A 57187-nucleotide genomic window follows, 5' to 3' on the forward strand; every position below is an offset into this window, starting at 1 on the left:
TATCTGTAATTTTACGTTATTAGTTTTGGTAAAGTATCATGAGAGAGCTATATAAGGTTTTTAGTCTTGTTATTAATGGATTTAGAATTGAAGTTTGCATATTCTTAGCTGCTACTATAGGAAGCGTATCTTTAAAGTTTAATTTTTTTCTCATATTAAACTATTAAAGGAAAATTTAAAGTTTTAATTCTTTTATTAATCTATTTTTTTAGTAAAGCGATCAATTACAAGATTTAAAATAATATTATGCTCTAGAAATGCCTTAGCTCCGGCAAGCACCAAGATAAATCTTCTAATTGAAAAATAATCTGTTTTACTACTTCATCACCTATAAAACCGGTATTTGTAATGGTAACAAAAGTTTCTTCTGAACTAATCGAAGTAACCTGCCATTCTACCAATGTTAGGGTTTTTATACGCATCCCATCAATAAGTATTTTTTTATTTTTTTCAATTTCCTGCATGTTAATTTGAACTGAGAAGCCGTACATTTTCCATGTCCAAGTGCTTTGTTTCTTAACTTCTAGCTTATCGCTACTTTTAGTAAACCAAAATTTTGAGGTAATATTAGGATTTATAAAAGCTTCAAATACTTGATCAATTGGTTTGGTTTACGTTACGAATAAGCATTGCTGCTTTCACAGTTGTTTTTAACTGATTTATATGAACATCATTATTAATAGTCATTTTTAAAAACTTTTTGTAAATTATTAGAATTCTTTCCAAAAGCTATATTACATCGTAATAAGTATTTTAGTAGTAAAATTTACCTTATTTTCAACTTATTTTTACCAATCATACAAAAACATAATTTGGCTATAGGTTGTATAAGGTACGGCAACAAATCCGGTTGGTAACATTACGACAAATAATAAGACAAGTTTTGCAAGTAGCGTTAATAGTAACGGTATTATTACCTTATCACCCGGCTCGGTAAATATATTTGCTAACAATATAACGGCTAATAGTGTAGTTGCAAGCGGAGCAACTTTAGTATTTACCAATAAACTTGCCTTTAATGGTAATTTAACCGGTAACGTACTACGATTAATTTAAATGCAGTACCGGTATCATATACCGGTCAAAGCAGTTTTTTAGGTAAGCTAATTGTGGCTACAAGCTATGATCAAGCAAAAAATTCCGGTGGTAATATAGTGATTACACCCGGTAGTAAAATGGATTTATCTTCACTAGATGAATTAGAAATTCAGTTTAACGGCACTGACGTACATATAAGAGAAATAAATGAAAATACTAAACATTCACTAATATCTTCAGAGGATGGAAATGGCCTAATTCCGTTGTCTGCCGATAAAATTAAATTTTTCATTGACGGTAATGATAAGAGTTTCATTAAATGGTCGATAAATACTTTATCATTAACTTTATCGGTTACTAATATAGCCAATGAAATATTGCAAAAAGAAATAGATGAAGGCAGTTTTACACCGGAGTAGGCACAAGATATTGCAACACCGATCCATGCATCTGAAGATATTGAGACGGATACGTTTCAAGACGAGTTTGTTTTTTTTACTATTGAGCAGCAAAAAGAAACACTAGATCGTGTTACACCAGATATGGTAAGACCGGGAGCGGTAATAACTGCAGTAAATATGCAAGTTGTATCTTATAGTATAGTCGGTAATTTATCTTCTTTAGATTCTCGAATAAATAAAGTTGCTATTTCTGCCAACGATGAGACAGAAGCAGATTTCGGTACATGGACTAGTCCTTTTGTTGGCAATAAGTACTCAAAAGGCACAAAATAATCTAAGTGGTTATAAATCTAACTTAACCGGCGGTACTGTCGGTTTTGATAGTTGAGTAGGCGATGATTTCTTACTTGGCGTTGCTTATACTAGAGCTGATACTAAGGTAAAGCAGAAAAATAATAATGTCGGCGATAAAAGTAAAGTACAGAGCAATATTTACTCTTTATACGACTTATATAATGTACCAAATAAAAATTGGTTTTTTGAAGGTATAGCTTCTTACGGTGATAGTAAAGTTAAGAATTATTCACAGCGTAATATTGCTTTGGGTAGGAATTTGATCAGTTATGAAACAGCAATCGGTAAATATAAATCACGTTCATATACCGGACAGATTTTAGCCGGTTACAGTTATTTAGCTCCGAAAGCGATTAATTTAACAACGACCGTGGGGATTAGATATTCCGATATTAGAGATTCAGGATATACTAAGACCGGTACAACTTTCCAAAATTTAATCGTTAAAGGGAAGAAGTATAATATGACTGAAGGGCTTACAGGTGTTAGGATGTCAAAAAGATATTAACATAGAAAATATAGTTTTAATCCCTGCAATTTACGGCATGCTAGACTATAACTTTAAAGATAAAACTCCTGCTATCGATGCTAGGTTACAAGGGATGGACAGCCCATTTACGACTAATAGCTTTAAGCCTGCTAAAACTAGCTTTAACTTTGGTGTCGGTGTGACTGCCAAACACCAAATGATGGAATACGGCATTAATTATGATGCGAATGTGGCGAGTAAATATTTTGCTCAACAAGGTAGCTTAAAAGTGCGGGTAAATTTCTAGGTTCTTGCGTAAGAGTGCTAATTGATTTGTTTTAAATCAGTGTAATTCTGCGGTCTAGGTGAACAAAATTTTTGTGGATACCGATAGCCCGACTGAATTGCCAAACCGGAGCAACTAGGTTACCACGGCAAGTGTTGCCTTTGGTTACAACATCAAAGGCACAACATCCGCCTCCCCCTAGTTTTATCAATCCCCCGAAAAGTTACTCTAACTTCCTTAGTAGTCTTATTTACTTACAATAATTTTTATTATTTCTAATAGTTTATTTTCAGTGTATTTTTATACTAAAATTTAATTCACAAGAAAAATATACAAAACTACCGACAATATTTAATTTTAAGTCTTATATTAATCTTTATTCAAATTAATCCAGCTTTGGCATTAGAGGATAAGAGAGACTCTTCAGTATATTATTATAATAAAGGTACTAATTTAGCTATTTTAGGAAAATATGAATTAGCTATTAAGTCTAATCCTAAATTTTCAAAAATATATAATAATAAAGGTCTAACTTTAGAAAAGCTAGGTCAATATAGGCTAGTAGTACTTGACGCTTATAATAAGACACTTGAACTTGATTCAAGAAATTCTGAGATACAAAATAACCAAAAACGCTTATTAAAGCTTATTAAATAAAAAATAATTAAATATTTTGACCTTTATTTTCTTAGGTTGATCTGTTTTCTAGATTTTTTCAGTCTAAAATAAGCGAGCCAATGGTACCATTCATCTACTCTTATTTGCTCTACTTCTGCAACTGTCTTATATAAAAGTCCAGTAAGAGTAAACTGGGTCCTGCTATTCTGATTATGATTTCATGTATAATAACATATACCCATTAACCATAGCTGTTAATAATCATTAGGAGAATATTTATGACCCAATTACTTGACCTTATAACCCCTGGTGATGTCTTATATGAAGAATTTATAAAGCCTTTGAATATAAGTCAAAACCAGCTAGCTCGTGATATTGATGTACCACCTAGCCGTATTCATGCTATAGTGCATAGCAAACGAACTCTTACAGCTGATATGGCACCGAGATTAGGTAAATATTTCACACTTCAGCCCAGTTATGGATTAATTTACAAGCAAGATATGATTTAAAATTAGCCCAGCGTAATGAATGGCCTCATATTAAAATCGTATTCGTACTATGGAAGTAGCAAGAAAAGCTAGTTAATTATTTCCTAGCAACGGCAAAAGATTCAGGATGTCTTATGGCAATATTGATATCCTGCATAAATCTTATTCTTATACCGTCGCTTGTACCAAGTGAATAAGGGTTAACTAACACATCTAATACGCCCGATTGCCAGACATAAAATATTAAATAATACTTTTTATCACGGAGTAATACATTATAAAAAAGGTAACAAATACTACCCTCATATTTATGAGCCTATTGTTACTAAAGAATTATAGAACAAATATCAATGTATATTGAGCCTGATTTATTGAGCAAAATAATTAAAAGTGTTAAAGAATCGGCAAAATATGAAAAAGATTATTATAATACAAGAATAACAGAATTAAATAAAGAGCTTATCAGTGAAAAAATAGCCTTGATCAGCTTAGAAGTAAACTTTTAGAAGGTATATTTACAAATGAAGAATACGAAGGAAGACAAATATAAATTAACAACACGTCGTGATAAAGTAATGTTAGAGATAGCAGAGCATAATAAAGGTAATGATTGTTTTAGGGTAATATTTAGTTGCCAATGCACATCAATATTTTGTTTTGTCGAATACTGAGGGAAAAAGACACCTAATAAAAACTGTGTTTTCGACAATTAAATTAACATGCATAAAGCTTGACTTTATGCTGCATCCGCCGTTTGATTCATTAGTAAATTTGTCAAAAATCGAGGGATGGCTCCCCGGGCCGGACTCGAACCAGCGACCGAACGGTTAACAGCCGTTTGCTCTACCACTGAGCTACCGAGGAACATTAGAAGCATCTGGAAGATTCAGATACTTCCTTATAACAAATCTTTATTATAACGTCTAGCGTTTTCTTTATATAAAATAAAAAAGTTTTATTCATTACCTATTTTTAAAGCTGCAATAAAAGCAGATTGCGGAATTTCGATATTACCGTACTGTCTCATTCTCTTTTTACCTGCTTTTTGTTTCTCAAGTAATTTACGTTTACGACTTATATCACCGCCGTAACATTTAGATAAAACATCTTTACGTAGGGCTTTAATAGTCTCACGAGCGATAATACGGCTACCTATACTTGCTTGAATTGCTATATCAATCTGCTGTCTCGGTATTAAATCCTTTAACCTTACGCATAATGCCCTCCCCCTTTGCTCAGCACGTGAGCGGTGTACAATTGTGGATAGTGCATCAACCGCCTCTGCGTTAACCAAAATCCCAAGCTTAACAAGTTCGGAAGGTTCATAAACATCCATTTGCCATTCAAAGCTTGCATAACCTTTAGAACAGCTTTTTAAACGATCGTAGAAATCGTAAACTATCTCATTTAGCGGTAATTTATAAATTATTTTAGCCCTATTTGCTATATAGCTATGATTGAGCTGCCCCCCTCTCTTTTCCGCACAAAGCGATAGTACCGCACCTAAAAACTCATCAGGTACCATTATAGTTGCCTTAATCCAAGGCTCTTCCATTGATTCGATTTTTTGTAAATCAGGCAAATCTGCCGGGTTATGTATCTCTAAGCTCTCACCGTCCAGCATATGAATTTTATATACCACGCTTGGAGCGGTAGTGATTAAATCTAAATCGAATTCCCTACTTAAACGTTCTTGGATTATCTCTAAATGTAACAGCCCTAAAAAGCCGCATCTAAAACCTACTCCGAGTGCCGAAGAGCTTTCCATTTCATACTCAAAACTAGCATCATTAAGGCGTAATTTAGCTAGTGAATCCTTTAGATGCTCAAATTCCGAGCTATCCGTTGGATAAAGACCACAAAACACTACGGGTAAGTTTGGTTTAAAACCCGGTAGAGCTTGCTCACAAGGCTTTTTTTCATCAGTGATAGTATCCCCAACTTTACAATCCGCTACTTGCTTTATAGCTGCAGTAAAGAAGCCGATTTCGCCTGCATGCAGAACATCCGAAATATGTTTTTTCGGAGTAAAATAGCCAACATTCTCAACGGTATAAACCGAGTTAGTAGCCATCATTTTAATACGCATATTCTTACGTAAGTAACCATCAATAACACGTACTAAAATAACCACGCCAAGATATGGGTCATACCAACTATCAACAAGCAAAGCTTTCAAAATATCAGAACTACTTTCTTTTGGCGGAGGTAATTTATTTACTATAGCCTCTAAAACTAAATCAATCCCTATACCGCTTTTAGCAGAGATTAACACAGCCTCACTTGCATCGATTCCGATTATATCCTCTATTTGCTGCTTAACCTGTTCAGGTTCTGACGCCGGTAGGTCAAGCTTGTTAAGCACCAGTACAATCTCATGATCATTCTCGATTGCTTGGTAAACATTGGCAAGCGTTTGTGCTTCTACTCCTTGCGTACTATCAACTACCAATAACGAGCCTTCACAAGCAGCAAGTGACCTACTAACTTCATAAGCAAAATCGACATGCCCGGGAGTGTCCATTAGATTCAAATAGTAGGTGTTACCGTCTTTAGCTTTATATACAAGCCGCACGGTTTGTGCCTTAATAGTTATACCTCTCTCTTTTTCAATATCCATCGAATCTAGCACTTGCTGGCTCATTTCCCTAGCCTGCAAGCCACCGCAATGTTCAATTAACCTATCGGCTAACGTAGATTTACCGTGATCAATATGGGCGATTATTGAGAAGTTCCTTATATATTTTTGATTATTCATAATTATTGTGATATAATTTGCATTTGTTTATTGTCTGCCTCCCGTGGCTTGATCGCGGCGGAATCTTGTAATTACAGACTGTGTCCTGAGATCCCGCCATCAAATCGCGGGATGATACTAAACCACTATAATATATAACAAAATCGAAATTTATAACAGGAAAAAATAATGCGAGCTGAAATAGAAAATTATGTAAAAAAAATTGAGCAGTCTTTAGAACTACTTTGGAGGTCACTTTGACGTTGAAGCATCAACTGCAAGACTGAACGCGTTAGAAGAGTTAACAGCCGATCCTAGTTTATGGAATGATCAGGCTAATGCTCAAAAATTACTGCGAGAAAAAAGTAATCTAGAAGAAAAACTAAACGCTTTTAATAAACTCAAATCCAATTTAAAAGATGCTTTAGAACTTGAAGAAATGGCTAAAGCCGAAAACGATTTAGAAACACTTTCACAAATTGAACAGGACTTAAAAAATTTAAGCATCATTGCTGCCAAATTTGAAACGGAATGTTTGTTTTCAGGTGAAGCAGACGGTAATAATTGCTTTTTAGAGATTAATGCTGGAGCCGGGGGAACTGAAAGCCATGACTGGGCGTCTATTATGATGCGTATGTATTTGCGTTTTGCCGAAAGACTCGGCTTTAAAACCGAAATAATCAATATGATTAACGGCGAAGAGGCAGGCATTAAATCATGCACGATTAGGATAATAGGAAAGCGTGCTTACGGCTGGTTTAAGACCGAAGCTGGCGTTCACAGATTAGTGCGTATTTCTCCATTTAATGCAGCCGGTAAAAGAATGACTAGCTTTGCAAGTAGCTGGGTATATCCCGAAATTGATGATAATATAGCAATTACTATTGAGGATAAAGATTTAAGAATCGATACTTTTAGAGCATCGGGAGCCGGCGGGCAGCACGTTAATACTACCGATTCAGCTGTACGTATCACTCATATACCGAGCGGTACGGTAACACAATGCCAAAGCGATAGATCGCAGCATAAAAATAAAGCTCAAGCTATGAAAATGCTTCAAGCCAAACTCTATGAGCTTGAAATGCAAAAACGTACCGATAGCGTTAATGAGCAGAATGCCGCTAAAACCGATAATAGCTGGGGGCATCAAATTAGATCATATGTTTTGCAACCTTATCAAATGGTAAAAGATTTACGTACCGATTATGAAACTTCCGATACTAAAGGAGTGCTTGACGGTGACCTTGAAGAATTTATTTCCGCAAACCTTGCTATGAATGCGGGTGGTAAGAAGTAGTGAAAATCAATGAGCAATACTTTAAGTAACGAATCATATACTGATTTAATTAAAAATTTAAAACAAGAAATTAGCAAAGCTCGTATTATAGTATAGAGCCCATTTAGCAGTGAATAAAGAATTGATAGTTCCTTATTGGAATATAGAAAAATTAATTTTAGAACGTCAGAATAAAGAAAAATGTGGATCAAAAGTTATTCAAAATATTTCTGATGATTTGCGTAAAGAATTTCCTGAAATGAAAGGATTATCATATCAAAACCTTTCTTAATATGCGTCAGTTTTTTGCAGAATATAATAATGATCAAATTCTCCAACAGGCGGTTGGAGAAATCCCATGGAGTCATAATATTATTATTTTTTCAAAACTAAAAAATATAAATCAAAGAATTTGGTATGCACAACAAACCATCGAAAATGGTTGATCAAGAAATGTATTATCTTTGCAAATTAAAAGTAATTTACATGAAAGGTCAGCGGAAGGTATAAATAACTTTTCCAATACTTTACCTGAGCTACAAGTCTGATTTAGCAAGGCCGATTATAAAAGACCCATATAACTTAGAATTTTTAGATATTCAAGGTAAAATAATAGAACGAGATTTAGAAAATAAATTGATAGATAATATTAAAAACTTTTTATTAGAGTTAGGACAAGGTTTTGCATTTGTTGGCAATCAGTATCATATAGAACTTGAGGGAGAAGATTATTATTTGGATTTAGTTTTTTTTATCACATAAAACTCAAATGCTATGTTGTTATTGAATTAAAAACCGGCAAGTTTAAGCCGGAATATACCGGTAAACTAAATTTTTATCTTAATTTAATGGATCGCACAATTAAAGATAATTCGTAAATCCTATAATTGGGTTAATTTTGTGCGAAGAAAAACAAGGTATTACTGTAGAATACACTATAGAAGGCATCCAAAAACCAATAGGAGTACCACAATTTAAGCTTACAGCAACATTACCTAAAAAGCTTGAAAAATTCCTGCCTACCCCTCAAGATCTAGCAAAGCTAAAAAACGAATAAATTACTAAAAGTTATTTTTCTTGATATCATGGTCAAGCTTTTGGTATGACATTTTCATATTTCAACCTTATTATTTTTATCGCAACATGAAAAACTATAAAAACTTAAAATTTATTCAAGATAAACATTTTGAGCAGGTAATAACCGATTTAAATAATCTAGAGTTTGATCCTGCTAATGAAAAAATTCGCAAGAATTTTATCTCAGAAATACAAAATATTTATGTAACCGAAAATCCTCAGATAGATAAGAATATAAAATATGTATGGGTTTTATCCGCAAGACATTCTTATACCAAAATACCTATCAATTCCGATACTCAAAATATAAAGGCTGCAGATAAAGAGGACGGATATAATAGGATGAGGCTTGGTATAGAGATTGCAAGAGAAGTAGCAGCTAAAAAACTTGATAAGCAAATATCTAGCCTAACATATGAAGAAAATACGGACCGATGATTTTATTTAACGGCGTAGCGTATATGATAATAAATTACTATAAGAAGCGCTTGATAAAAATATTATTACCGATTATCCAAAAGAAAATTTTTATATTTTTACGCTGCCGGAAAACCAAACCAATACCGGCGGACAATTTAAAACTCTATATAAAGAGCATGAGAACGGTAATATTGACTTAAGTAACGCCGAAATTGCTATTGTTACTCATGCTTATCATTTTCCTCGTGTTAATCGATATTTTGATAACAAACCGAATTTTGACTTCTTCTTTATTCATAACACTAAACCTATAATTTTCTTAGTCGATCGAAAATTTGAAACCATGGGAGTAGATAATGAACTAAAGCAGGAGCTAATAAAATTACCTAACTATATAGAGAAAGGTTTTGTTTCAGAAAAATTATAATATTTAGCAATGCTTGATTAATCAATTACTATCTCTCTTGCTTCTTGTTCTTTAACCTCAATACGAGGTAGAATAATAGTAAGTATCCCATTCTTAAGGCTTGAAGAGATATTTGCCTGATCTACATCTTCATATAATGATATTACATAATTAAAATTTTTATTCATATAATTATCTAAATCATCAGCTTTATTTTTTTCTTCTATATTCCCTGTAATAAATAATTTGTTACCGTTTACTTTAACCTTAATTTGACTTTTATTAAAGCCAGGTACTTCCATAACAATAATATACTGCTTATCTTTAGTAATAAAATTGCTTTTTATGCTATTAGATTCATAAAGCGGCAATCTATTTTTAAATAAATTATCAATATTTGTAATTTGATTATCTATTAAATCTGCTACCTGACGCAGTGGCATTGCATTACCCGAATCATAATTCTTATTAGCTATTGCAATATTACTAGATAAAATTATAGCTGCTATAGACGGAATATATAATCTTATGCTCTTTAACATAAAACCACCATTAATTTTGTTAGTTATATATTTAAACATATAAAATTATCTATTTAAAATTCAAGTCTTATATTTCCATAATTTGCTGAAAGTACGCTGCCCAAAATAAAAACTAATAATCTCCGCAAAAATAGTTTGATCTTCTATGCTCCTATCTAGATATTCAACTAGCAGAGCAAAACTTTTTAACGATTTATATTGAACATATTTAACTCCTCTATACATTGCAAAAAAGCTATAGGAAAGCACGGGTCTTACCGAACCATTTAAAGCATCAACCCAACTAACACCTGATTTATAAGTGGAGTAAAGAGAATATTGCTCTGCCATTTCTTGTGATATGGTAAGCTCTGTAAAAGTTTTAGACTAATTAAGTTTGTTATTAGCAATTTGACGGTCTAAAATATTTATCTCGTGTTTTTTGTCGTTAATATCTTTATATATTTTCAAAATTTCAGGAATTATTGAACTAATAAATCCTGTTATAAGTAATCATAAATGCCTATCTATATAAATTTTAGGAAGTATAGCAAAGATAAGTCATTATAATAAGAAAGAGGCAAAAAGGGGCAGCATGGACATGGACTGATTATTTATGTCATTTCTGCGAAAGCAGGAATCCAGTAAAAAATGATAAAAACACAGCAAACTATATAAAAATTTAGTATATAATTAGATTAAAAAAACTGGATTCCTGCTTTCGCAGAAATGACATCGAACATGTTTAATGATCCATACAACAACGCCAATAATAGGAAAACTGATCCACTCAACAATTACTTTAAATTAGACCAAATGCGGTTTTTTGCAATATAGAAAAAGATAGTAAATACCACTAAAAACATCATAACTTTAAGACCCATAGATTTACGATGTTCCATTTCCGGCTCAGCTACCCATTGTAGAAATACCGCAACATCTTGCGACATCTGCTCTACACTTGCGTTAGTACCGTCCATATAGGTTACCTGCCCGTCTGTAAGCGGCGGCGGCATTGCTATTTGCTCGCCAGGGAAATAGGGATTATAATGAGTTCCCTGCATCAGCTTAAAATCTGCCGGCGGTTCGGTATAGCCGGTAAGTAGCGAATATATATAATTAGCTCCGTCATGACGTGCTTTTATTATCAACGATAAATCAGGAGGATGGGCACCGTTATTAGCTGCTCTTGCTGCTTGCTCATTAGGATAAGGAGGTACAAAACGATCAGAGGGAAGAGCGGGACGGTCAAACATCTCACCTTCATCATTAGGTCCGTCTTTTATCGTATAGCCTTTGGCAATCTCTTTTATCTCGTCATCCGAAAAGCCAATATCTTTAAGATTACGGTAATATAAATTGTTTAAACCGTGGCAGACACTACAAACTTCTTTATAAACCTGAAAACCTCTTTGTGCTGCTTCACGATTAACTGTACCAAATACGCCGTCAAACGACCATTTCATCTTTTTTGGATGTAATACTTCTTTGTTGGCTAAACTTAAGCACGAAGTTAGTAGTATGATGATAGAGATAAGTACTTTAGTTTTCATAAATTTTTTTGAGTCGTCATTGCAAGCAAGGGAAAATTGAAAATTTTGACGAAGCAATCTCAGGAGTTTATTATTATTTTATAAGATTGTCGTGTTGAGATTTTGTCTTTCCTTGCAATGATGTTTTTATTACAGTTCTATTAATCTAATTTTTTTGTCTCTTAAACCGGCTTTAATTTATTTTTCTCTATTTATTGCTGAATTCATAGTTTGATGGAGCTCATAAAATACTAAAATTTTGCAATTATACTTTTTACTAAACCACCTAATTGTATCATTTTTGTGTTGATATATTCTTTTTATTAAATTAGAAATAACACCAGTATAAGAGTATACCATTTTTCTTGTTAGTTACTATATATACTATTGGTTACTTCATAAATTTGTATAATACAAAAAACGTCATTGCGAGCAGCCATATGCTACACAGCAATCTCATGAAATAATAATAAACTCCTGAGATTGCTTCGTCAATTGCTATGCAATTTCCTCGCAATGACATCTCTTCGCAATGACTTAACTCTTACAACTCCTCCGGCAATGGCAGCGGTTTTTCATATTTACCTATCAGCGGCAAAGCTACTAAGAAATGGAAAAAGTAATAACAAGCAGCAAAACGGCTAATGGTAATATACGGCTCTTCTGCCGGCCGCCCACCTAAATAACCAAGCAATAAACAATCTGCCATAAATATCCAAAAAGCAATGCGGTATATCGGTCTATAATTGCTACTTCTAACTTTTGAAGTATCAAGCCAAGGTAGTAAGAATAACACAAATATACTTCCGAACATTAATAGCACCCCACCGAGCTTAGACGGCACGGCTCTAAGTATTGCATAAAACGGCAGAAAATACCATTCAGGGACAATGTGGGCAGGCGTAACTAACGGATTTGCCGGAATGTAATTATCGGGATGTCCTAAATAATTAGGTTCGTAAAAAATAAAATAGGCAAATATTATGAAATAAACTCCGAAACCGACAAAATCCTTTACGGTATAATAAGGGTGGAACGGAATAGTATCTTTAGGGCTTTTTACATCTATCCCTTTTGGGTTATTTGAACCATGCTGATGTAAGGCCACTAAATGCAGCATCACTAAAGCAACAATAATAAACGGCAATAAATAATGCAGTGAGAAGAACCTATTTAATGTCGGGTTATCAACAGAAAAACCACCCCATAACCACGTAACTATGAATTCCCCTATTAACGGAATAGCGGAAAATAAATTAGTAATAACCGTTGCTCCCCAGTAGCTCATCTGCCCCCAAGGAAGCACGTAACCCATGAAAGCAGTAGCCATCATGGTTAGAAAAATGATGATACCGATATGCCAAAGCAGTTCTCTAGGTGCTTTATAAGAGCCGTAATACAAACCTCTTGCTATGTGTAAGTATACGGCGGCAAAAAACATCGATGCACCTACCGCATGAGTATAACGCAGTAACCAACCGTAATTCACATTACGCATGATTCGCTCAACACTATCGAAAGCATGATCAATATGCGGAGTATAGTGCATAGCAAGTATGACGCCGGTGATTATCTGAATTACTAACGCAATACCGGTAATAGAGCCTAAATTCCATAAATAGCTAAGATTTTTCGGAGTTTGATAATGACTAAAATGCTTTAGGAACGTAAAAATAGGAAGACGATAATCTATCCATTCTATAATAGAATTAGGCTTTTTAGGGGTAATATCTTCATTCATAAATAAATTACCCGATTCTAATTTTTTTGTCGCTAACAAAAGTGTAAGGCGGCACAGCTAAATTTAAAGGAGCAGGACCTCTTCTAACTCTACCTGAAGAATCATATTGTGAACCATGGCACGGACAGAACCATCCATCATATTCACCTTGATTAGCAAGCGGCACACAACCCAAATGCGTGCAGATCCCGATCGTCACCAGCCAATTATCATGCCCTGCTTTCACACGTGCTTCATCTGCTTCAGGATCAATCAGCTCTGACATTTTAACGGCTCTTGCTTCAGCTATTTTGTCAGACGTACGGTTAGTGATAAAAATTGGTTTACCTTGCCATTTAACCGTAACTGTTTGACCTACCGCAATATTTGATAAATCAACCTCAATTGATGATAAAGCTAGCACGTCCGCAGAAGGGTTTAAAGAATCAACGAGAGGCCAAAGAGTACATGCTGCCCCAACTGCTGCAACACTACTAGCCGTTAGAACCATAAAATCACGACGTGTTGTTTGTTTGTTTTTATTATTTTCAGTATCCGACATATAATATTAAAATGACATAAATTAACGATTATTATTACTACCGCTTGGGGTATTATTAAGATTATTTGGATTTTCTAGTTCTTCATAAGGATTTATTATAGGACGTTCAGCGTCTGCAGCACTATCTGCTTGTTTTGGCGTAAGCTTATTTATTTCATCTTCTAACACTTTTGCTCCTGTCCCTTCTTCATGCTTATATTCGCCAGGATCACTTAAGCAATTCCAAAAACTAACTAAATGATTCCAATTAGGACCGAGTTTTGTAGTACAATTTTGAGCAACTGCTTTAGTTGTATCTAATATCTCAACTGTAGTTTCAGTAAAATAATCTATAAACCCAATTTTTTTTAAGCCCAATACTGTATAATATACAGTAATTAAGGAAGCAACTGCTATAATTAAATACCATTTAGTGATAATAGACCACAGAAAAAATCCCATAGGATTTGCTGCCATTAACCTTCGTAAAGCCTGCCACATATATTTTGCTCAAAAAAATTTATTAATAATATTCATCTTATTTTATATCACTACATTAGTAAAAATAAAGCAAAATCACGTAATATTATAAATATTTTTAATTAAACAGGAACTCAAGAAGAGTGAAATCGGTAAAAATACTAAATTAATTCCTATCATAATAAAAATTAATTGTAAGTTATTATCTTGTAATATTAAACCTGTCATTATAATATTCGGAATTAATAACGGCATGATAAACGTACCGACAAAGTTAGCATCCCTCTTAAAATAACATTGCATGCTACCGGATAACACTACTAAACTACTTGATAACACTAATATCATCCATACACTAATAAAGAAAAATATTATCTCAAGCAAAGTTTGATCAAAAAAAACATAAATAATGGGTAAAACAAAAACCAGCCCTATCGTACTGCTGATAAATATAGCACAAAATTTAGCCAATATAATTTCTTCATGACTAACAATTGATAATAATAACTCTAAGCTTCCGTCTTCCAAATCAGATTTAAATATAACTGAAGAAAAACCGATTAATGAAATTAATAAACAAATTACCGAAAAAATTAAACCGAATTTGTTAATATCCCTTTCACTGTTAATTAAAACAGTACTAATTATGCAAAATAAAAAAAATATAACTAGATATTTAATTATATTATTAATGCGATTCTGCACTATAAATTCACGCTTAATTAGTACAAATAGACTATTCATAATTATTAAATACGTTGTAAATTAAGTACATAATAGCTGCAACAGTTAAACCTATACCAATTTCAACAATAACTATCGCAATATGCTGAGCAAGTAGCTTATCATTGATAAAATTTGTTAGTGAATAATAATTTAAATAATTATCGTTAAAAAAGAGTGATATTGTTCCTACAATTACATATATTGCTACACCTAAAACCGCAATACAAACTAGCACGTTAGGAGGAAAATATCGGCTTAATTTTCGATTACCGTAAACTAAATCATAAGCAATAAGGCTAGATGCAAATATAACACCTGCTTGAAACCCACCACCCGGCGAAGACTCACCGTTAAGCTGAATATATATACTATATAAAATTATATAAGGTATTATAAAACTAGTAATATATTTTATTATTGGATTTGTTATCACGTGGCTTGACCACGGGATCTTGTATCGCCTGCTGTGTCCTAAGATACCGCGATCAAGCCGCGATATGACATCATCAAACTTTCTTGAAAATATCAACAGCACAGCAATTCCTGCAATTAAAATTACGCTAGTTTCACCTAAAGTATCATATCCACGATAACTTGCAAGAATAGCCGCAACAAAAGAAGGTACCCCTATATCTCTAGAGGTATTTTCGATATAATATTTACTTGAATGCATATGAATAGGAGCATTATCATCACCGTAATTCGGTAATTCTAGCCCCATATAAGCAAGAGTTACTACAAACAATAAACATATTAAACTTGCTGGAATAATATTAGTTCTCTCAATATTCTTTAAATCCAAAGGTAATTTACGCAACAAATTCAAATATACGCATGTTGATAAGCAAGCTCCAAGTGCTGCCTCAGTCATTGCGACATCAGGAGCATCCATAATAAGATAAGATACACCAATTAATAAGCTAAATACAGAAGCAGCAATCACTGCATTTAGTAAATCTTTAGCAAAAATTATTTTTATCGAGATTAATATCAATAAAAAAACAATTAAGTTAAGTAGGTAATTGCCGAGATCAAAATTTAAAGCTGTCTTTACTATCATATGGTTGTTAAAATTTAACGTCATTGCGAGGAGGAACGTAATTTCGACGTGACAATCTTATCAAGCATCCTGAGATTGCTTCGTCAATTACTTCGTAATTTTCCTCGCAATGACAGTACTACAAGCTCTAATTTTCATAAATAAAGATGCTTTACCAAGTGCATGAGTTGCTACCGGATTTAGTATAAAAATCAATAAAGCCGCTAAAATTAATTTAGCAGAGTTCACAATATCTGCTTCAATGCACGCAAAACCTATTAAGCAAATAGGCACGCCGAAACTCTCAATAACACTTGCTGCATGTAATTTAGTATAAAAATCAGGAAATCTAAAAAAACCGATTATTCCTGAAAATATAGCAAATAATCCAATAATTACTAATAAAATTCCTATATAGTATAGTGTCATTGTGTTTATCCTTTTTTCGTCATTGCGAGGAAATTATGAAATAATTGACGAGGCAATCTCATGCAAAAGTCCTGAGATTGCCGCACGAATTAAAGTTCACTCGCAATGACGTTTTTACTCACCTTGAGCCAAGCTATAACCTGCAACTCCGTCAAATTCAAACAGATTCTCTACTTTGATAAAATCGATATTTGCTGTGCTTAAAGCTTCAAGCAATCTTGCTATATCTAAATGCTTTATTTCTGTACCATCTTTATTCATAAAACGACAACACCAATGATCGGAAACAGTTTCAAACCTTGTATCACAAGGCCACAGCTTTAATCCTTTTGACGAGATTGTTTTTAACTCAAAATTACCAAGATCAAGTTTATTAATTTTATCTGCTATATCGTGAGCAGAAGATACATTCATATTCACAAATATATCCGTACCGACCAATTGCTTAACTTCTTTAGTATCAATTTTATAATCTATATTGCTTTCTTGCTTCTCAGCAATTAAGGGATAATCTGCTTTAGGTAGCTTTGTCGGTGACTGTCCTAATCTTTTCGTTACTTCTTCGGCAAATTCTTTTGTACCGACTTTTTTACTAGAACTCTGCTCGTTATATATATCGGCTGTATGAACGCCATCCTCTATAGTTTTTTTCCAAGCATTTTCGATTAATGTAGCGATATCACCCTGCCCTATATGTACTAACATCATTATTGCAGCATTTAAAAGCCCTGACGGATTTGCGATATCTTCACCAGCAATATCGGGAGCACTTCCATGTACCGCTTCAAACATCGCATAATGCTGCCCAATATTTGCAGAACCTGCAAGACCTACCGAGCCTGAAATTTCAGCAGCTACGTCAGATATGATATCACCATATAAATTAGAAGTTACGATAACGTCAAATATTTCCGGTTTGGTAGCAAGCCTTGCCGTCCCGATATCGATAATATAATGCGCGTTATTAATTTCCGGGTATTCTTTTGCAATCTCATTAAATACTTTATGCAAAACCCCATCGGAAAATTTCATAATATTATCTTTGCTTAAACACGTGACTTTTTTACGGTTATTTTTTACTGCATATTCAAAAGCATATCTAATAATCTTCTCACATCCTGTATGACTTATCAACTTCATTGACTCATACATATTATGCGTTTGGCGGTATTCTATACCTGCGTATAAATCTTCCTCATTCTCACGTATAATAGTTAGGTTCAAATTTGGATGTAATGTTCTAGTAAAAGGATGAAACGAAACAGAAGGACGAATATTAGCAAAAAGCTGTAATGTTTTACGAATCGTGACATTTAAACTTTTATATCCTCCACCTTGCGGAGTAGTAATCGGGGCTTTAAGTATAATACCGGTGCGTTGTATTGATTCCCAACTTTCCTCGCTTATACCTGAAGTATAATGCTTCTTGTAAAGCTTTGCACCTACTTCAATGGTTTCTAAACGAATACGAGCCTCGGCTTTACGTAATATATAAAGCACTGCCTCCATTATTTCAGGACCTATACCGTCCCCGTATGCAATTGTAATCGGTGTAAATTCTACCATATTAAATACTCTCTTGTTTATGTCATTCCCGCCTACGCGGGAATGACACACAAAAATCCATACAACACTATCAATAGTTTATTGTTACTTCTTTTAATCTCTCATTCAACATAAAAGTCACTTCGGAAGTTATATTCAAATTATTTTTGGCATATAAGACTTGAGAACTTGGAATTACCAAATTAAGGTTATATTTCTCAGCAAGTTCACTAATTATTGTAATAGTTGTTTCATGGACTCTACTCATAGCCTCAGCATGGGCTTGTTCAAGCTTTGTTTTCTTAATCTGAATTTCTTTTCTAACGTGGCTAACTTTTGCATTAAATTCGTTTACTTTATGCTCAAATTCGGTTTCACTTAAATGAGAACGCTCATTTAGCAGCTTCTCTTCCAGCGGTTTAAATTCTGCTTCTTTTGCAGCAATATCCTCTTGAATTTTATGATTAAGCTTTTCGATTTTTTTACGCAAATCTTTTATAGCGATCGAACCTTCCAATATAGATTGGACATCAGCAACAGCTACTCTAACTTTAAAATTATCTTCTTTAATTGGCACATTTTGTGCCTCCGTAATCGTTGAGAAATTTATTATGAATATGCATAAACATAATATTCGGTATATCATCCTTGATCCTTTTAGATTAAACGGTGTCGGCTAGGATTGTCATCCCGTGGCTTGACCACGGGATCTTGTGTCACAGACAGTATCCTGAGATCCCACGATCAAGTCGCGGGATGACCATTCAAGATGACTGGATTCCCGCCTACGCGGGAATGACACTGGAGCAACACCCTTATTAATCTAAGAATAAACAACATCAAACAATTTGTCTATAATTAAAAACTTAACCTTTACCTAACATTGGCACATTCCCACCTCCCCCCATGGTGTATATTCACCATCCGAATAATAATCACTAGAAATAGGTTCAAACGAAATAGCTTTTATTGCTTCAGGACTTAAATAAGTACTCTCTTCATCACTAAGCAAAGGTTTTCAGTAGCCGGTTCTTCTAGCTCAACATAAATTTCATGCTGTTCATTAAATTCATATAAAAAATTAAAAGCTTTATGAATATGATCTGTTCCTTTGTTCTTAACCAAAACTGCTGTAATACCATAGTCTTTTGCAGCATTGACATGTTTAATATCATCATCCATGAAAAATACGTTTTTTATTAGTTATTTCGGTATTATTAATTATTTCTCTTATATATTCTTTTTTAGTACAATTTTGTATTTCTTCAAAATTATTAGAAGGTAAAGCTGAGTTTATATAAATTTTTGCTGCATCTTCCTTTCCTAGTAACCTTTCTAATGCATATTTTACAGCATGAGGATAGTCATTAAATGATGCTATAGCTATTTTTGACCGGACAATATAATATTCTTAAAAAGGCGTGCTATTTGCTCTTCATTTTTCCAACCTAAATTTTCATTATCTAAGAATTTCTCCATCAGCTCTATAGAAAATTTTTACTCAAGCCTAACTTTTTCTTGCTCTCGTTCTTCATAGGAGCTAAAAAAGCGATTTTGTATATTACGCGCTATTAAACCTCCTAATCTCTCTCCTATATAATTATGCGAATGTCCAACTAAAATATTGTCACAATCAAATATAAATAAAGCTGTATTATCGTTCATTAATTTCTCTTATTTTAAAGCTTAAAAATCCTTAGTAATTTTTATTCTGCAGTTAAATCAATTTCTTTTTCAAGAACTTATATTCCAATTTTTGGTATTTTAGTGTATAATACGAAAAACTATTGTAAACTTGTGAGAATTTTTAAAGATGACATCTATTCGTAATATAGCAATTATTGCCCACGTTGATCATGGGAAAACTACGCTTGTTGATAACATGCTTAAACAAAGCGGAACATTTAGAGCTAACCAAGCAGTTGCTGAGCGTGCTATGGACTCTAACGATCTTGAGCGTGAGCGTGGAATCACGATACTTGCCAAATGCACTGCTCTTATGTGGAACGATATCTGTATCAATATAGTTGATACACCAGGACACGCCGATTTTGGCGGTGAAGTAGAACGCATCCTTAGCATGGTTGACGGTGTAGTGCTACTTGTCGATGCATCGGAAGGACCAATGCCGCAAACAAAATTCGTGCTTTCTAAAGCGTTAAATCTCGGCTTAAAACCTATTGTCGTTATTAATAAAATCGATAGAGATGACCAAAGAATTAAAGAAGTTATCGATGAAGTATTTGAGCTATTTGTGGCACTTGAAGCAAACAACGATCAGCTTGACTTCCCTATAGTTTATGCATCAGGTAGAGCAGGTAGAGCATCTTTAACCTTTGATGATAAAATTAATCCTTTAGACAATTTAGCAGATGATTTAGCACCACTTTTCGACCTTATAGTACAGCATGTACCAAAACCCTTAGCCGATGACAAAGCACCGTTTTCTATGCTTGTTACTACTAGAGAATATAATTCTTTCTTCGGTAGGGTTTTAACAGGTCGTGTACAAAGCGGCACCGTTAAAATTAACCAAAACGTAAAAGTATTAAATCGTAAGAATAAAGTACTTGAAACCGGACGTATAACTAAAATATTAGCCTTTAGAGGCTTAGAGCGAATCGCTATAAATGATGCTACAGCCGGCGATATTATTGCCGTAGCAGGCGTTGAAAACGCCAACGTTGCCGATACTATCTGCTCCCCTGAGGTAACCGAGGCCGTACCGTCTCTACCTATCGATCCACCGACTTTATCCATGACTTTTAGCGTTAATGACTCACCGCTTGCAGGAAGCGAAGGGACAAAAGTTACGTCGAGCTTAATTGGGGCTAGGTTAATGCGTGAGCTTGAAAGTAACGTTGCATTAAAAGTTACTGAAGCTGCCGAGAAAAATGCTTTCCAAGTTGCAGGGCGTGGTGAGTTACAACTTGGTATCTTAATTGAAACTATGCGTCGTGAAGGGTTTGAGCTATCTATTAGCAGACCCGAAGTATTATTCCAAACTGATGAGAAAGGTAATAAGCAAGAACCGATGGAAGAAATCCAAGTTGACGTTGATGATGATTATGTTGGAGTAGTTGTAAAATCTTTAGCACTGAGAAAAGCCGAAATGACTGATATGAGGCCATCAGGCGGCGGTAAAAGCCGTGTTACGTTTATTGGACCGTCTAGAGGGTTAATCGGCTATCACAGCCAATTTTTAACTGAAACACGAGGCACAGGAATTATGAATCGTATTTTCCACGGATACGCTGATTATAAAGGAAATATCGAGGGAAGACGTAACGGCGTGCTTATCTCTAACGGTGATGGAGCAGCGGTCGCATATGCTCTATGGAATCTAGAAGAAAGGGGGAAAATGTTTATAAACCCTAGTGATAAAGTATATAGAGGCATGATTATCGGCGAACATAATCGTGATAATGATTTAGAGGTAAACCCACTAAAAGCGAAACAACTGAGCAACGTTAGAGCAGCAGGTAAAGACGAAGCCATAAGGCTAACTCCACCAATGCTTTTAACGTTAGAGCAGGCAATCAGCTATATACAAGATGACGAGCGAGTTGAAGTAACACCAAAATCTATTCGTTTACGTAAAGCTCTACTTGACCCTAACGACCGTAAAAGAGCTGCAAAGTAGGTATGCTTAAAAAATGTTGACACCGTCATTGCGAGGAAAAACTGTAAGTTTTGACGAAGCAATCTCTGGAATCTTGATTTATGAGATTGCCACGCTCCTTTCAGTTGCTCCCAATGATGAAAAAACTAAACTAATACATTAAATACTATAATAACAAACCTTTTTAACGGCTTCTATTACATCGCTCTCACTGGGCAGAGCTAGTGTTTCTAAATTAACAGCATAAGGAAGGGGAAGATCTTTGCCACTTACAATCTCTATCGGAGCATCTAAATAATCAAATGCTTCTTTCATAACAATAGAAGCTATACTTGCACCAACACCGGCAAAAAACCACCCTTCTTCCAGCACAACTAAACGATTAGTTTTTTTCACTGATTCTATTATTGTCTCAGTATCAAGCGGTTTAATAGTGCGAAGATCAATAACCTCGCAATCAATATTATCATTCTGCAAAACATTTACAGCATCTAAGGCAAGTTTTACTTGAATCGAGAAAGTGACTATAGTGACACTATTACCCTCTCTTAAAATTTTTGCCTGCCCCAAGGGTATAGGCTCGATTGTTTCCGGTATGTCAAAACTATGACCATATAAAATTTCATTTTCTAAAAAAACAACGGGATTATCATCCCTAATAGCTGTAAGCATAAGTCCTTTATGATCTTCTGCACTATAAGGAGCTACTACTTTTAATCCCGGAATGTGGGAATAGCAAGCTGTATAATTTTGGCTATGTTGTGCAGCTACTCTACTTGCTGCTCCGTTTGGTCCTCTAAATACTATCGGACATTTGACCTGCCCACCTGACATGTAATGCGTTTTTGCAGCTGAATTAACTATGTGATCGAATGCTTGCATAGCAAAGTTAAAGGTCATAAACTCCACGATCGGGCGAAGTCCTGCAAAAGCTGCTCCGACTGCAAGCCCTGCAAAACCATATTCCGTTATCGGTGTATCAATTACCCTCTTAGGACCAAATCGCTTTAGTAATCCTTGAGTTACCTTGTAAGCTCCTTGATATTCCGCAACTTCCTCGCCTATGACGAAAACCTTGTCGTCTCTTATCATCTCTTCTTGCATTGCATCACGCAATGCTTCACGTACCGTTATTTGCATTTTTCTTTTTTATTTGATTAAATTAAACGTCATTGCAAAGAGGCTTACCTGCATGAACATCATTGCGAGCAGCCGTAGGCTGCGTGACAATCTCATGAAATAATAACAAATTCCTGAGGTTGCTTTGTCAAAACTTACAGTTTTTCCTCGCAATAACGCCTTAACAGTACACCTGTGTATACAACTCCCCTTCATCAGGTAGCGGTGAATTTTCTGAGAATTCTACTGCTTCTTTCACAATTTCTTTTACCAACTGTTCTATTTCTTTTAAATCCCCTTCGGTTACATATTTATTGTCGAGTATCGTTTTTCTTATTATTACCAACGGATCACGCTCTTTATATTGCTCAACTTCTTCTTTACTGCGATATTTTGCCGGGTCGGACATCGAATGCCCACGATAACGATAAGTTTTTACCTCTAATATCAGAGGAAAGCTATTTTCTCTAACATACTCGGCTGCTTGCTTAGAGCCGTCATACATTTCTTCAAAATCCATACCGTCTAGCTGAAATCCTTTAATCCCAAACGATTCCCCTTTCTTATATAAATCACGCATAAAGGTAGAACGTGCTACAGACGTCCCCATCGAATATTCGTTATTTTCAATAATATAAACTACCGGCAAACCCCATAAAGCAGCCATATTAAAAGCTTCATATACCTGACCTTGATTAACGGCACCGTCACCTAAAAAAGTAAAACAGATATTATGCGTATCGTTATATTTTTCAGCAAACGCAAGCCCTGTGCCTATCGGTACTTGAGCCCCTACTATACCGTGTCCACCATAAAATTTGTTTGGTACATCAAATAAATGCATCGAGCCACCCTTACCTTTCGAACAACCTGTAACACGCCCCATAAGCTCGGCAAGAACATACTTAGGCTCAGTTCCTGCTAAAATAATATGAGCATGGTCACGATAGCTAGTAATAGTGCTATCACCTTTTTGTTTAACCATATCTACTGCAGAAATTACTGCTTCTTGCCCTATATATAAATGACAAAAACCACCGATTTCTCCCATTCCGTATAACTGACCGCATTTTTCTTCAAAACGACGCAGTAGGAGCATATCTTTAAAGCTTTTTATACATTCTTCCTTTGTCGGCTTATATTTTCCTAACTTAATATCCACTAATTACTCCTTAAGACTATTGTCACCCCGTGGTCAAGCCACAGGGTGACACCTATAAATTAAAAGTCACAAAATATGGTACATGATCCGAAGGTGGAGACCAATCACGCGCTTCTGGTAGTAAATGCATAGAAAATAATGCATCTTTTAAATTATCGCTAACCCAAATATGATCAAGCCTTCTACCTCTGTTCGATTTTTTCCAATCTATATTTCTATAACTCCACCAAGTATAAAATTTTTCGTCAAGCGATACGAAATGTCTGCTACTATCAATAAAACCTAACGCATTTTGTAGCTCTACCAATAACGAGCGTTCAATATCGGTATGACTGATAACATTTCGCAACTGCTTACTAGACCATACATCATGTTCATGCGGAGCAATGTTCAAGTCCCCGACAATAATCATTTTATCGTTTTTAGTACGGTTAGTAGTTAACCATTCCTGCATTAACCTTACATATTCGAGCTTATGCTTAAATTTTGTATTTACCTCGATATCAGGTATATCACCACCGGCAGGAACATAAAAATTATGTATTTCTATATCATTAACTATAGCTGCTATATGCCTTTTATCACTATTATATAACTCCAATGAAAAAACATTATTCAAAGGAAATTTTGAAATAATAGCAACACCGTTATATGATTTCTGCCCTGAATATATTACATGTTCATAGCCTATATTTTTAATAACTTCAAGAGGAAATAATGAGTCAGCTACCTTTGTTTCTTGAAGTAAAATAATATCCGGCTGATGTTCATATGCTAATTTTCTTAATAAATCGATCCGTAAACGCAATGAATTAATATTCCAAGTAACTATCTTCATTAGACTTATTGTATAACCTCCTTCTAAAGGTAATTTGTATGTCAATCTGGTACATCCTCACGTACTAAGCGTACGCTGCGGTGCTGCGTTCCATGTTTCTTTCAAATTCCTCTTTATAAGATAGGTTATACAACAAGTCTATTTAATTTTTTATAGCTGCCCCTATTATTGCATCTCTAAAATAAATTATTCCAAGTTGATTTAAAGGATTTTTCATGTCAATTTTATCTTTTTCTTCTTCAGGAATTTTTATCATAGTATTACTGAGTATAGCAAAATAAAGATTATCAGGCAAAACATATCCTGCTTCACTTTGTATTCCAAGGGCTTTTCCCGTATAATGAATCATTAAACGCTTAGAATCAAGATCAGTAAGAAAAATACCGTAACCTATATAAGACTTACGCCCTTCTATATCTTTTGCTAAAAAATATTTAGTAGTCATAAGTTTATACGACTTCTTAGAAAGAATTTTCTCCTCATTTAATGCCCTATACCATCTAATAAGATCAGCCGGTGTTGATATTATACCACCGTCAGCACAAGGAACTGCTAAAAAATCAGCAGTTACGGGAGTAAATATAGGTTTATTACTATTATTAGGCGTTAAAAAATATCTTACCGGATAATTAGAACTAATAACGTTTTTTTGGATTCTAGCGGCTTCACTATATGAAGCAAAACTAGTAGATTTCATATTAAGCGGTTTAAAAAATTCATCATAAAAAAAGTTAGCTAAATCTTTTTTAGCCACCTTTTCTATAATCATACCGAGTATAACAAAATTAGTATTACTATATTTAAATTTTTTCCCTATAGATATTTCTAAAGGCTTAGAAGAAACAAATTGTAATATTTTCTTGTGAATCTCTTTCTTAGGCATATTTAAATCAAGTTTAACAAAACTAAAATATTCAGCAATACCGCTACTATGCGTTAATAAATTATGGATAGATATTTTATATGCCCAATCCGGCACTTTTCCACCCCACATTTCCGGATCAAGATATTTATAAATTTTATCGTTAATATTTAATAATGCCTGTTCTTGTAATTTTAAGATTCCCGCTGCTGTAAAAGACTTTGTAGCAGAAGCAATAGGCATCATTTCATTTGCTTTTAATTGCTCACCGTTTAAAGCAAAAATTCCTTTAGCACCGGTTAATAAAGGTTTATAATCATCGGCAAACATAAAAACGGCATTTAAAAATCTATTACTTATATATTCTTTTTCTGCTTCATTGATTCTTTGCTGTATATCTGCAAAACAATCAATACAATTAGTAATAGAAAAAAGCAGCAACAAAAAATATCTACGAATCATAACTTCAACACTCCATAAACTTATCAATAGACGTCTTACATAACTTGCTTCTAAAGGTAATTTGTACGTCGATCCGGTACTCGAATCCTCATGTCAAGTCTACGCTGTGGTTCTGCGTTCCGTGTCTCCTTCAAATTTCTCCCTATTAGCTGCGTTATGTAAGACGTCTAGTAAAATAAAATGGTAATTTTGCTTCTAACTTAATCTCTTTACCAAAAATTTTTTCAGATAAACATATATTATTAGCATGCAAGAACATATATTTACTATACGGCATTATTTCTTTATTACCATATTTATCATCTCCAAGTATCGGACAACCTAATAATTTAGCATGCAACCTTAATTGATGCATTCTACCTGTAACCGGCGTAAATTTAATTAAAAATAAGTTATTATCAAGTGATTTAAGTGCTTTATAATAAGTAATGGCAAGTTTACCATTTTCACTATCAATATCAGTAATTTTAGGTGTACTTCCTTTACTCTTTTCTATATTACTTCTAACTTCGCCTACATTTTTAATTGGCTTCCCATAGGTTACGGCAAAATATGTTTTTACAACCAATTTTTCTTTAAAAGCATCATGAAGTTTTATACTACTTAAATAATTTTTGGCTATTAAGAGCAAACCACTTGTTTCTTTATCTAATCTATGTACTAGCTTAAAATCAGCACCTTTATAATTCAAATATTTTAATGCAGAGTCAATAGATAAATTTATTTTACTGCCGCCTTGAGTAGCAAGACCTGCAGGTTTATTTATAGCTACTAAATTATCATCTGCATATATCAAATAATCGTTAGTAATTTTCTTCGCTAGCTTAATTTCAGCGTCGGTAAAAACTAATTTTTCAGGTTGCTTAACAGGTAAATTAAACTTATCGTTAATAAAAATTTTATCGCCGCCTTTTACTCTTAAACTCGCTTCTGCTTTCTGAGAATTAACGGTAATTTGTTTTTGACGTAATGCTTTCTCTATTGCTCCTTGAGTCAATAAGGGATATAGACGTTTTAAATATTTATCTAATCTAGAAGAAATAGGAGTATTGACATCGATGATCATATTTTTAATAAATTAGGAACTTTTTATTAAAAAATAGCACCAAATTATTACAGATAAAAGGATTATAGCAAAAAGCTGATGTATAGAGGCAATTATTATAGGTACAGAGTATAAAAGAGTAATTATTCCGGTAGATACCTGCATCAATAATGCAATCATTAGAAAATATGCTATCTTATTTAATTTTAGATGTTCTATTTTTAACAAGCAGATTATCAAAACTACAACAACCAAAAATACGCTATAGCCGCCTAAACGATGTATGAATTGTATAAAAACCGGATCATACCAATTTTTAAGATCAAAGAAATTATCTTTTATCTCCATCGGGATAAAGCTATCATCCATCAGCGGGAAACTATTATATATCAGCCCTGCATCAAGCCCTGCAACTAAAGCACCTAAAAAAATTTGCACATATACTACAGTAATAGCAATACCGGAAAATATTAATGGTAATTTTAAATCTGTTTGTGACGGGATTAACAAAATATCACAACGATTTTTTATTAGTTGATAAAAAAGTATGTGATAAATAATTACGGCGATAATTAAATGAAAAGCAAGTCGAAAATGACTAACATACGGACTATTCAACAAGCCGCTTTTAACCATATACCACCCCATAAAGCCTTGTACGCAAAATAACAACAAAGCAATTATATAAGGTAGCATGTCATGATTTTTTATAACATCTTTAAAATAAAAATATATTAAAGGTACAATATATATTAAAGCTGTAATTCTACCGAGTAATCGATGTATAAACTCTAACAGATAAATAAACTTAAACTGTGATAAAGTAATTCCGTAATTAACGGAGTTATATTCAGGAAAAGCTTTATATTTAGCAAATTCCGCTTGCCAGGTTTCAAAACTAAAAGGCAGCAAAATACCGGTTACCGGACGCCACTCAACTATAGATAAACCAGAACCGGTAAGCCTTGTTATCCCCCCTATAACAATCGTCGCTATGACCATTATACAACTTATACACAACCATTTTGTAATTAAACTTTTCTGCACTTTTATTTTAAGTCTATGTTTTTTATCTCGTCATTACGGCATTGCTATGTCATCCCCGCGTAGGCCTTGTTGCGTGGATAGGTTTATCATTTTATCATTTATCATCCCACAACTTGATCGCGTGATCCAGCTAAAAATACTAATAATATTAGTATTTTTTTTATAACCACCGTGGTCAAGCCACGGGGTGACATTAAAGATTACTGGATTCCTGCTTTCGCAGGAATGACATATTTATAGCCCTCAAATCAAGACTCTGCATTCTTTTCCGTATCTTCGATGGTATTAGAAGGACGTTTCTTATTTGATGTTTTATTACGATATCTACGTTTTGTCTTTTTTGGAGCAACTTGTGCTTCTTCTAAGCTGGCATTACTTTCTACAACTTTCACCCCTTCCACAACGCTTACGGTTTGCTCTACCAATTCTTTTGCCTCTAAACTCTTATCTTTTACTTCATTAGTAATATTATTACTATTATTAGCTGTTTTCCATTTATGTTTATTTTTGCGTAACTGTTCTTTTTTCAGCTCTTCTTCAGTATAATCGGCACTATGATTCTGAATTACCGGCTTAACAGAATTAACATTATTGTTATTTTTCTTCAACAGCTTCACTTTTTCAATCGAATAACTATCTGATGTAGCATTAGGATCGGAATAAAAATTAAGCTTTATATCATATTTTTCTTCAATAAATTTTATCTCAGCACGTTTATTATTAAGTAGATAAATAACTGAAATGATGTTGGTAAAAACATTTATTACATCAATTCTTTCTTCAAAAATTTCATTCTCTATAGTACGTAAAATTAACATAGCATTAGCGTCACTCGCTCTAATGACTCCTTTACCGTTACAATGAGAACAAATTGCCGAATTAGTTTCTAAGAAAGAAGAACGTAATCTCTGCCTTGAGAATTCAAGTAGTCCAAACTGACTAATATTACCGGTTTGTATACGAGCACGATCACGACTTAAAAACTCTTTAAAGGATCGTTCAATAATTTTACGATTCTTAGCTTCGCTCATGTCTATAAAATCAACAACTATCAAACCTGATAGATCTCTAAGCTTTACTTGCCTGGCTACTTCTTTGGCTGCTTCTAAATTAGTTTTTAGTGCCGTTTCTTCAATATTTTGTTCAGAAGTTGATTTACCGGAATTTACATCAATTGAAATAAGAGCTTCCGTAGGATTAATAACGATATATCCTCCTGAAGGTAACGTCACTACAGGCTGATATAATTTAACTAATTGCTCTTCTACTTGAAACTTAGTAAATATAGGAGTTTTACTTTTATGCTCTTTCAGCTTTACAAGCTCTGAAGGTAATAAATCCTGCATAAATTTTGAAGCGTCTTCATAACCCTCTTGTCCTTGAATTACCACCTCTTTAACATTGTGATCGCACATATCACGTATGGTTTTACGTATTATACTATCTTCCTCATGAATAAAACACGGAGCCGGAAATTTAATAGTACTTTTACGAATTTTATTCCATAACCTTGCTAAATAATTATAGTCTTTCTTCAAATCTAAGGTGCTACTTCCTATACCTGCGGTTCTAACAATGACGCTATAAGCATTTTTGTCACCGTTTACTATTTTATTTAAAATATCTTTCAGTCTTTTCCTTTCTTCCCCGTTTGATATTTTACGCGATATACCGTTTTGCGAGCCTTTATTAGGCATTAAAACACAATATTTACCAGCCAAGGATATATAAGTAGTGAAGGCGGCGCACTTATTGCCTCGTTCTTCCTTAGTAACCTGCGCTAATAATATTTGGTTTTTTCTTATTACTTCTTGAACTTTATATTGTTTATATTGCGGAATATTTGACTCAGGGGGGGTACCGCTTTGAATAATTTCAATATCATCAGCCGCTTCTAAATTAAGTTCTGACTGGAATTTACTCTCTACTAAATCTTCTATGGTTTTTAGGTCAATTTCTTCACTATCAACCAAAGAATCATATATAACAGCCGGCTTCTCTTTATCATCCTCAACCGTAATATTTGCAAGAGCTATTTCAGGAAAAGCATTAACCGGAAAATTTCTCTCCAAGGTAGGCAAATTGTAATAGTTAGGATGGATTTCACTAAACGGTAAAAAACCGCTTTTATCCATTCCGTACTCTATAAAAACAGCCTGTAGCGACGGTTCTATTCTTGTAACTTTTGCTAAATAAATGTTACCTTTATTTTGTTGTCTTACGGTTGTTTGAAATTCAATATCTTCTATATTGTTGCTTTGTCCTAATAAAACTACTCTTGTTTCGCTTGGAAAATTAGCATCAATTATAATCTTTTTATTCATTTATCTTGCTCACTAACTTGAAGAACAAATAATTAATATAATGCTTGTATCTTAAGAAAAATCATTGTTTATCTTGTATTAATTTATTTAAATAGATAATTTATCTATGAGTAAAGAGCAAAAATGAAATTCTAGATAAACTTCAAATAACACCTCTTTAAAATACTAAAAAATATATTATTATTTTTCTTACATTAAAATATTTTCATATTAATTCATTAATTTTTTTAAAATTCAACAATAATTATATACAAATTATAAATAAGGCTACCATACTTGATTAAAAGCTGTTAATCTAATAACTATCCATATATACTTAAATAATGGAATTACGAATCTCTTTAATTTTTAAGATAATAATCTTAATCATTATAATTATGAGTTATATACCATGTATTTATGTTTAGCAAACACTTAATTTATGACTTTAAAAAACGATTATAAAACTATTTTTTTCTCACTTTTGGGAATATTTATTTTTTCCTGTATCAATGCTATAAATTTTTATAATTTTAAAATCTTTTTACTGATAAATAAAAATCTAGGCGGAGAACAAATAAATCATATAAATCAAACTAAATTTATAGGTTCGATAATCGCAGGCTTTACCTTAACACAGTTAATTAATAAGTTAAGTAATCAAAAAATTATTTTAATTAGCTTATCTTTATTAATTATTTGTACAATAAACCTAATTTTATTAAATAATTATACTCTAATTAAAATTAATTTTATTGTAATTAATTTTGGAACATTTTCATATTTCACTTCTATAACATTAAACATTATTGAGAGCAGCAAAGAAAAGAAATATTTTTTTTTAGCTTGTATAATGTTGTTATGGGCGGGTGGAAACTTAATGGTAGATTTATTAAATCCATTTATAAAACCGACAAATAATACTATAGTAATTTGTGCATTGTTATATTGTATCAATATACTAACCGAATTTCTGCATTATAATCCTACACCTCATAAATTAAATTTAAATTCCAAATTTTCATCCTTAATAAAAAATGTCGAATTACAATTATTGACAGGCTTCGTAGTTGCTTATGTCACCTTGGATATATTATGGTATTATGAAGCTTTTGCATTAAAAAAAGAATTAGCATTAATTAATTTAAGCCTTATACTAAAATATATTTTTCTAGCAATATGTTTTTCTATAATTCCTATATGCTATATATTAAGCAAAGTAAATAAATATTTGGCTAATTTATCATTAACTATAATTCTGCTCGTCTGCTTTATTTTACTACCTCTTCATGGAACTAATAAAAACCTTAATATATTATATATAATACTAATCGGTAGTTGTTTAGGATCCATTTATATTTGCAATATTTTAATACTAATTGATAAATTTAGGGATTACGAACTTAGAACAGCTTTATTTTCGTATTTTTCAATGTGCAGCATCGGTATATATGCCGGAGCTTTATCATCTCATGTACCTTACGGCACTATTAACGGCAGTGATTTCTTATTTTCCGTTTTTGCCGTAGTCGGTAGTTTTGTAGCTTATCATTTTTGGTATTTTATTAAGTATACATTATATAGATTTTAATAAGACTTCTTGTATAACTTGCTTCTAAGGGTAATTTGTACGTCGATCCGGTACTCGAATCCTCACGTTACTTGCGTGTACGCTGTGGTTCTGCGTTCCGTGTCTCCTTCAAATTTCTCCTTATTAGCAAGTTATGCAAGAAGTCTTATACTAACATAGACGAAGATCAACTTCAAAAAGAGCAAGGAATCCACAAGGTGAGGAGCAGCGCGTATACTTAATACGTGAGTATCGCAACTCTTGTAGGATGACGCCGCCAATTTTTGAAGTGCATCGAGTATATGTGTAATATTCTGTAACATAATATAACTTGTATAATTTAGCATTAAATATTAATATTTAAATATATTTTTACAATGCCTAAAATGCAGCAAAGTACATTATTAAAACCGGTTAGTTGTTACGGGATCGGGGTTCACTCAGGAAAACGTACCCAGTTAACTATAGAACCCGCTAAAGAAAATACCGGAATTATATTCATTAGAACCGATATATCTTCTGAAAATAATTATATTGAAGCTAGCTATTTCAATGTTTCCGATACCTTGTTATCTACCACTATCAGTAATGATCATAAAGTTCAAATTTCAACAATTGAACATTTAATGGCAGCACTTTGGGGATGCAGCATTGATAATGCAATTATTAAAATTGACGGTCCTGAAGTACCAATTATGGACGGCAGTAGTAAACCTTTTGTGTTTATGATTGAGTGTGCAGGAAAAAAATTACAAAATGCTCCTAAAAAATATCTAAAAATTCTAAAAGATATAAAAGTAGTTCATAAAGATTGTGAATTATATTGTACCCCTTCCGATCACATGATTGTAGATTTAACCATTGATTTTAGTAGTAAAGCTATAGGTAGACAAAATCTAAGTTTTAGGAATCAAGAATCTTTTACTAAAAATATTGCAGATGCTAGAACTTTTGGCTTTATAAGAGATGTTGATTATTTGAAAAGCAAAGGGCTTGCCCAAGGTGCCTCATTTGAGAATGCTATAGGAATAGATGAGCAGGATAAAATCTTAAACCCAAACGGCTTACGTTATGAAGATGAATTTGTTCGCCATAAACTATTAGATTTATTCGGTGATTTATATACCAGCGGCACTAGCATTGTAAGTGCAATTAAAGGCTACAAAACCAGCCATGCTCTTAATAACGAACTATTGCATAGAATATTTAGCGATACTACCTCTTACAAATTTGTAACTAGCAGTGAGTTATAATAATCATTTCATATTGTTAAATTTCGCTTTCTTTTTTGCATCCTTTTTAAATTTTCACTCTTTGTCCTTTTTATTTCAGCATTATTAACTTTATTTTTATCCATAGCTTTAGTTAAAGGACTATACCCTTCGGCTTTACTAGGATTTTCATAAAATGGATTCATTACATTTTTAATATCTTTAACATAGCTCTCTTTTCTATTATCCATTGTTATTTTATTTTCTCTAAAAAATTCTTCTAAACCGTTTCTTTTTATTTCAGAATTAAAACTGCCTCTTATTTCTCGAAATTTTTGTATTTTTTGGTCTTTATTCATACTCCAATAATTCTTATCCGTTATTAATTTTTTTAAAGCTAATGTTTGCAATACTTGATTCTTAGTATAATTCTCTAATTGTTCTAAATTTTCATATATAGGAGTATCTTGTTTTTTATATTCTTCATTTATATTTAATTTAAATATTGCTTTTATTTCTATTTTTTCCTTTTCAGTAAGACCGTCGATAATTAATGATGCGGTCGTAACTACACCGTAACCCGTAGCTTTTAATATATCAAGTACATTACCGCTAACACCTTTAATAATAGAGGCGGCCAAATTTGCGGCTCCACCTAAATTATTTCCAAATATTCGTCCTGTACTTTTCAATTTACTCACATTTAAATCATACTTATCTTGAGTAGCATCCTTACCTGCCGTTTGCGGCGTATATAATTCATTTTTCAAAATATCTTTTAAGCTCGGTTCTAATGATAATATATAATCTTGCTGACTTTTAGCATTTCTGTTATGTACTAATAAATTATTCTCTTTATGAAGTTTACGCAAATCATGCACTTTCAAAGTCTCATTTACAGCTTGAATTCCTACGCTAACTCCTGAAACAACACCTACAGCTATAATTATTGGTGATATAGGAGTAAAAAGTCCAGAAACTGCAATTGCTATAGAAGCTATAGAAACTGCATAACTTAAACTATTGCTAAATAATATTTTACCGATTTTACTTTGTCTAAAACTAGTCCAATAAGATTTTAACTTATTAAATATTTTTCTAACCCTTGATTTTTTTGAATCAGACATTTATTTTTCTCTCCAAAGAACAAATATTTTTATAAATTTTTCTTTTATTTAATTAACTTCTCTTACAACTTAAATTATAGTATAAATTCTAATAAAAAAACAAAACAAATGTCTGGAAAAGAATTAAATAAAATTGTTGCAGCTATCTTATTTGCTAGTTTAATTGCTATGATGGTTGGATTTATTGCAAATATATTATACAAGCCCACTCTAGAGTTACAACATCGCGGCTACAGCGTTGCGGTTCAAGAATCATCAGAAAATCAAAATACTACTGCACTAGGGCAAGCACCGGTAAATATACCAGAATTAATGAAGACTGCTAACGCCGATAACGGTCGTGAAATAGCCAAGAAATGTTTAATGTGTCATTCTCTTGATAAAGACGGTCCAAATAAACTAGGGCCGCATCTTTGGGATGTAGCAGGCAGACCAAAAGCAAGCATAGCAGACTATAAATATTCCCCTGCTCTATCAAAACTTGGCGGCGTATGGGATGATAATAGTTTATTTGCTTTCTTACATAAACCAAGTAGCTATGCACCAGGAACTAAAATGTCCTTTGTCGGTATCTCAAAACCACAAGACATAGCTGACGTAATATTATTTTTAAAAACTTATGTTCATGATAAATAATTATCTCACCGAAATATGGTTAATAATCGGCATAATTTGCATAGTTGTTGAATTCTTTGCAGTTCCAAGTATTGGATTCTTATTCTTTGGGCTTGGAGCGTTATCAAACACTCTTGTGGTATATAACTACCCTCTAATTAGCTTAATAAATCAAATAACATTTTTTGGTATATTATCGCTTATTTGGTTTTGCATATTATATTATCCTCTTAAAAAATATGTTTATAATAAAACTGATAAAACAAAAAGTTACTCGGATATGATAGGCAAAACGGTAGAGGTTTATAGTTCTACAGTTTCTTCTGATACTATAGGACAAGTAAGATGGTCCGGTACTATTATGAATGCTTACCTTGTTCCAAATGAAATCGATGCAAAAACAGGCGACCGACTTTTTATTATCGAAGTTAAAGGGAATGTACTAATTTGTTCTAGAGAAAAACCTAATAATAATTCTTAGCAAAATATTTCTAAATGACATTGCCCGCGTAAATACAAGTCCTCATTGCAATTAGGTATTGTTGCGTGGGTCATTTTATGTCATTCCCACGGAAGCGGGAATGACACTAAATGTATTTTCCGGTCCAACGGCGGGCAGCCTCTCTAAACATTCTCTTTAAACCAATCAAAAGCTTTTTTAAAGAAGCTACTATTTACATCAAGTCTAATATGAGCAAATTCTTTTTGCTGTTTTAGAGCATGAATTTTTAGCATTCCTATAGTTGCTGAATACATGGCCGGATTATAGTCTTCTATAAAACCGGCAATAATCTCCGGTTTACCGATTCTACTCTGTTTTTCAAAAATTTTATTTGAAAGCTCTTTAAGTCCTCTAAGCTGAGACCCGCCGCCGGTAATTACAACTCTAAAAACTTCAACCTGCCCTTTTGTTGCTTTATCATATTCGGCTTTTACCATTGATAATATTTCTTCGGCTCTTGCTCTTATTACCTCAGCCAATTTATAAATTGTTACGAAAGTATTTAAAGTATGATGAGTATCAACCTGAAAATCCTCCATATTTATAATACTATCTTTCTCAAATAAAGGTATCATTGCATTACCGTATAAAATTTTTAATTTCTCTGCCATAACAAGATCAATACCAAAGACTTTAGCAATATCCGAGCTAATATGAAAACTACCTATATTTACATGCCCCGTATATATTAATTTACCGGCAAAAAAAATGCCGAAAGAGGTAGTTTTATCCCCCATGTCAATGATAAGCGAACCTAGATTTTTTTCATCATTCGTAAGACAGCTAATAGCAGAAGCATAAATTGCTAGAGTAATATTTGTGACTTCAACATGACATTTAGCGAAGCATTGTACAATATTTGATAACATATTTGAACTAGCAGCAATAATATGTAATTCACAACTAAGTTCTCTACCGTACATACCTATAGGATTCTCGACTGAATTATTATCAAGGGTAAATTCAAGAGGAAAATAATGAATAATTTCTTGGTTTTTAACTTTAAATTCAAGTAATGCTTTTTGTAGTAACTTTTTAATATCCTGCTGCGTTACGGTTTGCCCGTTAACTTTAATGGTATAATTAATATAATAAGATTTAGTGTCGGCACCTGATAACGATAATATAATTTTTTTTATATTTTTACCGCAATCTTTTTCAAGTGCGTAAATTGCCGAAACAATGCTAGTTTCAGCATTTTTTAAATCTGATATAACTCCTGATTTAATACCTTTAGAATGATGCAAATTTTGGCTAACTACTTTAATTTCACCTTTTTTACTAATATAGGCAGCAATTACGGCAATCTTACTACTACCGAAATCAAGTGTAACAAAATTTGATATTTTCTCTTTCATTTTTTATGCTTGTTATTCCAAAAACGTCATTGCGCGAAGAATTACAAAGTAATGCGACGAAGCAATCTCAGGATGCTTGACAAGAGTGCCACGTCGAAACTACGTTTCTCTTCGCAATGACGATTCTCAGTACTTCTCTATATAATACTTATTCTTATCCCTTAAATCCAAAGCCTTATAATTTTGGTTAAACAGCTTGTTAGCTTTATTTAGTGCATCGACATATTTTAATGCTTCTTCAAACTCTTTTTCAGGTAACTTAATACTTATATTACCTTTAAGATTTAAATCCCACCTTCTATCTCCGAGTCTTACAGCAGCTAAAGTTTTATTCATTAATGCCGGATATTTCTGTAGCTCTAATACTAATGTACCTGCATAGATATTCGCCCCTTCCCCTACAACATGTAATAAATGAGGAAAAGGTTGAATATTTTTACTAATTTCGTAACCTTCTTCATCAACTAAGAAAAGCTGATTATTAATTTGCCAAATAGCAATAGGTTCTCTTTCAAATAATTTTATATATACCGTATTTGGTAATCTTCTACTGACATATACTTCCTTGATCCATTTATTTTTCTTTAAATTATTTCTAATTTCGTCTAATTTAAGAGCAAAAATAGGACTGCCCTTATTCGCATTTAAAACCTTTAATATTGTAGGCTCATCGACATTTTGCTGTCCTTCAATGATAACATTCTCAAGTTTAAACCCAAGTTTTGTTGTTGTTTGGTATATATTTGTTGTTAAGTAGGTTTTTATGCCGGCAAAATATTTTGTAAAAACAAATAGACATACAAAGATAATTAAAACAATCTTAAGCCCTAATATTGCTTTTTTGTAAATTAGTCCTAATTTTCGGCGTAATGAGATATTATTAGTTTTTTTTGTTTGTTTTTTTTTATTAGAGCTTGTTTTTTTTCTCATGATTCAAAGTTTGCCGTCTTTATAATTTCTTCAATTAAGTTAGTAAAATTTATCCCTGCATAAGCTGCAATTTCCGGCACTATTGATAAAGGTGTCATACCTGGGTGAGTATTTAGCTCCAAAGCATATAACTTGTTTGTCTGCTCTTCTAAAATAAACTCTACTCTAGCAGGACCTTTACAATTCATTATTTTATAAATTTTTTCTGATTCTATAAGTAATTTCTCATATAAATTAGCAGGTAGCGGAGCAGGACAAAGATGATCAGCGAATCCTTCGGTATATTTAGTTTCATAATCATAGAAACGATTCTTTAGTAATTTAATCTCTAAAACTCCAAGAGCTTTGCCGTTTAATACCGCTACTTGCAATTCTCGCCCTTTTATATATTGTTCTATTATTACCTGATCACCGTAAGGAAAATCATAATCGGCAAAGTTAAAATCATCTTCTGCAAATATCACCTCAACACCAATACTTGAGCCTTGCGTAAGAGGCTTAATAACATACGGTCGTTTCATAGGATCATTTTTTATATTATCGCTTTTATTTACAACAATGCTTTCTGCCATATTAATATTATTCGTTAAAAACCAGCTCCTAGAATGTATTTTATCGAATGCTAAAGCTGAAGATAACACGCCACTATGAGTATAAGGAATCCGCATTGTATTAAGTAATCCTGGTAAACAACCGTCTTCACCGTATGTACCGTGCAGGCAATTAAAAACGATATCAGGTTTTATTTCTTGTAATCTAACTGCAATATCCGCCCCCATATCAATAAAGGTAACTCTATATCCTAATTCAATTAAAGCTTTACTAACTCCTTCGCTTGACACTAACGATACTTCACGCTCAGCAGACATACCGCCAGCCATTAATGCTATATACTTTTTACCAGTATTACTTAATATTTTGACTATAGAGTGTTCCACCCAATGTGTTTGATATTTATGCATGTTTTTTCCTTTCTTATTAAATCCATATTATAAAATAAACATATAAAAAACTTGTTTTTTATATGTTTTACTGGATTCCCCCGCCTTCACGGGAATGACATAAAACTAGCTGCAACAACGCCATTTTTAATTAGGAATGACGTCCGATTCTCTTAATCTCCCACTCTAACTTAACCCCGCTATCTTCAAATACTTTCTGCCGGACGAAATCACCTAAATCTTCTAAATCCTTAGCGGTAGCATCACCGTTATTTATCATAAAATTACAATGAAGTTCTGACATCGAAGCACCACCTATTCTATAGCCTCTAAGTCCCACTTTGTCAATAAGTTCCCAAGATTTACGCCCTTCAGGATTTGAAAAAGTACTACCACCCGTACGCTCTTTAATAGGCTGTGTAGATGATCTTGCGTTATTTATTTCATTCATCCGTAATAATATATTTTCACTATCGCCTTTATTTATTTTAAAAACAGCTTTGAGAATAATTAAATTCTTTGGTAAATTATTACTGCGATATTTAAAACCGATTTCTTTATTTGTGAATGTTAAAAAGTTTCCTGCAAAGTCAATCGCTTCAATCTGCATTATAATATCTTTAAATTCAGAGCCGTAAGCACCAGCATTCATAACAACACCGCCGCCGATAGTCCCTGGAATACCTACTAAAAACTCAAAACCGGAAATAGCATTTGCTTGACAAAATTTTGCTAAATTATAATTAAGGCAGCTGCTACCTACTATTAAATGATTATCTATAAACTCAATATTACTAAAATTCTGACCAAGTTTTATAACGACCCCTTCTATGCCGCCATCTCTTATAATAATATTTGAGCCTGCTCCAAAAGTCTTTATAGGTAATTTTTGCTTATTTTGTATTAAGAAACTTTTTAAATCTTCTCTATCTAAAGGTTTAAAGAAAATTTCAGCATTACCTCCTACTCTAAACCATGTTAAGTGTTTTAAATTATAATCTTTTTTATACTCGCCTTTTACTATCGGTAAAATTAACATATTTAGTCCTGCTATTCGCTTTACTATTATCTTCACTCTTTTGTCCCCTAGTTCGCTTGACCCTATGTTATACGAACAGATGTCATGCCCGCGAAAGCTGGAATCCAGAAAAAAATGATAAAAACAAAGAAAATTATATACTAAATTTTTATATAATTTATTTAAAAAACTGGATTCCAGCTTTCGCGGGCATGCATAAGAGCCATGCAATAAGACCGGTCAAACCACGGTATGACAGCTGAAGCCACGGGATGACAATCTCCCATCTAATTCATTAGCAAAACTTGAAATATTACCTGCTCCCATCATAATTATCATATCACCGGAAGCTGCATTATCTATAATAACTCCAACCGCATCATCTAGCTCTGCTAGAAAATTTGCTTTATCATGATGTTTATTCTTAGTAATCTTATCAACTAAACTTTGTCCTGTAATTCCTTCTATAGGGTTTTCACCTGCAGCATATATATCGGTAATATAGAGTATATCGGCATCAGCAAAGCAAAGCATAAAATCATCAAATAAATACTGCATTCTTGAATATCTGTGAGGCTGAAAAATAGCAATAACTTTACCGTTTTGTTTATTTGCTATATTTTTAGCCGTCGCAAGCGTTGCTTTGATTTCCTCAGGGTGATGAGCGTAATCATCGATAATTGAAGCCTTATTATATTCAGCTACTTTAGTAAATCTCCTCTTCACTCCTTTAAAATTATTAAAACCGTTTTTAATAGCTTTAATACCGAAATCTAATTCTATCCCAACGGCAATTGCAGCAAGACTATTTAAAATATTATGTCTTCCGGGCGTTGGAATAGTAATTTTTTCAATAATTGTTGTACCTAGTACATTTGGCAGACTAATTTTTACGTCAAAAGTAGAGGAGGCAATATCAGTGTTAATATTAAACGCTATAATATGAGCATCTTCCGAATCGATGCCATAAGTAACAATCTTCCTTTCAGTAATATCGTCTACTAACTCACGAACTATTTTATGATCGATACAACAAACGGCAAAACCGTAAAACGGCAAATTAGTAATAAAGCTTCTAAAAGCACCAATTAATGTTTCAAAATCTTTATAATAATCTAAATGTTCAGGATCAATGTTAGTTATTATAGCAATAGTTGATGGAATATGAATAAACGTTGCATCCGATTCATCGGCCTCCGCAATTAAATAATTACTTGAACCAAGATATGCATTAGTCGATTTATTATTTATGATCCCACCGTTAATAACCGTAGGACATAAACCGGCTGCCTCAAATAAACAAGCAACTAAAGAAGTAGTAGTGGTTTTACCGTGCGATCCCGAAACTGCTACTGAACATTTTAATCTCATAAGTTCAGCAAGCATGTCCGCACGTCTAATAATTGGAATTTTACGCTCCAAAGCTTCTTTTATTTCAGGATTCTCTGGATTAATTGCGGATGAAATAACAACATACGACACATTGGTAATGTTCTGCTCAGCGTGTCCTAAAAATATTTTAATGCCGTATGACTCAAGCCTTTTAGTATTATAATTTTCTACTAAATCGGAACCTTGTACTTTATAACCTAGATTATGTAATATCTCAGCAATACCGCTCATGCCAACGCCGCCGATACCTATAAAATGTATAGTTTCTAAGGTTTGATTAGTTTTTTTTAATTCAAGTAACAGCATCTAAGTTTAATCATTTAAAATTGAGTTCTGCATATAGGTTTTAAGTAACATTGTCAAACACTAACTGTGTCATACCGCGACTTGATCGCGGTATCCAGTTTAAAATATTAAATAAAATCATTGATATTAAAAGTTATTTTTATGGATACTGTGGTCAAGTCACGGTATGACATCGGAGTCTTTTTCAAGAGCTATACAACAAAACCGGTTCAGTATGATAATCATTAAACCTCATCCACCCTATCAAATTTTGCTTCGGAATAGAAGTTTCCTTGTAGCCCACCGACTTTTAGATCAATTAAAAATTTAGCTATTTCTCCGTTTTCTACGAATTCAGCTACCGTTTCAATACCTAAATCTTCTGAAATTTTAATTAATCTTTCCACGAAATAGCTACTTTGTACATCACTTGTAATACTACGCACATATTTACCGTCAATTTTGATAATATCAATTGGTAAGCTTTGAAGTTGTTTAAAAGAAGTAAAACCCGCACCAAAATCGTCTAATGCAAATTTACATCCGTACTTACGTAGTTTATTAATAAATAAAGTTATTTTATCGTAATTCTCATTGAAAGAAGTTTCCGTAATTTCAATAATTAAACGATCCCGAACATTATGAGCTTTTAATAAGTTTTCTGCTATTTCCCATAAAGCTTCATCGCCTGTTCCTATATTTGAAATATTAACGGCTAACATTAAGTTTGGGTTGCGGGCAAGTTCATTAACAGTCATTTCTAAAACAATTTGATCAATTATAAAAATTAATCCTTTATTTTCAGCAATAGGAATTATAGGACCTACGGAAATATAAACACCGTTCTCATCAGGTATACGAAGCAGACATTCATAATAATGAATCTTCATAGTATTGCGATCTATTATAGGCTGATAAGCAAATCGCATAGTCTTTTTTGCTAAGGCTTGTCGTAGTAAGTTAAGCTGAAGATTAGATTTTCTTATATTTTCCAAATCATGTTCTGTACTGCTATATTCACGGTAATAATAATTATTATTTTGTGAAAGTAACATATTTAATGTTTTTTCAATTTCTTTAGCATTATTACTTACTTTTGGAAATTTAATACTAGCAATATAACAATTCATATAAATTGCCGGCTTCTGTTCATTAATATAAAGCTGCAAAAATAAATATAATTTTCTAGCAAAATTTTTAATTAAGTCAGAATCAGTAGTATTTAGGATAAATAATATTCTATCTTTCTTTATTTTCTTAAACTTTGAAAAAATATTAAGTTCTTTGCTTACATCTTCAATGATTTGATCTAAAGCTTCAATTATAAAATGCTTACCCTGCTCTATAAATTCTATTTCATCATAATTAACTAATCTACAAGCAAAACATACGCCTTTTTCCAATTTATCTATCGCATCTTGTAAATCTTTATAATCCGTTATTAATTCCGACATTGCCATATGTATAATAAAATTATATACTTAAGAATATTAGGATATTTTTACTGTAAATGAAACAAAAATATGAGCCGCATAGAAAGGATACAAGAAAAATTAAATGTGTTAAAACCACATTTTCAAGAAATAATAGATGAAAGCTATAAACATGCTAGTCATTATAACGGAATTCACAGCCATATAAAAATAAGAATTTCTGCAGAAACATTACAGGGAAAAAGCCTAATTGCCAATCATCGCACTATTAATAACTTACTTGCCGATGAATTTAATAGCGGCTTGCATGCTTTATCTATAGAGGTACTATGAAAACAAATAATATTTTAAAAGTAGCCGTTGGAGCTAGCAGCGTAGCACAAAAAGCCTTAAATAGTATAACGGATAAAAGCTGTGGCATAATTGAGGATAAAATACTTAAAGGTAATTACATCACTCGCGAAGAATTTGAAAAATTACAAACTTTAGTAATAAAACTCAAGAAAGAATTAGCAGAGTTAAAGAGCAAATAATTAATCAACTAGTTTCAGAATTTTCTATTTTTGCTTTTAGCTCTTCTATTTCTTCTATAGTTAGCCCTGTTGAATCTGTTATTATATTGACATCTATATCTTTAAGTAACAAGTTCTTTGCTATTTCTATGCTTCTTTCAGCTTTCCCTTTTTCACACTTTTCTTCTAAAGCTATTTCCTCGGCATCTTCCATTAATTTCGCTCTTATATAGGTATTATATTCTTCGGCGGTGAGGTTATGCATTTCTATTATATTGTATGCATCTAATACTTTCTCGCTCTTTTATATTTGCAGATGGGCTGTTTTCTGTTTCTGCACACTTAAATAATATGTAGCAACTCATCTATAGTAGTTTCAAGCTTATCTTTATCAAATTTTTTAAGCTCTATAATAAATACATAGGAAAAATCAAATAAATATTGCTTATTTGTTTTAGTTTCAAGCATTTTATGAAGACTTATACAAGGTACCTCATCATCAAACATTTTAGTCTTAATAAGTGAAATAACTATTACCGGTAATAAATCTTTATGCTTTATTCCTTGTGTAAGTTGCTGTACGTAAGAATGAGCAGAATAATATTGCACCCTTTTTAAGTAATCGCTTTCATTTCTTTTTTGCATCTCGATTATATACCAGCTACCGGCTTCATCTTTAACCTTTAAATCTCAAATATGCTTTTTGTTCCCTTTATCGAGCATAGGTACTTGCTCTACAGATATAAATTCTATTGCTTTAATTCTAAGCCCCTCAGGTAGTTCAAGAACTGCATTGATAAATTCCTTGAACCCCTCTAAATTACGAAAGATTTTTTTAAATACACTATCAATTAGTGGGATCTAAATATCTTTGCATATTAATTATTACTTTTGGTATTACTCATATTATATAGCTTTTTAAGTAATCAGTAAATAATACTAGAATATGTACTTTTAATAGAATAATTATTGCTATTTTTTAACAAAAATTACGTGCTTTGATCCGTTCTAATGGATACGATTGCTGACATGCCGGGAACTAGATTAGCATTTGGGGATTCAAAATCTATTAAAACAGGTACACGTTGTACACTTTTAGTAAAATTACCGGTAGCATGATCTGGTGGGATTAAGCTAAATTTAGAGCCGGTAGCAGGAGCAATATTACGAATCTTCCCATAAATTACCTTTTTAGGCAAAGCATCAAATTCAATTTTGACTTTCATGCCGGACTTAAATTTCTGAATTTGTGTTTCTTTAAAATTAGCCTGAATATACATAGTATTATCTTGAACTATAGAAAACAACACCCTACCCGGTACTATGTAATTTCCGACTTCTAAACTACTATTACCAAATATACCGGGTACCATAGCAATAAGTTTAGTATTTTGTAAGCTCCTTAAGGTTACTTTTTTATTTTCTGTTAGCTCTTTAAGTTTTTCCTGTTCTGCTGCTTTTTCAAGCTCAAGAAGCTGTAAACGTTGCTTAGATATATCTAAATCTAACTGTGCTTGTTTATAATCCGTTTTGGCTTTTTGATATGCGTTTTTAGAATCATCTAACGTTTTAGAGCTAGCAAATTTTGCCTTATTTAATTCCTGCACTCTAATAAAATCTGTTGTAACAATATCAAAGCTTATTTTATTAAGCTTTAATTTTTCAGCTGCTTGCTCTAGGCTAATCTGCCCTATTGAGATCTTTTGCTCTATAATTTCTATATTTTTTATGCAAGCTTCAATAGATGCTTCAAGTGCTGCAAGCTTTGCCTTATAATCTCTATCGTCAATTTCACCTATCAGATCGCCTTTATTAACTTTAGTATTATCGGTAACAAATAACTTTGTTAAAACACCGCTAACTTCAGCACTAACATTTGAAATATCTGCATCTATGTAAGCATTATCCGTGGATTGTGTATTTGCCCAAACATAAATTCTATATCCCAAATAAATAAATATGATTAAGGCTATAATAATTACATATTTAGTAAATGGATGATGTTTATATTTGTTGATAGCTTGTTGTAATACACTCAACATAATTAACTTTACCAATACCCTCTATGTTTTAAAAAATAACAAATTGGTATAGAAAGAATATATATAACTGCAATTAACGGCAGTGAGTACCATGGATATATGATAAGATTTATAATAACAATAGCAACTAAAATCATTGCAAGCGATAAATATTCAGGTTTAATACTCAAATTTTTTGTTGAGATTGTAGGAAGCCTACTAGCAAGTAGAAAAGCTATAATAGCCAAATATATATTAATTGTTATAGTGTGAGTACGGGTATTGATATTTAATAACGTACCGATTTCAAAATCTATCATTACAGGCATTAAAGCAAGTAAAGCACCGCATGGCGCAGGTACACCGGTAAAAAAATAGTCAGTTTTTTTATCTTGTTTCAGTTGATAAATACCAACGTTAAAGCGAGCTAAACGTAGTGCCATACACACTATAAATAATAACATTACCGCTGATGAAAATACCTTATACTCATATTGTTGAAAAGACCATAAATATATCAAATAGGCAGGAGCTATACCGAAATTAGCAAAATCGCATAATGAATCAAGCTCTGCACCAAATGGGCTAGCTGCATTTAGCATCCTTGCTATTCTACCGTCGATACCGTCAATAATTGCCGCTACTATAATGCAATATACTGCAAGTTCCCATCTGCTATCCAAAGCAAATTTTATAGAACTCATACCGGTTACTAAGCCAAGCAACGTAATAAAGTTGGGAATTAATTTTATTAGAGGTACAGGCTTAGTTATTATAGATTTACGAATTTTTAACAATTTTTATACTCAAAATGTATTTATAACGTCATTGCAAGGAAAAAACAGTGTGATTGCATGGGCTGTCCATGTCTCATTCCTGCGAAAACAGGAATCCAGAAAAAAATAATCTTAATTGGCACAAAATTATATATTTGATAAAATAAACAGATAAAAAACTTGTTTTTTATACGTTTCACTGGATTTCCGTCTACGCGGGAATGACATAAACAAGCCATGCCTACGGCTGCTCGCAATGACGGTTTTAAAGTTATGAGGCTACTTCCTCTCAAACTTAAATTCTGTTGTCTTTTTACGTCCAAAATCAGCAATGATAGTTTCACCGCCTATAGCAGTCTGCCCTTTACTCACTAATAAAGCTGTTTTCAACGGTAGATAAATATCTACTCTGCTACCGAAACGAATTATACCGTATCGCTCGCCCGTTTTAACTTCATTCCCCTCTTCTAAATCACAAACTATACGCCTTGCTATAAGTCCGGCTATTTGAACAAAAACAATTTTCTGCCCTTGAGCAGTTTCCATTAATACTGATTGACGCTCATTATAAATACTAGCTTTATCGAGTGAAGCATTAAAAAATTTCCCCGGATTATAATGAAGTGCTAAAATTTTTCCGTTTGCCGGGATTCTATTAACATGGACATTAAAAATATTTAGAAAAATACTAACTCTAATCATTTCCACATCACCAAACCCTAATTCCGGGGGTGGCAATGCTTCCTTAATTTCTTGAATTATTCCATCTGCAGGACTTATTACCAGATCATCACTTATAGGCACAAAGCGATCAGGATTACGGAAAAAATAAATACACCAAGCAGTAGCAATACATCCAATACAACCAAGTTTTTCATTAAATGATGCTAATAAAAAACTTACTAATGCAAAGCTAGCAATAAATATATATCCTTCGCGGTGAATAATTTTAAATAAATCATTATATTGTTTCATTTTAATCTCTATGAATCTCCTTATTATTTTTAACTATGCCTACTCTGCTTTATCCTCTTGGTTCTCTCTCGTCTTCATCTTTGTCTTGAGGGGTAGCTTGGGCTTCTTGCGCAAAACCAAGAGCATATACGCATAAATCCGGGAGTGGGACACCGTTTTTTTTGGCAAGATCATTTAGCTTTGATATTGCTTTCATAACATCATCAGGAATAGTACCTCCTCTTTCGTCAGATAACCATTTTGCTTGAAATTGTAGCGGATGATGCCCTTCTTGAGGCGTACCTATATAAAACTTAAACTTGGCTCTTTGTCCACCAAAATCGCAGTCAAATTCAAACTCTTTATAATGTGCCATAACTTTATGAATTAATAATTATATTAATATTATTATAACAATAAAAATGCAAATCTAAAATAATTTCTTGTCTAATATTTTTTAAGTTTTTTAGCAATATAACGATTTGAATATAGAAATTTATCGCTAGAATCTATAATTATCCCGCCGGCTTCCTTAATAAAAAGCCCAAATGCATAATATAATGTAAAATTTAATAATGATAAACATATTAAATCAGCTTTACCTGATGCTACAAGCGTAGCCCCGTAGCAAGGAGAACCAAAAGATCTAATATTATCTACCTCTATCTCCTCCAAATCATTATGATTTACATCTTCAATAATTGCTAAACAGTTTTTTAAATCGGCATTATCGGAAACTCTAAGTCTTAATCCTTGATAATTAGAGTTTAAATTATTTTTTTCTATCCAAGCTCCCTTACCTTTTTCAGCATAATAAATTTCATTAAGAGCAGGAAAATATATTACTGTAGAAGTAGGAGTTAAAACTTCTTGATTCCTTTTTAAATAAGTTGCGGATATCGCAAAAAAAGGTATGCTTCTGGCGAAATTATTGGGACTATCTATAGGATTAATTAAAAAAACACTCTCATAATTATTATTTAAATCGAATTTATCCTCAGAAAAAAATAAATATTGTGTATGTTTTTGTAATTCTTCACATAATAAAGTTTTTAATTTTAAATAAGATCGCTTACAAAATTCTTCATTTCTTACAGAATTTTTTTGTAGCATTTCGAGTTCTAAAAAATCTCTATGCAAAAATTTAACAGCTTTACGCAGGGCATTAATTAATAAATTAGTTATAGGTTGCATTTTATTTTTAATTTAAGATATTAGTTTTAGAAATTATGTCGTATGGCTTTAAAAAATCGATACCATTCCTAGCTAAAAGCATTGCCTGAGTGGATGCTGAAAGTCGTCATTGCGAGGCAAAACTGTAAGTTTTGACGAAGCAATCTCAGGATATTTGACGAGAGATTGCCACGCAGTAGTCTACGGCTGCTCGCAATGACGGGGTGGTATCCACACGGGCGATGCCTTCGCTGGGATGACATCCATAGTTCAATAAAACAGCTTACTTCACTCGCTCGACATATGTCATATCATCAGTTTTAACAACAATTTTTTCTCCTATTTCTAAATATTGCGGGACCTTAACTTTAATACCGTTTTCTAAAATTGCTGGTTTATAAGAAACGGTAGCGGTTGCTCCTTTTATTACCGGATCAGTTTCACTAATTTCAAGTATAACAGTTGGAGGAAGCTCAATATTTAAAGGCTTGTCATTATAAAATTCGACTTTAACAATCATATTTTCAGTTAAGAAAGATAATTTTTCTTCTAACATTTCCTTGGGAATATTTATTTGATCAAAATGTTTGGTATCCATTAATACCAAATCATCACCTTCAAAATATAAAAATTGATAATCTTTTTGTTCAAGTTCGGCTTTTTCTAAATAATCGGAAGAACTAAATCTTTCGCTACGCTTTGTCCCTGTTTTTAAATTTTTCATCTCAACTTGCACATAAGCTCCACCTTTCCCGGGTTGAGTATGTTCCGGTGTTTTGCTTACAACCCATAAATCATTATTATAAACTAATATGTTACCTGTTCTAATTGAATTCGCTGAAATTTTCATATATCATACATTTAAGACTTAAAATTAAAGTATAAATATACAAATTATTTCCTTTAAAAACAAGAATTTAATCTTATGACCACAATATTAGTAGTAGATGATATAGAACTCAATATTAAGTTACTAACAGCCAAACTTTTACAAGAGTATTATACAGTTCTTACTGCAAATAACGGCAAAGAAGCACTAGCAACTCTTAAAAAGGGGAAAATTGATATTATACTACTTGATGTTATGATGCCAGAAATAGATGGATTTGAGGTATGTAAAACGATAAAAACCGATCCGGAAACTACTCATATACCGGTTGTAATGATAACTGCACTTTCCGATATTGATGATCGAGTTAAAGGTCTTGAGGCAGGAGCTGATGAGTTTTTAACAAAGCCGATTAACGATACTGCTCTATTTGTAAGACTTAAATCGCTATCTAGAATGAAAAGCTTAATTGATGAGTTAAAGCTTCGTAATAGCACTAATGCATTATTAGGCGTAACAAATATCGAAATGCATGACACTTTTGCAGATAAAAAAATATTACTAATTAATGATGATGTGGTACAAGCTAAAAATATAAAACAAATGTTACTTAAGATTACCCAAAACGTAAAGGTAATAAGTAATTCCGATGAATTAGATATTATAAATGAATATACCCCCGATTTAGTAATTATCAGTAGTACGCTCGAAAATGACGATCCTTTGAGGATCAGTGTTATTTTAAGAGGTAAAGCAGAAATAAGCGGCGTGGTAATAATTTTACAAATTGATGAAGACGGTATGCCTTTGGTTGTGAAAGGTATTGAACTCGGTATTAATGATTATTTCGTTTATCCTATAGAGGAAAGCGAATTGCTTGCTAGAATTAGAACACAATTAAAACGTAAGCAATATCAAGATAATTTACGTAATGATCTTGAACAAAGTGTCAATTTAGCAGCTAAAGATGGTCTAACCGGCTTATTTAATCGTCGCTATTTCGATATACATCTCAAACAAATGATTGAGAAAGCTAATAAAGAAAGTATTAAATTATATTTACTTATGTGCGATATCGACAATTTTAAATATATAAACGATACTTACGGTCATCAAGCAGGCGATAAGGTTTTAACAATTGTATCCCGTATTTTGAAGAATACTCTCAGAGTAACAGACTTAATAGCAAGATTCGGCGGTGAAGAATTTACTATACTCTTAACGGATATAGATATTTCTAAAGCAATTGAAACTGCGGAGAGAGTTAGAGTTAAAATAGAATATATGGATTTTTACATTGAAGATCAAATTGAACCTTTAAAAAACACTATTTCAATCGGAGTTACGAAATATAAAAAAGAAGAATCAATAGAATCTTTCATTGAACGTGCTGACAAAGCTATGTATGAAGCTAAAACAACTGGTAAAAATAAAGTAGTAAAATTATAATTGATTTTTAAAAAAATAATGAGCAATTCTTCCAAAAAACATCTTGATTTACCATATAGACCAGGGGTCGGCATGATGATATTAAATGCCGATAACCATATATTCGTCGGTAAAAGAATAGATACAAAAATATCTGCATGGCAAATGCCGCAAGGTGGGATAGTTCCCGGCGAAACACCAAGTATTGCAGCAATGCGTGAGATGTTAGAAGAAATAGGCAGCAATAAAGGATATATTATTGCCGAAAGCAAATGCTGGTATAGTTATGATGTACCAAGCTTTTTAATACCTAAACTGTGGAACGGTAATTTTCGTGGACAAAAACAACGCTGGTTTTTAATTAGGTTTACCGGAAATAACGAAGATATTAATATAAAGACCTCTAATCCGGAATTTGACCAATGGCGTTGGGCATCACTTGATGAACTCTTATCTATTATAATACCGTTTAAACGTAAACTTTACCAAGCCGTCGTAAAAGAATTTGAATCATTAATTTAGTAAAAATTTTATATATATAGTAAAAGAAGTTGAATTATGTTCAATTTCTTTTACTATACTTAATTATTTAGAGCCTCTTGATCCTCTATTCGACCTAGACATATACTATGTTGATCGCTATCATCATGGTAATCAGAATTTATATGTACCTTAATCTTATTAGCTATGTATCTTATGCCTAATATACTTAATGTTACTGCTATTGTAATATAGATAAATATAGTACTTGTAGCAGCACTATTTACCTCTTTATCACCTTCAATTCATTCATTTATAGCACTAAATAATGAAGTATCCGTATCATTATTGCCTAAAGTAAATACAACACACTCATTTGTTCCTCTAGACAATAAACTAATATCTTTATCGCAACTAGATTCAATCATATAATATGTACTATCATTCTTTATTAGGTTATAATTATTATCACCAATTATATGTGCAGTAAATACATTTGCTAGATTAGATATAGTTATATTAGCAATAAAATCTTTTACTTCTCTTATATGAAATAAGTTTATAATAAAATTACTTAGGCAGTGATTTGTTGTTGTTTCAGTGTCCCAATTAACCGTATCAATTTGAGTTTCCGGCATTAAAAATCATGAATTTATATCTTCAAACGCAAATTTTAGCTTTCTAACCAATCCACATAAAATATATTTTTTATCAGCAATATGTACAAAGGTATGATCAGGATGCTCATCTAAAAAATATGTAGAGGTATTAGAAAAAGGTTTTAAATGTACAGAATATACCTTATTTCTATCAAGGCTTTGATCATAACTATTTTCACTAGAATCAGCTGGTATTAAATTTGGTAATAAAATAAGTCTACAAAAATAACCGATTAAATTAACTATATTTGGTAAAAATTTAATATGATAATTTGGCATAACGTTACTTTATGTTTATTATAACATGTCTTATTATTAAGATTATTGTTATAATTCAATTAATTTAATAAGAAACCATCGTTTAGCTGTTGATACTTGTGTGATTTTTTCTATTATTCTTTTCACTTAAGTAATTAATTATTACAACTTAAAAATAATTAGATTTTACTTTCTATCTTTGCAACCAATATAAAGTCGTTTTCCGTAAGACCATCGATTTTATAAGTCCATATTTCCACACTACATACTCCCCAAGATATAGTTAAATCGGGATGATGTGCTCCCTGCTCTGCAATTTCAGTTATCTTATTTGCAAATTCCATAGCTTTTATAAAATTAGAAAATTTATATTTTTTATAAAGAGGCCCTAATGCATTCACTTGCCACTCACTTTGTAATTGAACTAATAACTTATCAATTTCTTTTTTCTCAAGTGGCGGGACTCCACCCTCACATGGTATGCATCTTTTCTCACTTAATACTGTCATAGTTTTTTCTATATCAAAGTTAAAATATTGATCTTTATATAATACTCATCTGCAAGTGTATAATGCCACCACTCAATTTTACATGCTTTAAAATTATGTTTTTGCATCTTAGAACGTAAATAATTACGTTTTGCTAAATATTGCTTATCAATTAACTATCATGAGGTAAAACTTCATCAAATAAGTCAAAAGAAGTATACATGTCTACCGTATTGTCACCTAAATAGGATGGATCATAACACGCTCGTTTTTCAGCTTTCTCTTAATGACTTCAGGATTATTATTACTTCTGAAGCTTTATTATTGATCAATCTACAGTACTACCCCTACTATGACTAGATCTTTCAGCTATATAACCTAATATAAAACATTTAGACTTATCTATATATGGGTAAAAGCTTTCCTTATTTTTTTGATCAATATTATCTTTGTTCCATCTTAAAAAATATTGTACAGCTTTTTGTGGTCTATATGCATCATATATAATCAGTGAATAACCATCTTTTTGTATCTCAGCTTGTACTGCTTTAAGAGCCTTAACAACTTCTATGGTTAAAATTGCTTCCGGTGCTTTATAACCATCTACCTTTTTACCAACAAAATTTTCATCTGAATAATAATGCATATTTTGAATAATTATAGGGTCGATATCTTTCAGATACACGAACCCTTTAGGTAAGGATTTAGCATATATTGGAAGAAAGCTCATAAATATAAAAATTAAACTTGTTAAAATCAATTTCATAAAATGCTAGGCTTTGTAAAGATTTCTAGTTGATTTGTTATTTTGAGATATTTTTTAGTGCAAATCAAATCTTTTTAGAGATCTTCACAGAACCTAATATAAAATAGACTTCTTGCATAATCTCTTTCTAAAAGTAATTTGTATGTCGATCCGGTACTCGAATCCTTACATAGATTTGACTACGCTCCGGTTGTTCCGTGCTTCCTTCAAATTCCTCTTTATAAAATAGCTTATACAAGAAGTCTAATATTTATCTTATACAAAATTTTATTAAACACTATGGGACTGTTAACAGTACTATAGTAAACTCAACCCCATTTTGTGACAGGCACGAAGGTAGAGCCTATATATATAATAGACGAGAGGATGAACAAAGAAGCACAAAGTTCAAACCAGAATTTACTATAGAACTGTCAAAAAGACGAATGAATGGTAGCGAGGGAGGGATTTGAACCCCCGACACACGGATTATGATTCCGTCGCTCTAACCAGCTGAGCTACCCCGCCAGGAGAAAAGTGTTTGTATAATTTGTTAAGAAGTGTCATTCTAGATAAAAGCGGTTGCATGGCTTGGAAAATGTACCTAGTGTCATACCGTGGCTTGACCACGGTATCCCCCAAAAAATAACTTAAAATACTAATAATTTAAATATTTTAAGCTGGATCCCACGATCAAGCTGCGGGATGACAATAAAAAAATTGATCCATACAACAATTGACTAGCAATTTCTCAAACTTTATCTTAACGTTTAGAGAATTGTGTTTTCTTACGTGCTTTACGTTGTCCATATTTCTTACGCTCTACTACCCTAGAATCACGTGTTAAAAGACCACCTTTACGCAAAATAGCATGAAAATCCGGAGCAGATTTATCTAAAGCTTTAGAAATTCCATGTAAAATAGCACCTTTCTGTCCTGAAATTCCTCCACCTCTAACAGTACAAATTACATCATACTGATCAATAGTTTTTGTTAAGACAAACGGCTGTAAGATAGTTTTCACATAAGTTTCAGAGGGAAAATACTGGGCTATTGTTTTTTTATTAACAATTACTTTTCCTTTTCCTACTTTAAGCCATACTCGTGCTATAGCATTTTTTCTTTTACCTGTAGCATAAAGCTTGCCTGAATTATCTATTTTTTCTTTAGGAGTTTTTAATACTAAAGGTTCTTTAGTTAACTGCTTTTCTACTTTTTCTGTTTTAATTTTTAACTCTGGCATATTCTATTACTTTTTATTTTTTGGATTTTGGCTTGCAAAATCATAAACAGTAGGTTGCTGTGCCATATGAGGATGATCACCACTTGCATAAACATACAAATTACTCATTTGCTTAGCACCTAAAGCATTTCTTGTAATCATTCTTTTTACGGCCATTTTAATAACTCTCTCAGGGTGTTTACCACTTAAGATTTTACCTGCCGTAGTATCTTTTATCCCACCTGGAAATCCTGTATATCTGTAATATATTTTTCCGTCTTTGGGATTCGCTTTTTTACCTGTTAATTTTACATGCTCCGCATTTATTATGATTACATTATCACCACAATCTAAATGAGGTGTAAAGCTAGGCTTATGCTTACCGCGTAGCATATTAGCAACTCTGCTAGCGAGTCGTCCTAGCACAATATTTTTTGCGTCTACGACCCACCATTTCTTTTCAATTTCCGATGGCTTTGCCGAGTAAGTTTTCACAATAGTATCTTTTTAATTAGAATTTCAAACAACATGTTTAATAGCATTAATACCCACTATCTGTCAAGCTAAATATAATTTATTTACTTCCGAATATTATTTTTCTATCGGTAGAAAAATACAAATTATTATTTGCTCTTAGCCCATAATAACGAATATTTTTTATAATTTTGACAATATGAGGTATCATGTTTAATCCATTATTATCAACATCAAAACTATATAAAACACCGTTAACGGAAATAACATTTAAACTTCGCTTATTGTTATTATCAACTCCAACAAAAGGTACTAAAAAAGCAGCAGATTTTAGTTTCTTAGGATCTTTTCCATCATTTAAATCAGCTACAAACTTTACTTTCCCTGTTTCAGGATTAAATGCTGCTATTTGTCTAGCATTATTTGTTACAAATAGGCTATTACCGATTAAAGACATTGATTGAATATCCTCGGCATTTACCTGCCAAATCACACTGCCGGTTGCTACATTAAGCTTAATAAGCTTACCAAGACCGGTTGCTATATACAGATTCATATTATCATGAACGGGAGTACATAAAATACTTGATTCGTCAAAATTCGGTATAGCTGTACGATCATTAAGATTTACAAACTCAAAACTCCATTTTACTTCACCGTTTGTTATATTTAAGGCAAGTATTCGCCCGGAATTATAAGTTACTATTACATTATCATACTGTACTATCGGCGTCATAAAATAACTAGCCGACAAAACTTCCGCTAGGCTTTCATGTTCCCATACGGTTTTTAAAGTTTCTGCATTTAAAGCAATAGTTTGATTACTGATAGTTTGCACTAAGACAGTATTATCATTGAGCACAATAGGCTTAATTCTAATAATATCCGGAAATTCTTTTCTAATTATTTCATAACCTGATTTTGCATCTAGCACTACTAACAACCTTGAACCGTATGTTACGTATAATTTTCCGTTATGGTGTAAAATTCCGCCGCCTATATAATTATTTTTTTTATGTCTACTTAAATTATAAGACCAAATAATCTTATTTTTCTCTATAGAAAATGCAGAAATATTCGATCTAATATCCAATGCATAAATCATATCGCCTATAAAAACCGGCTCGGTAATCGTTTTGCTTCTAGCGAAACTATACTGTTTATTCTTAAGCATATTTGCATTAAATGCATATATATTTGCATTAGAATCTAAATATATAGGTTCATGAGTCTGAATTGCTAATTTAGGAGTCAACTCAACAATATTTTTTACCCTTTTTGGTCCAAGCCCGTTACATGAAATTAAAATAAACGGTAATAACAGAAGTGCTATTTTTTTTGTCATATTTTTCCTTAAGTACGAATTATTATTTATTTAAATTTACAAGCAATGCTTTAGCCTGATCTTTTATTAGATCAGGTACATTATTTGAAATTAATAAATTTTTTAGATTTTTTTCTGCTTGCGGTTTCATATTATTCTTAATATCCCACATAGCTTTTATAATAGTTGCTGTAGCCCAAAAAGGTTTTTTCTCATCATCAAAATAGTTTAAATATTTGGTCAATTTCTCTTTATCTTGAATATCTAGATTTTGATCATCAATAACAAGACTACACCATGAAATACGTGCATAAGAAGTAGAAATTTCAGAATATTCTTTATTTTCAATAATTTTATTAAGCAGGTCTTTCGCTTCTGAATATTTTTTTTCTGAAATCTTTATGGCTACTTGTGCCAATGCAGCTATTTCTCTGATTTTAGTATTACTAGTAGTAACTAAATTCTCTAAAGTATTAAAAACTAATTCTTCATTATCTTTTGTTGTTTCCAAACCAACAATCTTAACAAGAATATCTCCGTTTTTTTGGTTATTTTTAATTCTTTTATCTTTATTATTATTAATAACAACCATTATAGTAATAGCTATTATAGAAATGATTATTATTATAGGTAAAAGCTTTTTGAAAAAAATTAATCTTTTTTCTTCATTTTGATCACTCAGTACTTCATCCAAAATATCAGTCATATTTTATTATTTTTATTTATTTTTACAGCCAAATTTAATCTTAGCATCTTCTGCCATTTTCTTGGATGCGGCAGTTCTATTAGTTGGAAATTCGTTATCAAGCTTAGCAAGCATATTACATGCTTCCTGAGTTTTTTTTAGTTCACCTAAGGAAAGTGCTAACTTCAATAACCCATCGGAAGATTTTGCC

The 57187-nt window shown here is 32.4% G+C and carries 66 protein-coding genes, 2 tRNA genes and 9 pseudogenes (1 of these 77 cut by a window edge); 24 read left to right on the top strand and 53 right to left on the bottom strand.

The features are described 5' to 3' along the window. Window positions 1-251 precede the first annotated feature (251 nt). Window positions 252-602, bottom strand: coding sequence for an SRPBCC domain-containing protein (locus AB4K15_RS00005; protein WP_500225651.1), 351 nt, complete (start codon window positions 600-602; stop codon window positions 252-254). A 186-nt stretch (window positions 603-788) separates the two neighbouring features. Beyond that, complete coding sequence (locus AB4K15_RS00010; RefSeq protein ID WP_032074013.1) at window positions 789-1004, bottom strand: hypothetical protein; 216 nt, start codon at window positions 1002-1004, stop codon at window positions 789-791. 105 nt (window positions 1005-1109) lie between these two features. Here AB4K15_RS00010 and AB4K15_RS00015 point away from each other — a divergent pair, with 105 nt between their 5' ends. From AB4K15_RS00015 to AB4K15_RS00050, 8 genes and pseudogenes are all read left to right on the top strand, one after another. Further along, a complete protein-coding gene (locus tag AB4K15_RS00015; RefSeq protein ID WP_032074012.1) occupies window positions 1110-1457 on the top strand; it encodes a hypothetical protein in 348 nt (115 codons plus the stop codon). Between the two features lie 123 nt (window positions 1458-1580). Beyond that, window positions 1581-1772: a hypothetical protein gene (locus tag AB4K15_RS00020; protein ID WP_032074011.1), complete on the top strand. Its 192-nt coding sequence runs from the start codon at window positions 1581-1583 to the stop codon at window positions 1770-1772. Window positions 1773-1890: 118 nt separating this feature from the next. Then, window positions 1891-2301: pseudogene (locus tag AB4K15_RS00025) on the top strand (autotransporter outer membrane beta-barrel domain-containing protein); the annotation flags it as partial. Beyond that, window positions 2276-2569: an autotransporter outer membrane beta-barrel domain-containing protein gene (locus AB4K15_RS00030; protein ID WP_500224875.1), complete on the top strand. Its 294-nt coding sequence runs from the start codon at window positions 2276-2278 to the stop codon at window positions 2567-2569. The pseudogene AB4K15_RS00025 and the gene AB4K15_RS00030, both read left to right, overlap by 26 nt. 375 nt (window positions 2570-2944) lie before the next feature. Then, window positions 2945-3205 carry a tetratricopeptide repeat protein gene (locus AB4K15_RS00035; protein ID WP_500224872.1) on the top strand — a complete coding sequence of 87 codons (261 nt, stop codon included), beginning with the start codon at window positions 2945-2947 and terminating at the stop codon, window positions 3203-3205. 239 nt (window positions 3206-3444) lie between these two features. Beyond that, window positions 3445-3678 (top strand): HigA family addiction module antitoxin, encoded by a 234-nt coding sequence (locus AB4K15_RS00040; protein WP_500224869.1) that lies wholly within the window; start codon window positions 3445-3447, stop codon window positions 3676-3678. Between the two features lie 350 nt (window positions 3679-4028). Next, a complete protein-coding gene (locus AB4K15_RS00045; RefSeq protein WP_500224866.1) occupies window positions 4029-4163 on the top strand; it encodes a hypothetical protein in 135 nt (44 codons plus the stop codon). A gap of 15 nt (window positions 4164-4178) precedes the next feature. After that, window positions 4179-4328: a hypothetical protein gene (locus AB4K15_RS00050; protein ID WP_500224864.1), complete on the top strand. Its 150-nt coding sequence runs from the start codon at window positions 4179-4181 to the stop codon at window positions 4326-4328. A 118-nt stretch (window positions 4329-4446) separates the two neighbouring features. On the opposite strand, the gene AB4K15_RS00055 is transcribed toward AB4K15_RS00050, so the two are convergent. Together AB4K15_RS00055 and lepA are read right to left on the bottom strand one after the other, a co-directional pair. Continuing rightward, window positions 4447-4521: transfer RNA gene (locus AB4K15_RS00055), tRNA-Asn, on the bottom strand. A 91-nt stretch (window positions 4522-4612) separates the two neighbouring features. Next, the gene (gene lepA, locus AB4K15_RS00060) at window positions 4613-6415 is read right to left on the bottom strand and encodes a translation elongation factor 4 (RefSeq protein ID WP_500224862.1); all 1803 of its coding nucleotides are present in this window, start codon (window positions 6413-6415) and stop codon (window positions 4613-4615) included. 168 nt (window positions 6416-6583) lie between these two features. Between lepA and prfB the strand changes: the two genes are divergently transcribed. The 7 genes and pseudogenes from prfB (at window position 6584) to AB4K15_RS00095 (ending at window position 9367) form a co-directional block, all read left to right on the top strand. Further along, window positions 6584-7691 (top strand): peptide chain release factor 2 gene (gene prfB, locus AB4K15_RS00065; protein ID WP_500224860.1). Its coding sequence is split into 2 segments (ribosomal slippage): window positions 6584-6652 and window positions 6654-7691, totalling 1107 coding nucleotides; the frame shifts between segments, so codons are not numbered across the junction. Window positions 7692-7800: 109 nt separating this feature from the next. Further along, window positions 7801-7962 (top strand): DUF1016 N-terminal domain-containing protein, encoded by a 162-nt coding sequence (locus AB4K15_RS00070; protein ID WP_500225633.1) that lies wholly within the window; start codon window positions 7801-7803, stop codon window positions 7960-7962. A 1-nt stretch (window position 7963) separates the two neighbouring features. Further along, window positions 7964-8116, top strand: a complete 153-nt coding sequence (locus AB4K15_RS00075; protein WP_084698794.1) for a DUF1016 N-terminal domain-containing protein — start codon at window positions 7964-7966, stop codon at window positions 8114-8116. Window positions 8117-8134: 18 nt separating this feature from the next. Continuing rightward, window positions 8135-8432, top strand: a pseudogene (locus tag AB4K15_RS00080) (PDDEXK nuclease domain-containing protein). Beyond that, window positions 8429-8727: pseudogene (locus AB4K15_RS00085) on the top strand (PDDEXK nuclease domain-containing protein). The pseudogenes AB4K15_RS00080 and AB4K15_RS00085 overlap by 4 nt, the downstream one beginning before the upstream one ends. An 86-nt stretch (window positions 8728-8813) precedes the next feature. Continuing rightward, window positions 8814-9185 (top strand): hypothetical protein, encoded by a 372-nt coding sequence (locus AB4K15_RS00090; protein WP_500224855.1) that lies wholly within the window; start codon window positions 8814-8816, stop codon window positions 9183-9185. After that, a pseudogene (locus AB4K15_RS00095) lies at window positions 9182-9367 on the top strand (hypothetical protein). The gene AB4K15_RS00090 and the pseudogene AB4K15_RS00095 overlap by 4 nt, the downstream one beginning before the upstream one ends. Before the next feature lie 244 nt (window positions 9368-9611). Here AB4K15_RS00095 and AB4K15_RS00100 read toward each other — a convergent pair. The 14 genes from AB4K15_RS00100 to AB4K15_RS00165 form a co-directional block, all read right to left on the bottom strand. Then, complete coding sequence (locus tag AB4K15_RS00100; RefSeq protein ID WP_500224893.1) at window positions 9612-10103, bottom strand: Hsp20/alpha crystallin family protein; 492 nt, start codon at window positions 10101-10103, stop codon at window positions 9612-9614. Between the two features lie 72 nt (window positions 10104-10175). Then, window positions 10176-10445, bottom strand: coding sequence for a hypothetical protein (locus AB4K15_RS00105; RefSeq protein ID WP_032074007.1), 270 nt, complete (start codon window positions 10443-10445; stop codon window positions 10176-10178). A gap of 446 nt (window positions 10446-10891) precedes the next feature. Continuing rightward, window positions 10892-11647: a cytochrome c1 gene (locus tag AB4K15_RS00110; protein ID WP_032074006.1), complete on the bottom strand. Its 756-nt coding sequence runs from the start codon at window positions 11645-11647 to the stop codon at window positions 10892-10894. 177 nt (window positions 11648-11824) lie between these two features. Then, window positions 11825-11986 carry a GIY-YIG nuclease family protein gene (locus AB4K15_RS00115; protein ID WP_500224852.1) on the bottom strand — a complete coding sequence of 54 codons (162 nt, stop codon included), beginning with the start codon at window positions 11984-11986 and terminating at the stop codon, window positions 11825-11827. A 184-nt stretch (window positions 11987-12170) separates the two neighbouring features. Further along, on the bottom strand, window positions 12171-13367 hold the full coding sequence (locus AB4K15_RS00120) for a cytochrome b/b6 (RefSeq protein ID WP_032074031.1): 1197 nt from the start codon (window positions 13365-13367) through the stop codon (window positions 12171-12173). Between the two features lie 7 nt (window positions 13368-13374). Further along, on the bottom strand, window positions 13375-13908 hold the full coding sequence (petA, locus tag AB4K15_RS00125; RefSeq protein ID WP_032074005.1) for a ubiquinol-cytochrome c reductase iron-sulfur subunit: 534 nt from the start codon (window positions 13906-13908) through the stop codon (window positions 13375-13377). A 21-nt stretch (window positions 13909-13929) separates the two neighbouring features. Then, a complete protein-coding gene (locus AB4K15_RS00130; protein ID WP_032074004.1) occupies window positions 13930-14388 on the bottom strand; it encodes a DUF2670 domain-containing protein in 459 nt (152 codons plus the stop codon). A 75-nt stretch (window positions 14389-14463) separates the two neighbouring features. Continuing rightward, the gene (locus tag AB4K15_RS00135; RefSeq protein WP_032074003.1) at window positions 14464-15111 is read right to left on the bottom strand and encodes a heme exporter protein CcmB; all 648 of its coding nucleotides are present in this window, start codon (window positions 15109-15111) and stop codon (window positions 14464-14466) included. Continuing rightward, complete coding sequence (locus AB4K15_RS00140; RefSeq protein ID WP_500224848.1) at window positions 15104-16177, bottom strand: DUF4040 domain-containing protein; 1074 nt, start codon at window positions 16175-16177, stop codon at window positions 15104-15106. The genes AB4K15_RS00135 and AB4K15_RS00140 overlap by 8 nt, the downstream gene beginning before the upstream one ends. 63 nt (window positions 16178-16240) lie before the next feature. Then, window positions 16241-16561 carry a Na+/H+ antiporter subunit G gene (locus AB4K15_RS00145; protein WP_032074001.1) on the bottom strand — a complete coding sequence of 107 codons (321 nt, stop codon included), beginning with the start codon at window positions 16559-16561 and terminating at the stop codon, window positions 16241-16243. Window positions 16562-16675: 114 nt separating this feature from the next. Then, entirely contained in the window at window positions 16676-18127 is a 1452-nt protein-coding gene (locus AB4K15_RS00150; protein WP_032074000.1) for an NADP-dependent isocitrate dehydrogenase, read from the bottom strand. Between the two features lie 70 nt (window positions 18128-18197). Further along, entirely contained in the window at window positions 18198-18752 is a 555-nt protein-coding gene (locus tag AB4K15_RS00155) for an OmpH/Skp family outer membrane protein (protein ID WP_032073999.1), read from the bottom strand. Window positions 18753-19087: 335 nt separating this feature from the next. Beyond that, window positions 19088-19288, bottom strand: a complete 201-nt coding sequence (locus AB4K15_RS00160) for a hypothetical protein (RefSeq protein ID WP_500224847.1) — start codon at window positions 19286-19288, stop codon at window positions 19088-19090. A gap of 315 nt (window positions 19289-19603) precedes the next feature. Next, window positions 19604-19771, bottom strand: a complete 168-nt coding sequence (locus tag AB4K15_RS00165; RefSeq protein WP_500224844.1) for a hypothetical protein — start codon at window positions 19769-19771, stop codon at window positions 19604-19606. Between the two features lie 148 nt (window positions 19772-19919). Here AB4K15_RS00165 and typA point away from each other — a divergent pair, with 148 nt between their 5' ends. Beyond that, entirely contained in the window at window positions 19920-21749 is a 1830-nt protein-coding gene (gene typA, locus AB4K15_RS00170) for a translational GTPase TypA (RefSeq protein ID WP_500224841.1), read from the top strand. Between the two features lie 138 nt (window positions 21750-21887). On the opposite strand, the gene AB4K15_RS00175 is transcribed toward typA, so the two are convergent. From AB4K15_RS00175 to AB4K15_RS00210, 8 genes and pseudogenes are all read right to left on the bottom strand, one after another. Continuing rightward, a complete protein-coding gene (locus AB4K15_RS00175) occupies window positions 21888-22868 on the bottom strand; it encodes a pyruvate dehydrogenase complex E1 component subunit beta (protein WP_500224838.1) in 981 nt (326 codons plus the stop codon). 160 nt (window positions 22869-23028) lie between these two features. Further along, on the bottom strand, window positions 23029-24009 hold the full coding sequence (gene pdhA / locus AB4K15_RS00180) for a pyruvate dehydrogenase (acetyl-transferring) E1 component subunit alpha (RefSeq protein WP_032073996.1): 981 nt from the start codon (window positions 24007-24009) through the stop codon (window positions 23029-23031). 52 nt (window positions 24010-24061) lie between these two features. Continuing rightward, entirely contained in the window at window positions 24062-24847 is a 786-nt protein-coding gene (gene xth, locus AB4K15_RS00185) for an exodeoxyribonuclease III (protein ID WP_032074030.1), read from the bottom strand. Window positions 24848-24989: 142 nt separating this feature from the next. Beyond that, window positions 24990-26213 (bottom strand): annotated as a pseudogene (locus tag AB4K15_RS00190) (serine hydrolase domain-containing protein); the annotation flags it as partial. Then, window positions 26196-26333: pseudogene (locus AB4K15_RS00195) on the bottom strand (palindromic element RPE1 domain-containing protein); the annotation flags it as partial. The pseudogenes AB4K15_RS00195 and AB4K15_RS00190, both read right to left, overlap by 18 nt. Further along, complete coding sequence (locus AB4K15_RS00200; protein ID WP_032073994.1) at window positions 26326-27237, bottom strand: RluA family pseudouridine synthase; 912 nt, start codon at window positions 27235-27237, stop codon at window positions 26326-26328. The gene AB4K15_RS00200 and the pseudogene AB4K15_RS00195, both read right to left, overlap by 8 nt. A gap of 12 nt (window positions 27238-27249) precedes the next feature. Then, the gene (locus AB4K15_RS00205; RefSeq protein ID WP_032073993.1) at window positions 27250-28263 is read right to left on the bottom strand and encodes a COX15/CtaA family protein; all 1014 of its coding nucleotides are present in this window, start codon (window positions 28261-28263) and stop codon (window positions 27250-27252) included. Between the two features lie 248 nt (window positions 28264-28511). Further along, window positions 28512-30587, bottom strand: a complete 2076-nt coding sequence (locus AB4K15_RS00210; protein WP_032073992.1) for an Rne/Rng family ribonuclease — start codon at window positions 30585-30587, stop codon at window positions 28512-28514. A gap of 421 nt (window positions 30588-31008) precedes the next feature. Between AB4K15_RS00210 and AB4K15_RS00215 the strand changes: the two genes are divergently transcribed. Beyond that, entirely contained in the window at window positions 31009-32157 is a 1149-nt protein-coding gene (locus AB4K15_RS00215; protein WP_032073991.1) for an MFS transporter, read from the top strand. Here the strand turns inward: AB4K15_RS00215 and AB4K15_RS00220 are convergent. After that, window positions 32153-32296: pseudogene (locus tag AB4K15_RS00220) on the bottom strand (palindromic element RPE1 domain-containing protein); the annotation flags it as partial. The gene AB4K15_RS00215 and the pseudogene AB4K15_RS00220 overlap by 5 nt on opposite strands. Window positions 32297-32522: 226 nt before the next feature. Here AB4K15_RS00220 and lpxC point away from each other — a divergent pair. Beyond that, window positions 32523-33389: a UDP-3-O-acyl-N-acetylglucosamine deacetylase gene (gene lpxC, locus AB4K15_RS00225; RefSeq protein ID WP_032074029.1), complete on the top strand. Its 867-nt coding sequence runs from the start codon at window positions 32523-32525 to the stop codon at window positions 33387-33389. Window positions 33390-33397: 8 nt separating this feature from the next. On the opposite strand, the gene AB4K15_RS00230 is transcribed toward lpxC, so the two are convergent. Continuing rightward, window positions 33398-34474, bottom strand: a complete 1077-nt coding sequence (locus tag AB4K15_RS00230; RefSeq protein WP_032073990.1) for a hypothetical protein — start codon at window positions 34472-34474, stop codon at window positions 33398-33400. Between the two features lie 108 nt (window positions 34475-34582). On the opposite strand from AB4K15_RS00230, the gene AB4K15_RS00235 reads away from it, so the two are divergent. Then, entirely contained in the window at window positions 34583-35110 is a 528-nt protein-coding gene (locus AB4K15_RS00235; RefSeq protein ID WP_032073989.1) for a c-type cytochrome, read from the top strand. After that, on the top strand, window positions 35094-35570 hold the full coding sequence (locus AB4K15_RS00240) for an NfeD family protein (protein WP_032073988.1): 477 nt from the start codon (window positions 35094-35096) through the stop codon (window positions 35568-35570). The genes AB4K15_RS00235 and AB4K15_RS00240 overlap by 17 nt, the downstream gene beginning before the upstream one ends. A 143-nt stretch (window positions 35571-35713) precedes the next feature. Here the strand turns inward: AB4K15_RS00240 and ftsA are convergent, their stop codons facing one another. From ftsA to AB4K15_RS00270, 6 genes are all read right to left on the bottom strand, one after another. Beyond that, window positions 35714-36949, bottom strand: a complete 1236-nt coding sequence (gene ftsA, locus AB4K15_RS00245) for a cell division protein FtsA (protein ID WP_032073987.1) — start codon at window positions 36947-36949, stop codon at window positions 35714-35716. A 126-nt stretch (window positions 36950-37075) separates the two neighbouring features. Then, complete coding sequence (locus AB4K15_RS00250; protein WP_500224828.1) at window positions 37076-37879, bottom strand: cell division protein FtsQ/DivIB; 804 nt, start codon at window positions 37877-37879, stop codon at window positions 37076-37078. Next, window positions 37876-38841, bottom strand: a complete 966-nt coding sequence (locus AB4K15_RS00255) for a D-alanine--D-alanine ligase (protein ID WP_032073985.1) — start codon at window positions 38839-38841, stop codon at window positions 37876-37878. Before AB4K15_RS00255 ends, AB4K15_RS00250 begins: the two co-directional genes overlap by 4 nt. Before the next feature lie 130 nt (window positions 38842-38971). Next, window positions 38972-39859, bottom strand: coding sequence for a UDP-N-acetylmuramate dehydrogenase (murB, locus tag AB4K15_RS00260; protein ID WP_032073984.1), 888 nt, complete (start codon window positions 39857-39859; stop codon window positions 38972-38974). Window positions 39860-40078: 219 nt separating this feature from the next. Continuing rightward, window positions 40079-41536 carry a UDP-N-acetylmuramate--L-alanine ligase gene (gene murC / locus AB4K15_RS00265; RefSeq protein ID WP_032073983.1) on the bottom strand — a complete coding sequence of 486 codons (1458 nt, stop codon included), beginning with the start codon at window positions 41534-41536 and terminating at the stop codon, window positions 40079-40081. Window positions 41537-41760: 224 nt separating this feature from the next. Further along, a complete protein-coding gene (locus tag AB4K15_RS00270) occupies window positions 41761-42984 on the bottom strand; it encodes an EAL domain-containing protein (protein ID WP_032073982.1) in 1224 nt (407 codons plus the stop codon). Window positions 42985-43038: 54 nt separating this feature from the next. Between AB4K15_RS00270 and AB4K15_RS00275 the strand changes: the two genes are divergently transcribed. Together AB4K15_RS00275 and AB4K15_RS00280 are read left to right on the top strand one after the other, a co-directional pair. Next, the gene (locus AB4K15_RS00275; RefSeq protein ID WP_032073981.1) at window positions 43039-43281 is read left to right on the top strand and encodes a BolA family protein; all 243 of its coding nucleotides are present in this window, start codon (window positions 43039-43041) and stop codon (window positions 43279-43281) included. Further along, the gene (locus AB4K15_RS00280; protein WP_032073980.1) at window positions 43278-43481 is read left to right on the top strand and encodes a hypothetical protein; all 204 of its coding nucleotides are present in this window, start codon (window positions 43278-43280) and stop codon (window positions 43479-43481) included. The genes AB4K15_RS00275 and AB4K15_RS00280 overlap by 4 nt, the downstream gene beginning before the upstream one ends. 4 nt (window positions 43482-43485) lie before the next feature. On the opposite strand, the gene AB4K15_RS00285 is transcribed toward AB4K15_RS00280, so the two are convergent. The 8 genes and pseudogenes from AB4K15_RS00285 to efp form a co-directional block, all read right to left on the bottom strand. Continuing rightward, window positions 43486-43725, bottom strand: a complete 240-nt coding sequence (locus AB4K15_RS00285) for a hypothetical protein (RefSeq protein ID WP_032073979.1) — start codon at window positions 43723-43725, stop codon at window positions 43486-43488. Between the two features lie 77 nt (window positions 43726-43802). Further along, window positions 43803-44105, bottom strand: coding sequence for a PD-(D/E)XK nuclease family transposase (locus tag AB4K15_RS00290; protein WP_048751042.1), 303 nt, complete (start codon window positions 44103-44105; stop codon window positions 43803-43805). Window positions 44106-44449: 344 nt separating this feature from the next. Beyond that, window positions 44450-45502 carry an HlyD family secretion protein gene (locus tag AB4K15_RS00295; protein ID WP_500224889.1) on the bottom strand — a complete coding sequence of 351 codons (1053 nt, stop codon included), beginning with the start codon at window positions 45500-45502 and terminating at the stop codon, window positions 44450-44452. An 8-nt stretch (window positions 45503-45510) separates the two neighbouring features. Continuing rightward, complete coding sequence (locus AB4K15_RS00300) at window positions 45511-46278, bottom strand: CDP-alcohol phosphatidyltransferase family protein (protein ID WP_032073977.1); 768 nt, start codon at window positions 46276-46278, stop codon at window positions 45511-45513. Window positions 46279-46536: 258 nt separating this feature from the next. Continuing rightward, the gene (locus AB4K15_RS00305; RefSeq protein ID WP_032073976.1) at window positions 46537-47232 is read right to left on the bottom strand and encodes a phosphatidylserine decarboxylase; all 696 of its coding nucleotides are present in this window, start codon (window positions 47230-47232) and stop codon (window positions 46537-46539) included. A gap of 39 nt (window positions 47233-47271) precedes the next feature. Further along, window positions 47272-47587, bottom strand: a pseudogene (locus tag AB4K15_RS00310) (DUF2610 domain-containing protein). Window positions 47588-47658: 71 nt separating this feature from the next. Continuing rightward, window positions 47659-48405: an inositol monophosphatase family protein gene (locus tag AB4K15_RS00315; protein WP_032073975.1), complete on the bottom strand. Its 747-nt coding sequence runs from the start codon at window positions 48403-48405 to the stop codon at window positions 47659-47661. A gap of 262 nt (window positions 48406-48667) precedes the next feature. After that, window positions 48668-49234, bottom strand: a complete 567-nt coding sequence (gene efp / locus AB4K15_RS00320; protein WP_032073974.1) for an elongation factor P — start codon at window positions 49232-49234, stop codon at window positions 48668-48670. A gap of 75 nt (window positions 49235-49309) precedes the next feature. Here efp and AB4K15_RS00325 point away from each other — a divergent pair, with 75 nt between their 5' ends. Then, window positions 49310-50662 carry a PleD family two-component system response regulator gene (locus AB4K15_RS00325; protein ID WP_032073973.1) on the top strand — a complete coding sequence of 451 codons (1353 nt, stop codon included), beginning with the start codon at window positions 49310-49312 and terminating at the stop codon, window positions 50660-50662. Window positions 50663-50680: 18 nt separating this feature from the next. Continuing rightward, window positions 50681-51163, top strand: a complete 483-nt coding sequence (locus AB4K15_RS00330) for an RNA pyrophosphohydrolase (RefSeq protein WP_032074027.1) — start codon at window positions 50681-50683, stop codon at window positions 51161-51163. A gap of 263 nt (window positions 51164-51426) precedes the next feature. On the opposite strand, the gene AB4K15_RS00335 is transcribed toward AB4K15_RS00330, so the two are convergent. The 11 genes and pseudogenes from AB4K15_RS00335 to ybgF all read right to left on the bottom strand — a co-directional run. Beyond that, entirely contained in the window at window positions 51427-51759 is a 333-nt protein-coding gene (locus tag AB4K15_RS00335) for a hypothetical protein (RefSeq protein ID WP_032073972.1), read from the bottom strand. 6 nt (window positions 51760-51765) lie between these two features. Then, on the bottom strand, window positions 51766-52059 hold the full coding sequence (locus AB4K15_RS00340) for a hypothetical protein (RefSeq protein ID WP_014366090.1): 294 nt from the start codon (window positions 52057-52059) through the stop codon (window positions 51766-51768). 158 nt (window positions 52060-52217) lie between these two features. Beyond that, window positions 52218-52547 (bottom strand): 4a-hydroxytetrahydrobiopterin dehydratase, encoded by a 330-nt coding sequence (locus AB4K15_RS00345; protein ID WP_032074026.1) that lies wholly within the window; start codon window positions 52545-52547, stop codon window positions 52218-52220. A 56-nt stretch (window positions 52548-52603) separates the two neighbouring features. Further along, window positions 52604-52749, bottom strand: a pseudogene (locus AB4K15_RS00350) (M15 family metallopeptidase domain-containing protein); the annotation flags it as partial. Window positions 52750-52854: 105 nt separating this feature from the next. Continuing rightward, window positions 52855-53292 (bottom strand): M15 family metallopeptidase, encoded by a 438-nt coding sequence (locus tag AB4K15_RS00355; protein WP_084698792.1) that lies wholly within the window; start codon window positions 53290-53292, stop codon window positions 52855-52857. A 430-nt stretch (window positions 53293-53722) separates the two neighbouring features. Next, a tRNA-Met gene (locus AB4K15_RS00360) sits at window positions 53723-53799 on the bottom strand. Between the two features lie 235 nt (window positions 53800-54034). After that, the gene (gene rpsI, locus AB4K15_RS00365; protein ID WP_032073971.1) at window positions 54035-54514 is read right to left on the bottom strand and encodes a 30S ribosomal protein S9; all 480 of its coding nucleotides are present in this window, start codon (window positions 54512-54514) and stop codon (window positions 54035-54037) included. A gap of 6 nt (window positions 54515-54520) precedes the next feature. Beyond that, window positions 54521-54988: a 50S ribosomal protein L13 gene (gene rplM / locus AB4K15_RS00370; RefSeq protein ID WP_500224816.1), complete on the bottom strand. Its 468-nt coding sequence runs from the start codon at window positions 54986-54988 to the stop codon at window positions 54521-54523. Between the two features lie 79 nt (window positions 54989-55067). After that, the gene (locus tag AB4K15_RS00375) at window positions 55068-56312 is read right to left on the bottom strand and encodes an outer membrane protein assembly factor BamB (protein WP_032073969.1); all 1245 of its coding nucleotides are present in this window, start codon (window positions 56310-56312) and stop codon (window positions 55068-55070) included. A 22-nt stretch (window positions 56313-56334) separates the two neighbouring features. Continuing rightward, complete coding sequence (locus tag AB4K15_RS00380) at window positions 56335-56997, bottom strand: DUF2659 family protein (RefSeq protein WP_500224814.1); 663 nt, start codon at window positions 56995-56997, stop codon at window positions 56335-56337. A 12-nt stretch (window positions 56998-57009) separates the two neighbouring features. Beyond that, window positions 57010-57187, bottom strand: the final stretch of a protein-coding gene (gene ybgF, locus AB4K15_RS00385) for a tol-pal system protein YbgF (protein WP_032073967.1). Its footprint extends 560 nt past the window's final position; 178 of the gene's 738 nt are visible here — the last part of the coding sequence; the start codon falls outside the window, past its right edge — the gene reads right to left on this strand; it ends in the stop codon at window positions 57010-57012.

The organism is Rickettsia aeschlimannii (genome assembly GCF_047973405.1).
Lineage (GTDB): Bacteria > Pseudomonadota > Alphaproteobacteria > Rickettsiales > Rickettsiaceae > Rickettsia > Rickettsia rickettsii.

Bases quoted from the DNA above. Each gene is read 5' to 3' on its own strand.
- AB4K15_RS00020 (WP_032074011.1), top strand. From the start codon at position 1,581: ATGGTAAGACCGGGAGCGGTAATAACTGCAGTAAATATGCAAGTTGTA.
- AB4K15_RS00040 (WP_500224869.1), top strand. From the start codon at position 3,445: ATGACCCAATTACTTGACCTTATAACCCCTGGTGATGTCTTATATGAA.
- AB4K15_RS00050 (WP_500224864.1), top strand. From the start codon at position 4,179: ATGAAGAATACGAAGGAAGACAAATATAAATTAACAACACGTCGTGAT.
- lepA (WP_500224862.1), bottom strand. From the start codon at position 6,415: ATGAATAATCAAAAATATATAAGGAACTTCTCAATAATCGCCCATATT.
- AB4K15_RS00075 (WP_084698794.1), top strand. From the start codon at position 7,964: ATGCGTCAGTTTTTTGCAGAATATAATAATGATCAAATTCTCCAACAG.
- AB4K15_RS00090 (WP_500224855.1), top strand. From the start codon at position 8,814: ATGAAAAACTATAAAAACTTAAAATTTATTCAAGATAAACATTTTGAG.
- AB4K15_RS00105 (WP_032074007.1), bottom strand. From the start codon at position 10,445: ATGGCAGAGCAATATTCTCTTTACTCCACTTATAAATCAGGTGTTAGT.
- AB4K15_RS00110 (WP_032074006.1), bottom strand. From the start codon at position 11,647: ATGAAAACTAAAGTACTTATCTCTATCATCATACTACTAACTTCGTGC.
- AB4K15_RS00115 (WP_500224852.1), bottom strand. From the start codon at position 11,986: ATGGTATACTCTTATACTGGTGTTATTTCTAATTTAATAAAAAGAATA.
- AB4K15_RS00120 (WP_032074031.1), bottom strand. From the start codon at position 13,367: ATGAATGAAGATATTACCCCTAAAAAGCCTAATTCTATTATAGAATGG.
- petA (WP_032074005.1), bottom strand. From the start codon at position 13,908: ATGTCGGATACTGAAAATAATAAAAACAAACAAACAACACGTCGTGAT.
- AB4K15_RS00130 (WP_032074004.1), bottom strand. From the start codon at position 14,388: ATGTGGCAGGCTTTACGAAGGTTAATGGCAGCAAATCCTATGGGATTT.
- AB4K15_RS00135 (WP_032074003.1), bottom strand. From the start codon at position 15,111: ATGAATAGTCTATTTGTACTAATTAAGCGTGAATTTATAGTGCAGAAT.
- AB4K15_RS00140 (WP_500224848.1), bottom strand. From the start codon at position 16,177: ATGACGTTAAATTTTAACAACCATATGATAGTAAAGACAGCTTTAAAT.
- AB4K15_RS00145 (WP_032074001.1), bottom strand. From the start codon at position 16,561: ATGACACTATACTATATAGGAATTTTATTAGTAATTATTGGATTATTT.
- AB4K15_RS00150 (WP_032074000.1), bottom strand. From the start codon at position 18,127: ATGGTAGAATTTACACCGATTACAATTGCATACGGGGACGGTATAGGT.
- AB4K15_RS00155 (WP_032073999.1), bottom strand. From the start codon at position 18,752: ATGATATACCGAATATTATGTTTATGCATATTCATAATAAATTTCTCA.
- AB4K15_RS00160 (WP_500224847.1), bottom strand. From the start codon at position 19,288: ATGGATGATGATATTAAACATGTCAATGCTGCAAAAGACTATGGTATT.
- AB4K15_RS00165 (WP_500224844.1), bottom strand. From the start codon at position 19,771: ATGAACGATAATACAGCTTTATTTATATTTGATTGTGACAATATTTTA.
- typA (WP_500224841.1), top strand. From the start codon at position 19,920: ATGACATCTATTCGTAATATAGCAATTATTGCCCACGTTGATCATGGG.
- AB4K15_RS00175 (WP_500224838.1), bottom strand. From the start codon at position 22,868: ATGCAAATAACGGTACGTGAAGCATTGCGTGATGCAATGCAAGAAGAG.
- xth (WP_032074030.1), bottom strand. From the start codon at position 24,847: ATGAAGATAGTTACTTGGAATATTAATTCATTGCGTTTACGGATCGAT.
- AB4K15_RS00200 (WP_032073994.1), bottom strand. From the start codon at position 27,237: ATGATCATCGATGTCAATACTCCTATTTCTTCTAGATTAGATAAATAT.
- AB4K15_RS00210 (WP_032073992.1), bottom strand. From the start codon at position 30,587: ATGAATAAAAAGATTATAATTGATGCTAATTTTCCAAGCGAAACAAGA.
- AB4K15_RS00215 (WP_032073991.1), top strand. From the start codon at position 31,009: ATGACTTTAAAAAACGATTATAAAACTATTTTTTTCTCACTTTTGGGA.
- lpxC (WP_032074029.1), top strand. From the start codon at position 32,523: ATGCAGCAAAGTACATTATTAAAACCGGTTAGTTGTTACGGGATCGGG.
- AB4K15_RS00230 (WP_032073990.1), bottom strand. From the start codon at position 34,474: ATGTCTGATTCAAAAAAATCAAGGGTTAGAAAAATATTTAATAAGTTA.
- AB4K15_RS00235 (WP_032073989.1), top strand. From the start codon at position 34,583: ATGTCTGGAAAAGAATTAAATAAAATTGTTGCAGCTATCTTATTTGCT.
- AB4K15_RS00240 (WP_032073988.1), top strand. From the start codon at position 35,094: ATGTTCATGATAAATAATTATCTCACCGAAATATGGTTAATAATCGGC.
- ftsA (WP_032073987.1), bottom strand. From the start codon at position 36,949: ATGAAAGAGAAAATATCAAATTTTGTTACACTTGATTTCGGTAGTAGT.
- AB4K15_RS00250 (WP_500224828.1), bottom strand. From the start codon at position 37,879: ATGAGAAAAAAAACAAGCTCTAATAAAAAAAAACAAACAAAAAAAACT.
- AB4K15_RS00255 (WP_032073985.1), bottom strand. From the start codon at position 38,841: ATGCATAAATATCAAACACATTGGGTGGAACACTCTATAGTCAAAATA.
- murB (WP_032073984.1), bottom strand. From the start codon at position 39,859: ATGTTAATTTTACCGATAGTAAAAGGCGAGTATAAAAAAGATTATAAT.
- murC (WP_032073983.1), bottom strand. From the start codon at position 41,536: ATGCTGTTACTTGAATTAAAAAAAACTAATCAAACCTTAGAAACTATA.
- AB4K15_RS00275 (WP_032073981.1), top strand. From the start codon at position 43,039: ATGAGCCGCATAGAAAGGATACAAGAAAAATTAAATGTGTTAAAACCA.
- AB4K15_RS00280 (WP_032073980.1), top strand. From the start codon at position 43,278: ATGAAAACAAATAATATTTTAAAAGTAGCCGTTGGAGCTAGCAGCGTA.
- AB4K15_RS00285 (WP_032073979.1), bottom strand. From the start codon at position 43,725: ATGCATAACCTCACCGCCGAAGAATATAATACCTATATAAGAGCGAAA.
- AB4K15_RS00290 (WP_048751042.1), bottom strand. From the start codon at position 44,105: ATGCAAAAAAGAAATGAAAGCGATTACTTAAAAAGGGTGCAATATTAT.
- AB4K15_RS00295 (WP_500224889.1), bottom strand. From the start codon at position 45,502: ATGTTGAGTGTATTACAACAAGCTATCAACAAATATAAACATCATCCA.
- AB4K15_RS00305 (WP_032073976.1), bottom strand. From the start codon at position 47,232: ATGAAACAATATAATGATTTATTTAAAATTATTCACCGCGAAGGATAT.
- AB4K15_RS00315 (WP_032073975.1), bottom strand. From the start codon at position 48,405: ATGCAACCTATAACTAATTTATTAATTAATGCCCTGCGTAAAGCTGTT.
- efp (WP_032073974.1), bottom strand. From the start codon at position 49,234: ATGAAAATTTCAGCGAATTCAATTAGAACAGGTAACATATTAGTTTAT.
- AB4K15_RS00325 (WP_032073973.1), top strand. From the start codon at position 49,310: ATGACCACAATATTAGTAGTAGATGATATAGAACTCAATATTAAGTTA.
- AB4K15_RS00330 (WP_032074027.1), top strand. From the start codon at position 50,681: ATGAGCAATTCTTCCAAAAAACATCTTGATTTACCATATAGACCAGGG.
- AB4K15_RS00335 (WP_032073972.1), bottom strand. From the start codon at position 51,759: ATGCCGGAAACTCAAATTGATACGGTTAATTGGGACACTGAAACAACA.
- AB4K15_RS00340 (WP_014366090.1), bottom strand. From the start codon at position 52,059: ATGCCAAATTATCATATTAAATTTTTACCAAATATAGTTAATTTAATC.
- AB4K15_RS00345 (WP_032074026.1), bottom strand. From the start codon at position 52,547: ATGACAGTATTAAGTGAGAAAAGATGCATACCATGTGAGGGTGGAGTC.
- AB4K15_RS00355 (WP_084698792.1), bottom strand. From the start codon at position 53,292: ATGAAATTGATTTTAACAAGTTTAATTTTTATATTTATGAGCTTTCTT.
- rpsI (WP_032073971.1), bottom strand. From the start codon at position 54,514: ATGCCAGAGTTAAAAATTAAAACAGAAAAAGTAGAAAAGCAGTTAACT.
- AB4K15_RS00375 (WP_032073969.1), bottom strand. From the start codon at position 56,312: ATGACAAAAAAAATAGCACTTCTGTTATTACCGTTTATTTTAATTTCA.
- AB4K15_RS00380 (WP_500224814.1), bottom strand. From the start codon at position 56,997: ATGACTGATATTTTGGATGAAGTACTGAGTGATCAAAATGAAGAAAAA.